The sequence below is a fragment of the Polaromonas sp. P3_A5 genome (genome assembly GCF_056403055.1).
This window is the reverse complement of sequence record NZ_JBFUGF010000003.1, coordinates 113495-170326: the sequence shown is the minus strand read 5'-3', so window position 1 is coordinate 170326 and position 56832 is coordinate 113495. Positions and strand designations below refer to the sequence as shown.

Annotated in this window: 50 protein-coding genes (2 of these 50 only partly in view); 18 read left to right on the top strand and 32 right to left on the bottom strand. The window is 63.7% G+C overall.

What is annotated here, in order from left to right:
- Positions 1-719: the 3' portion of an SDR family NAD(P)-dependent oxidoreductase gene (locus tag AC1DU8_RS20260; RefSeq protein WP_477689693.1), read on the top strand. Its footprint begins 25 nt before the window's first position; only the last 719 of its 744 coding nucleotides appear in the window; the start codon falls outside the window, past its left edge; the stop codon is at positions 717-719.
- Positions 720-769: 50 nt separating this feature from the next.
- A complete protein-coding gene (locus tag AC1DU8_RS20255) occupies positions 770-1582 on the top strand; it encodes an SDR family NAD(P)-dependent oxidoreductase (RefSeq protein ID WP_477689692.1) in 813 nt (270 codons plus the stop codon).
- 19 nt (positions 1583-1601) lie between these two features.
- Here AC1DU8_RS20255 and AC1DU8_RS20250 read toward each other — a convergent pair whose 3' ends face one another.
- From AC1DU8_RS20250 to AC1DU8_RS20240, 3 genes are all read right to left on the bottom strand, one after another.
- Complete coding sequence (locus AC1DU8_RS20250; RefSeq protein WP_477727185.1) at positions 1602-2306, bottom strand: tetratricopeptide repeat protein; 705 nt, start codon at positions 2304-2306, stop codon at positions 1602-1604.
- 190 nt (positions 2307-2496) lie between these two features.
- Complete coding sequence (locus AC1DU8_RS20245; RefSeq protein ID WP_477689690.1) at positions 2497-3687, bottom strand: pyridoxal-phosphate-dependent aminotransferase family protein; 1191 nt, start codon at positions 3685-3687, stop codon at positions 2497-2499.
- Positions 3688-3696: 9 nt separating this feature from the next.
- Positions 3697-4596: a DMT family transporter gene (locus AC1DU8_RS20240; RefSeq protein WP_477689689.1), complete on the bottom strand. Its 900-nt coding sequence runs from the start codon at positions 4594-4596 to the stop codon at positions 3697-3699.
- A gap of 75 nt (positions 4597-4671) precedes the next feature.
- On the opposite strand from AC1DU8_RS20240, the gene AC1DU8_RS20235 reads away from it, so the two are divergent.
- The 4 genes from AC1DU8_RS20235 (at position 4672) to AC1DU8_RS20220 (ending at position 8960) form a co-directional block, all read left to right on the top strand.
- Positions 4672-5574, top strand: coding sequence for a LysR substrate-binding domain-containing protein (locus tag AC1DU8_RS20235; RefSeq protein ID WP_477689688.1), 903 nt, complete (start codon positions 4672-4674; stop codon positions 5572-5574).
- An 85-nt stretch (positions 5575-5659) separates the two neighbouring features.
- Positions 5660-6667, top strand: coding sequence for a Bug family tripartite tricarboxylate transporter substrate binding protein (locus AC1DU8_RS20230; protein WP_457281801.1), 1008 nt, complete (start codon positions 5660-5662; stop codon positions 6665-6667).
- Positions 6668-6881: 214 nt separating this feature from the next.
- A complete protein-coding gene (locus AC1DU8_RS20225; protein WP_457281800.1) occupies positions 6882-7964 on the top strand; it encodes an asparaginase in 1083 nt (360 codons plus the stop codon).
- A gap of 3 nt (positions 7965-7967) precedes the next feature.
- Entirely contained in the window at positions 7968-8960 is a 993-nt protein-coding gene (locus AC1DU8_RS20220; protein WP_457281799.1) for a M14 family metallopeptidase, read from the top strand.
- Positions 8961-8982: 22 nt separating this feature from the next.
- Here AC1DU8_RS20220 and AC1DU8_RS20215 read toward each other — a convergent pair whose 3' ends face one another.
- A complete protein-coding gene (locus AC1DU8_RS20215) occupies positions 8983-9501 on the bottom strand; it encodes a flavin reductase family protein (protein WP_457281798.1) in 519 nt (172 codons plus the stop codon).
- 203 nt (positions 9502-9704) lie between these two features.
- Between AC1DU8_RS20215 and AC1DU8_RS20210 the strand changes: the two genes are divergently transcribed.
- On the top strand, positions 9705-10451 hold the full coding sequence (locus AC1DU8_RS20210) for a M14 family zinc carboxypeptidase (RefSeq protein WP_477670340.1): 747 nt from the start codon (positions 9705-9707) through the stop codon (positions 10449-10451).
- Positions 10452-10477: 26 nt separating this feature from the next.
- Here AC1DU8_RS20210 and AC1DU8_RS20205 read toward each other — a convergent pair whose 3' ends face one another.
- The 10 genes from AC1DU8_RS20205 to AC1DU8_RS20160 form a co-directional block, all read right to left on the bottom strand.
- A complete protein-coding gene (locus AC1DU8_RS20205; protein WP_457281796.1) occupies positions 10478-11296 on the bottom strand; it encodes a M55 family metallopeptidase in 819 nt (272 codons plus the stop codon).
- Positions 11293-12375: a DmpA family aminopeptidase gene (locus AC1DU8_RS20200; protein ID WP_477727184.1), complete on the bottom strand. Its 1083-nt coding sequence runs from the start codon at positions 12373-12375 to the stop codon at positions 11293-11295. Before AC1DU8_RS20200 ends, AC1DU8_RS20205 begins: the two co-directional genes overlap by 4 nt.
- A gap of 18 nt (positions 12376-12393) precedes the next feature.
- A complete protein-coding gene (gene gsiD, locus AC1DU8_RS20195; protein WP_477727183.1) occupies positions 12394-13290 on the bottom strand; it encodes a glutathione ABC transporter permease GsiD in 897 nt (298 codons plus the stop codon).
- A gap of 68 nt (positions 13291-13358) precedes the next feature.
- A complete protein-coding gene (gene gsiC / locus AC1DU8_RS20190; protein WP_457281794.1) occupies positions 13359-14279 on the bottom strand; it encodes a glutathione ABC transporter permease GsiC in 921 nt (306 codons plus the stop codon).
- 42 nt (positions 14280-14321) lie between these two features.
- A complete protein-coding gene (gene gsiB, locus AC1DU8_RS20185) occupies positions 14322-15872 on the bottom strand; it encodes a glutathione ABC transporter substrate-binding protein GsiB (protein WP_457281793.1) in 1551 nt (516 codons plus the stop codon).
- Between the two features lie 82 nt (positions 15873-15954).
- Positions 15955-17856 carry a dipeptide ABC transporter ATP-binding protein gene (locus AC1DU8_RS20180; protein ID WP_477727219.1) on the bottom strand — a complete coding sequence of 634 codons (1902 nt, stop codon included), beginning with the start codon at positions 17854-17856 and terminating at the stop codon, positions 15955-15957.
- Between the two features lie 26 nt (positions 17857-17882).
- Positions 17883-18893, bottom strand: a complete 1011-nt coding sequence (locus tag AC1DU8_RS20175) for an isoaspartyl peptidase/L-asparaginase family protein (protein ID WP_477727182.1) — start codon at positions 18891-18893, stop codon at positions 17883-17885.
- On the bottom strand, positions 18890-19849 hold the full coding sequence (locus AC1DU8_RS20170) for a MurR/RpiR family transcriptional regulator (RefSeq protein WP_457281791.1): 960 nt from the start codon (positions 19847-19849) through the stop codon (positions 18890-18892). The genes AC1DU8_RS20175 and AC1DU8_RS20170 overlap by 4 nt, the downstream gene beginning before the upstream one ends.
- 325 nt (positions 19850-20174) lie before the next feature.
- On the bottom strand, positions 20175-20477 hold the full coding sequence (locus AC1DU8_RS20165; RefSeq protein ID WP_457281790.1) for a hypothetical protein: 303 nt from the start codon (positions 20475-20477) through the stop codon (positions 20175-20177).
- 98 nt (positions 20478-20575) lie between these two features.
- Positions 20576-21142 (bottom strand): flavodoxin family protein, encoded by a 567-nt coding sequence (locus AC1DU8_RS20160; protein WP_457281789.1) that lies wholly within the window; start codon positions 21140-21142, stop codon positions 20576-20578.
- A 96-nt stretch (positions 21143-21238) separates the two neighbouring features.
- On the opposite strand from AC1DU8_RS20160, the gene AC1DU8_RS20155 reads away from it, so the two are divergent.
- Complete coding sequence (locus AC1DU8_RS20155; RefSeq protein WP_457281788.1) at positions 21239-21688, top strand: VOC family protein; 450 nt, start codon at positions 21239-21241, stop codon at positions 21686-21688.
- Here AC1DU8_RS20155 and AC1DU8_RS20150 read toward each other — a convergent pair.
- Together AC1DU8_RS20150 and AC1DU8_RS20145 are read right to left on the bottom strand one after the other, a co-directional pair.
- Positions 21657-22292 (bottom strand): LysE family translocator, encoded by a 636-nt coding sequence (locus AC1DU8_RS20150; RefSeq protein ID WP_457281787.1) that lies wholly within the window; start codon positions 22290-22292, stop codon positions 21657-21659. The genes AC1DU8_RS20155 and AC1DU8_RS20150 overlap by 32 nt on opposite strands.
- 18 nt (positions 22293-22310) lie before the next feature.
- Positions 22311-22832 (bottom strand): hypothetical protein, encoded by a 522-nt coding sequence (locus AC1DU8_RS20145; RefSeq protein ID WP_457281786.1) that lies wholly within the window; start codon positions 22830-22832, stop codon positions 22311-22313.
- Positions 22833-22930: 98 nt separating this feature from the next.
- Between AC1DU8_RS20145 and AC1DU8_RS20140 the strand changes: the two genes are divergently transcribed.
- Positions 22931-23881 (top strand): helix-turn-helix transcriptional regulator, encoded by a 951-nt coding sequence (locus tag AC1DU8_RS20140; protein WP_477670328.1) that lies wholly within the window; start codon positions 22931-22933, stop codon positions 23879-23881.
- A 15-nt stretch (positions 23882-23896) separates the two neighbouring features.
- On the opposite strand, the gene AC1DU8_RS20135 is transcribed toward AC1DU8_RS20140, so the two are convergent.
- Complete coding sequence (locus tag AC1DU8_RS20135) at positions 23897-25249, bottom strand: D-amino acid dehydrogenase (protein WP_457281784.1); 1353 nt, start codon at positions 25247-25249, stop codon at positions 23897-23899.
- Positions 25250-25356: 107 nt separating this feature from the next.
- Between AC1DU8_RS20135 and AC1DU8_RS20130 the strand changes: the two genes are divergently transcribed.
- Positions 25357-26289 (top strand): LysR family transcriptional regulator ArgP, encoded by a 933-nt coding sequence (locus AC1DU8_RS20130; RefSeq protein ID WP_457281783.1) that lies wholly within the window; start codon positions 25357-25359, stop codon positions 26287-26289.
- Between the two features lie 199 nt (positions 26290-26488).
- Positions 26489-30559, top strand: coding sequence for a PAS domain S-box protein (locus AC1DU8_RS20125; RefSeq protein WP_457281782.1), 4071 nt, complete (start codon positions 26489-26491; stop codon positions 30557-30559).
- A 231-nt stretch (positions 30560-30790) separates the two neighbouring features.
- On the opposite strand, the gene AC1DU8_RS20120 is transcribed toward AC1DU8_RS20125, so the two are convergent.
- Together AC1DU8_RS20120 and AC1DU8_RS20115 are read right to left on the bottom strand one after the other, a co-directional pair.
- Positions 30791-31342: a hypothetical protein gene (locus AC1DU8_RS20120; RefSeq protein WP_457281781.1), complete on the bottom strand. Its 552-nt coding sequence runs from the start codon at positions 31340-31342 to the stop codon at positions 30791-30793.
- A gap of 277 nt (positions 31343-31619) precedes the next feature.
- Positions 31620-32471, bottom strand: a complete 852-nt coding sequence (locus AC1DU8_RS20115; RefSeq protein WP_457281780.1) for a metallophosphoesterase — start codon at positions 32469-32471, stop codon at positions 31620-31622.
- A gap of 116 nt (positions 32472-32587) precedes the next feature.
- On the opposite strand from AC1DU8_RS20115, the gene AC1DU8_RS20110 reads away from it, so the two are divergent.
- Positions 32588-33001, top strand: coding sequence for a DUF1801 domain-containing protein (locus tag AC1DU8_RS20110; protein WP_457281779.1), 414 nt, complete (start codon positions 32588-32590; stop codon positions 32999-33001).
- Between the two features lie 33 nt (positions 33002-33034).
- Here the strand turns inward: AC1DU8_RS20110 and AC1DU8_RS20105 are convergent, their stop codons facing one another.
- Positions 33035-34579, bottom strand: a complete 1545-nt coding sequence (locus tag AC1DU8_RS20105; protein WP_477666998.1) for a sensor histidine kinase — start codon at positions 34577-34579, stop codon at positions 33035-33037.
- 190 nt (positions 34580-34769) lie between these two features.
- Here AC1DU8_RS20105 and AC1DU8_RS20100 point away from each other — a divergent pair, with 190 nt between their 5' ends.
- Positions 34770-34946, top strand: coding sequence for a hypothetical protein (locus AC1DU8_RS20100; protein ID WP_431099058.1), 177 nt, complete (start codon positions 34770-34772; stop codon positions 34944-34946).
- A gap of 136 nt (positions 34947-35082) precedes the next feature.
- On the opposite strand, the gene AC1DU8_RS20095 is transcribed toward AC1DU8_RS20100, so the two are convergent.
- The 4 genes from AC1DU8_RS20095 to AC1DU8_RS20080 all read right to left on the bottom strand — a co-directional run bounded on the left by AC1DU8_RS20095 (position 35083) and on the right by AC1DU8_RS20080 (position 41920).
- On the bottom strand, positions 35083-36084 hold the full coding sequence (locus tag AC1DU8_RS20095; RefSeq protein ID WP_457281777.1) for a Bug family tripartite tricarboxylate transporter substrate binding protein: 1002 nt from the start codon (positions 36082-36084) through the stop codon (positions 35083-35085).
- Between the two features lie 402 nt (positions 36085-36486).
- Complete coding sequence (locus tag AC1DU8_RS20090; protein WP_457281776.1) at positions 36487-37359, bottom strand: hypothetical protein; 873 nt, start codon at positions 37357-37359, stop codon at positions 36487-36489.
- 96 nt (positions 37360-37455) lie between these two features.
- A complete protein-coding gene (locus tag AC1DU8_RS20085; protein WP_457281775.1) occupies positions 37456-40236 on the bottom strand; it encodes an autotransporter family protein in 2781 nt (926 codons plus the stop codon).
- A 727-nt stretch (positions 40237-40963) separates the two neighbouring features.
- On the bottom strand, positions 40964-41920 hold the full coding sequence (locus AC1DU8_RS20080) for a LysR family transcriptional regulator (protein WP_457281774.1): 957 nt from the start codon (positions 41918-41920) through the stop codon (positions 40964-40966).
- Positions 41921-42102: 182 nt separating this feature from the next.
- Here AC1DU8_RS20080 and AC1DU8_RS20075 point away from each other — a divergent pair, with 182 nt between their 5' ends.
- Complete coding sequence (locus tag AC1DU8_RS20075) at positions 42103-42759, top strand: hypothetical protein (protein ID WP_457281773.1); 657 nt, start codon at positions 42103-42105, stop codon at positions 42757-42759.
- Between the two features lie 151 nt (positions 42760-42910).
- Here AC1DU8_RS20075 and AC1DU8_RS20070 read toward each other — a convergent pair whose 3' ends face one another.
- Together AC1DU8_RS20070 and AC1DU8_RS20065 are read right to left on the bottom strand one after the other, a co-directional pair.
- Complete coding sequence (locus AC1DU8_RS20070) at positions 42911-44803, bottom strand: phosphoenolpyruvate carboxykinase (GTP) (protein WP_477727181.1); 1893 nt, start codon at positions 44801-44803, stop codon at positions 42911-42913.
- A gap of 511 nt (positions 44804-45314) precedes the next feature.
- The gene (locus AC1DU8_RS20065; protein WP_164483721.1) at positions 45315-45482 is read right to left on the bottom strand and encodes a hypothetical protein; all 168 of its coding nucleotides are present in this window, start codon (positions 45480-45482) and stop codon (positions 45315-45317) included.
- Between the two features lie 138 nt (positions 45483-45620).
- Between AC1DU8_RS20065 and AC1DU8_RS20060 the strand changes: the two genes are divergently transcribed.
- A complete protein-coding gene (locus AC1DU8_RS20060; protein ID WP_457281771.1) occupies positions 45621-46109 on the top strand; it encodes a glycine zipper family protein in 489 nt (162 codons plus the stop codon).
- A 17-nt stretch (positions 46110-46126) separates the two neighbouring features.
- Here AC1DU8_RS20060 and AC1DU8_RS20055 read toward each other — a convergent pair whose 3' ends face one another.
- Positions 46127-47329, bottom strand: a complete 1203-nt coding sequence (locus tag AC1DU8_RS20055) for a threonine ammonia-lyase (RefSeq protein WP_457281770.1) — start codon at positions 47327-47329, stop codon at positions 46127-46129.
- Between the two features lie 253 nt (positions 47330-47582).
- Here AC1DU8_RS20055 and AC1DU8_RS20050 point away from each other — a divergent pair, with 253 nt between their 5' ends.
- Positions 47583-49946, top strand: coding sequence for an ATP-binding protein (locus AC1DU8_RS20050; RefSeq protein WP_477727180.1), 2364 nt, complete (start codon positions 47583-47585; stop codon positions 49944-49946).
- 93 nt (positions 49947-50039) lie between these two features.
- Here the strand turns inward: AC1DU8_RS20050 and AC1DU8_RS20045 are convergent, their stop codons facing one another.
- The 5 genes from AC1DU8_RS20045 to AC1DU8_RS20025 all read right to left on the bottom strand — a co-directional run bounded on the left by AC1DU8_RS20045 (position 50040) and on the right by AC1DU8_RS20025 (position 55007).
- Entirely contained in the window at positions 50040-50873 is an 834-nt protein-coding gene (locus AC1DU8_RS20045) for a class II glutamine amidotransferase (protein WP_477727179.1), read from the bottom strand.
- A gap of 4 nt (positions 50874-50877) precedes the next feature.
- A complete protein-coding gene (locus AC1DU8_RS20040; protein WP_457281767.1) occupies positions 50878-51621 on the bottom strand; it encodes an amino acid ABC transporter ATP-binding protein in 744 nt (247 codons plus the stop codon).
- 18 nt (positions 51622-51639) lie between these two features.
- Positions 51640-52743 carry an amino acid ABC transporter permease gene (locus tag AC1DU8_RS20035; RefSeq protein ID WP_457281766.1) on the bottom strand — a complete coding sequence of 368 codons (1104 nt, stop codon included), beginning with the start codon at positions 52741-52743 and terminating at the stop codon, positions 51640-51642.
- A gap of 1 nt (position 52744) precedes the next feature.
- A complete protein-coding gene (locus tag AC1DU8_RS20030; RefSeq protein ID WP_477646926.1) occupies positions 52745-53947 on the bottom strand; it encodes an amino acid ABC transporter permease in 1203 nt (400 codons plus the stop codon).
- A gap of 85 nt (positions 53948-54032) precedes the next feature.
- A complete protein-coding gene (locus tag AC1DU8_RS20025; protein ID WP_457282080.1) occupies positions 54033-55007 on the bottom strand; it encodes an amino acid ABC transporter substrate-binding protein in 975 nt (324 codons plus the stop codon).
- Positions 55008-55497: 490 nt separating this feature from the next.
- Between AC1DU8_RS20025 and AC1DU8_RS20020 the strand changes: the two genes are divergently transcribed.
- Both AC1DU8_RS20020 and AC1DU8_RS20015 read left to right on the top strand, forming a co-directional pair.
- Positions 55498-56010, top strand: a complete 513-nt coding sequence (locus AC1DU8_RS20020) for a serine O-acetyltransferase (RefSeq protein ID WP_457281764.1) — start codon at positions 55498-55500, stop codon at positions 56008-56010.
- A protein-coding gene (locus tag AC1DU8_RS20015) for a glycosyltransferase family 2 protein (RefSeq protein WP_457281763.1) crosses the window boundary here: on the top strand, positions 56000-56832 show its 5' portion. 202 nt of this gene lie beyond the right edge of the window; the window shows 833 of its 1035 coding nt (coding positions 1-833); the start codon lies at positions 56000-56002; its stop codon lies off the right edge, out of view. The genes AC1DU8_RS20020 and AC1DU8_RS20015 overlap by 11 nt, the downstream gene beginning before the upstream one ends.

Sequence of the window (56832 nt, the reverse complement as noted above, 5' to 3'; positions counted from 1 at the left end):
CGCTGGTCACCGGCGCGGCCGGCACCATGGGCCTGGCCGTTGTCAAGGCCTTGCTCGAAGACGGCTGCAAGGTCGCGATGGTCGATGTGAGCCAGGAGCGCAACCGCGCGCTGGCCGATGAGCTGGGTTCGCGTGCCTTGTCCTTCTCGTTTGACATCAGCGATGCGGCCGCCGTGAGCGACGGCCATGCACTCATCGTCAAGGCCTTCGGGCCCGTCGACATCCTGGTCAACAACGCGGGCATCCTGTCCAACAACAAGGTCGAAGCCACCGAAGCGGGTGAATGGCGGCGCGTGATGGGCGCCAACCTCGACGGCGCGTTCTACCTCGCGCAGCAGGTGGTGCCGGCGATGAAGGCGCGGCGTTTCGGCCGCATCATCAACACCAGTTCCCTGGCGGCCAAGACCGGCGGCCTGACGGCGGGCACGGCGTACTCGGTGTCCAAGGGCGCGATGAGTTCGCTGACCTTTTCACTGGCACGCGAACTCGCGCCCTTCGGCGTCACAGCCAACGCCGTCGCGCCGGCTTACGTCAAGACGCCCATGATCACCGAACAGCTCAATGAAGAGCAGCGCCAGAAGCTGCTCAAGGACATCCCGGTCGGCCGCTTTTGCGAGCCCGAGGAGTTCGCCCACGTGGTGCGCTTCCTGGCCTCGCCGCTGTCGGGCTTTATCACCGGCGAGATCATCGACCTCAATGGCGGCCTCTTGATGGACTGAGGAAAACCCTTTCGCCGCCCGCGCGCTTTGCGCCCACAATTTCGCCATCCATGAGCAGCATCACACCTTCCGTCGATTTCAGCGCCGCACTGACAGGCTTGTTCGACCTGCGCGGCAAAACCGCTTATGTGCCCGGCGGCTACGGCGGCATTGGCGAGGCGATTGCGTGGGGCCTGGCCATGGCCGGGGCGCGCGTCGCGGTGTCGGGCCGTGACGAGGCCAAGGCGCAGGCCGTGGCCTCGGCCCTACGGGGGGCAGGGCACGAGGCCATCGGCCTGGCCATGGATGCACATTCGGTGCCGCAGATGCAGGCTTCCGTCGACGTGGTGGCCGCGCGGTGGGGCGGCCTCGACATCCTGGTGAACTGCGTGGGCATGCAACGCGAGCAGCCCTTGCTCGAGGTCACCGAAGAAGCCTTTGACGAGGTGCTGCAGGTCAACCTCAAGGCCGCGATGTTCCTGGCGCAGGGCGCGGCCAAACACCAGATTGCAGGCGGCAAGGGCGGCGCGCAGGTGCACCTGCTCTCGGTGCGCGCGCAGCTTGGCTTGCGCGGCCGCGGTTATTCGGCCTACAGCAGCAGCAAGGGCGGCCTGGTCATGCTGATACGCCAGCACGCCAGCGAACTCGCGCCGCACGGCATCACCGTCAACGGCATTGCGCCCACGGTGGTGCAGACCGAAATGGCGCGCCACTGGCTGGAAAATCCCGAGACGCGGGAACAGGTGCTGGCGCGCATTCCGCTGGGCCGTGTTGCCGACCCGCAGGACGTGGCCGGTGCGGCGGTGTTTTTCGCGGCGCCTGCATCGCGCTTTGTCACTGGGCAAGTGCTTTATCTCGACGGCGGTATTACCGCTTCGCAATAAGCCCTGACAAGCTACAGCCTTACTTCGCCAATCCAAGTGCCTTGGCCGCATTCACCATGGATGGATCTTTTGCCCAATCTGGGTTGGCCCGGATATGGCGCTTGAGCAATTCCGCCGCTTCTTCGTTGCGTTTCAAAATGCCCAATGAGAAAACGGCTTCTTTAATACCGCCTATTTTTGCAATACGGGCGGGATCAATCCCAAGTGCTTTGTAAACCGTAGTCACGCATTCTTCATGACGATCAAGCTGATGAAGTGCCGAGGCCATAGCCAGCAAAGACAGAGCACTATGGTCAATAGAATTCCACTTCTGTGATCGCGCCAGAGCCATAGCCCAGTTGTGATTTTTGAAATCTATCTCACCCAAAAATCCCAGTATCGGTACATACGTCGGATTCTTCTTCGCTATGTCCTCCGCCATCTTGTAAGCCGTCTCTACATTGCCTCTGCGCAAAGTAGTCTCCGCCAATACCTGGTGCAAATTGGCTTGGTAAGGACTGCCCTTCTGTATGCCTTGTTTTGCTATGCGGTCTGCACTGGCGAGATCTCCGGCATCCATGTAAAGAATGGCAAGTCTTGGGTCGTAAAAACCTTGGCCAATACAGGACTTGCCTTGATCTTCCAATGCCTTGGCGCGCCCAAGACGGCTACCCAGCCCAGGGCTCTCATCCCAGCGAATAGAAAGTGCATCGCAAGTAGGCGCGTCCGTGGCGGTTTGGCCCATGGCAACGGAACACCACATAGATATGGCGGTACAGAAGAGGCCCGACCAAAGCCAAAATCTATCGGTATTACCAACGAGAGATCGTGTGTATTTTTCAGTTTCGCGTTTCAATTTCTCATCCCCCCTCTGCAAGCGCTTTCCCCGGCCGAAGCGCATAGCCATAGATTGGCACATGACCCTGCTTCAGAACTCAGCGCTGGCCCGCCAAAGCCGCGACGGCATGTTGCACGCCGCCGCTGCCGATGGAAATGCCCTGCACCCGCATGGCGGCTTCCACGCCGGCCAGGCAACCGAGGATCATCGCCGGGTTCATGTCGCCCAGGTGGCCTATGCGAAACGTGCGCCCCGCCAGCGGCCCCAGGCCGCCCGCGATGGCGACCTGGAACTGCTCGCGCGCGACTGAGCGCAAGGCCTCGGGGTCAATGCCGGCGGCCACGGACACGGTGGTGACGGAGACCGAGCGCGCGGCCGGTTCGCGCACAAACAGGCTGAGTGCGCCGCCTTCGCTCCAGGCCTCGACGGCGGCATGCACGGCGCCGGCGATCATCTGGTGGCGGGCGATGACGTGCTCAACACCCTCGTGAAAAATCAAGCCCAGCGCGGCCTCCAGGCCGAAGAGCAGGCTTTGCGGCGGCGTGCCGCAGAACTTGCGGTAGCTCAGCGGGCTTTGCCGCCGCGCCCAGTCCCAGTAGAAGCGTGGCGAGGGGTTGGCTGCGGCCACCTTCATCGCGGCGCTGTCCGCCGCCACAAAGGCCAGGCCGGGCGGCACCATCAGGCCTTTTTGCGAGGCGCCCAGCACGACGTTGGCGCGCAGCGCGTCCATGGCAAAAGGCGCGGCGCCCAGCGAGGCCACCACGTCCACCACCAGCAGCGCGGGATGGGCCGCGGCGTCCAGCGCCTGACGGATTCGGGTGAGGTCGCTGGTCATGCCGCTGGCGGTGTCGGTGTGGACTACAAACACGGCCACGATGGCGTGCGCGGTGTCGGCGCGCAGCACGGCTTCCATCGCCGGCACGTCAATCGGGTAGCCTTCGCGCCACGGCGTGCGCAGCACTTTTGCGCCCATGGCCTCGGCCTGCACGGCCCAGGACTCGGAGAAATGCCCGGTGCCGGCGATCAGCACCTGCTGCCCAGGCGCGAGCAGGTTGGCGATCACGGCTTCCCAGGCGCCGTGGCCGTTGCAGGCATACATGAAGACGTCGGCGGCGGTTTGCAGCAGTGCCTTGAGCCCGGTCTCGCAGGCCTTGATCACACGATCGAGCCGCGGGTCGGCCAGATCCATGGGCTGCCTTCGCATCGCATCCATCACCTCGTCGGGCACCCGTGTGGGCCCGGGTGAGTGGAGGAATCGATGGCCGGGGATGCGTGGGTGGGACGTCATGTCGAAAAATTATGCGCCTGACGGCTTGCGGTTGACGAGCACGATGCCGGCCGCCACGGTGGCCAGCGCCACCAGCAGGCCGGTGGTGACGCTTTCTTTCAGCCACAGCGCGCCGAACAGCAGCGCGAACAGCGGCGTGAAAAACACAAACACCGAAATTTTGGTGGCCGGGTAGCGCCCCAGCATCCACATCCAGGCCAGATAGCTGGCGAAGGCGCCTATCACGGTCTGCAGCAGCAGGGAGGTGATGGCGAAGGGGCTGAAATGCCACGACCATTGCTCGCCCAGGTAGAGCGACAGGAAGGGGAACGCGGCGGCGCTGACGGCCAGCTGGTAGAACAGCAGCTTTTCAGCGGAGATGCTGACGAGTTTGGTGGCGCGTATCACCACGGTGGTCAGGCCCCACAGCATGCCGGCGGCCAGCGCCAGGAGGTCGCCGCGCGCCGTCGAGGCATGGCCTCCGGTAAAGCCTTCGCGCAGCGCGAACACCACGGCGGCAAACGCGCACAGCAAGCCCAGCCACTGCAGGCCGCGCAGCCGTTCGGACTTGACCCACAGCGGTACCAGCGCCGCAACCCAGAAGGGCGAGGTGTACAAGAACACCGTGAGGCGCGAGGCGCTGGTGTATTGCAGGCCCACATAGATGCAGGTGAACTCCGCGCCGAACAGGGCGCCGGCCAGCAGGCCGGCTTTCAGCGAGCCGTCGCGGCTGAACAGCGGGATCTTGCGCCACAGGCACCAAAGCCACAGCAGCACGGTGGCGCCCACCAGGCGCAGCGAGGCCTGGAACATGGGCGGAATCTCGCTGATTGTGGCCTTGATCAAGACCTGTTGCAGGCCCCAGAACAGGCAGCAGCCCAGCAAGAGGGACATGGCGAGGGCGTCGAGATGGGTCTTGCGTACAGTCATTGGGAGTGATGGTAGCGGGACTGGGCGCAGGCTGCAGGCGATACCATCGCTTCATTTCCTGAACGAGGTGCTGCCGTGGACCATAAATGGCTGGAAGACTTCATCGCGCTGGCACGTGAGCGCAGCTTTTCGCGTGCGGCAGAGCTTCGCCATGTGACGCAGCCGCAGTTTTCGCGCCGCATACGCGCGCTGGAGCTGTGGGTGGGCGCGGACCTGATCAATCGCGCGGTGATGCCTCTTGCGCTGACGGCCGCTGGTGAAGAGCTGCTGCCGGTGGCGCGCCGCGCGGCGGCGAGCCTTAACGATGCGCGCTCCCGCATCCGCCATGCACGGGGCGGGCTGGACTGGGTCACGTTGGCAACAGGCCGCACGCTTTCACGCAGCGCCGTGCCTGACTGGCTCGCGCGCGCCAAGCGCGGGGCCGGGGAGTTTCGCTTGCGCATTCTCACAGGCTCCATCCATGAAGGGGCCACGGCCCTGGAACAGGGGGCTGCTGATTTCTTGCTGTCGTTCACGCATCCGCGGCTGCCGCTGTTGCTGGACGAACAGACGTTCGAAGGACTCGCGCTGGGCACGGACGAACTTGTGGCCGTCAGCGCACCGCGTGCCGATGGCCAGCCGCAGCACGCCCTGCCCGGTACGGCCCGCAAGCCGGTGCCGGTGCTGGGCTATGCGCCCACGCTCGCCCTCGGCCAGATCCTTCAGGACGGGCTCAACCGCAATGCGCGCGAGCTGCATCTGCATACCGTGACCGAGTCTGACTTTGCCGAGTCGCTGCATGAGCAGGCCTTGCAGGGCGTGGGCCTGGCCTGGCTGCCGCGCGGACTGGTCGAAGGCGACCTGCGCAGCGGAAGGCTGGTCGAGGCGGACGGCAAGGGCGTGACGGTCCGGTTTGAGATCCGCCTGTACCGGCCGCGCAGCCCGCGCAATGAATTGGTGCAGCGCATCTGGTCCGCCAGCACGCCGGCTGCTTCCTGAATCCAGGTCGCATGCGCCCATGCGTGATACGCATGGGCCGCGCAGGGGCGGCTCCTAGACTGGCGCCATCAACAAGGAGCGCGCCATGCCAGGAATGTTTACCCTCAATCGCCGCGGCGTGAGCCGCACACTTTGCCTTGCCGCCGCAGGGCTGTTGGGTTTGCCGGCTGCCTGGGGCCAGGCCTGGCCTGCCGGCAAGCCCATTTCGCTGGTGGTGGGCTACCCTGCCGGCGGAAGCGTGGACCTGGTGGCGCGCATCATCGCCGAACCGCTGGCCAAGCGCCTGGGCACACCCGTGGTGATCGAGAATATCGGCGGCGCCGGTGGAACCATAGGCGCCCAAAAAGTGGTCAGTGCCGCGCCCGACGGCTATACGCTACTGCTGGGTTCGGGCAGCGAAATCTCGATTGCCAAACTGTTCAACGCTGCGGTCAAGTACAACGGTGAAACCGACTTGAGCCCGGTCGGGCTGATAGGCGTCACGCCCATGGTCTTTGTGACCAACACCAAGACCGGCGTCAAAACCATGGAGGAAGCGATTGCCAAATCCAAACGCGAACGCAACCAGCTGAGCTTTGCCTCTTCGGGCATAGGCACGCCGCTGCATGTGTCGGGAGAGCTGATCAACCTGATGGCTGGCACCACCTTCCGCCATGTGCCGTATCGCGGCGCAGGACAGCAGCTGCAGGACTTGCTGGGCGGCAATATCGAGTTCAGTGTCTCTGTGCTTTCCTCCGCGCTGCCACACATCGAGTCCGGCAAGATGATCCCCTTGGGCGTCACCACGCCGACGCGTTCGCGGGCTGCACCACAAATCCCTGCACTCGGCGAGAACCCCAAGCTCAAGGGTTACGACATGAACGTCTGGTTCGGCCTCTTCGGGCCCGCCAAGCTGCCGGCGCCCATGGTGGCGCGCCTGAACAAGGAGCTCAACGAAATCCTGCGCGAAGAAGCCGTTTGGCAAAAGCTCCAGAAAGCCGGCATCTCCAATGACGGCGGCACGCCACAGGCGCTCACGGCCTTTATCCGGGCTGAAACCCAGCGCGTGCGCAACGTGGTCAACAAGGCAGTGGCGACCGGCGCTACCTCGTAAGTCGTAAGCGGGAATTCACCCAAACCCATGCGGTGCCGTTGAAGCTGAAGCCGCGGGGGCCGGGCCGGGACAACGGCGGCAGGCCCACAGAAGACCCTGGCTCGCCATGATCTGTATTTGTTAATCGCGAAGCGTGCTGGCCAGGCCCCTCCGGAGCACTGGCGGGGCTCTGCACGCCGAGCAATATTTTTAGCCCGACACGGAGGGAATTGTCATGCACTTATCTGTCATATCAATGTTGCGCGGGCTCGCCTGCGGTCTGCTATTGCCGCTTGCTGTTTCGGCTTCGGCGCTGGCCCAGGAAGTGAAGAAACCTAACGTGGTGCTCATCGCCACCGGCGGCACGATTGCCGGCGTCGGAGCATCGAGCACCAACATCGGCGCCTATCAGGCCGCTGTGGTTGCTGTCGACAAGATCATGGCCGCCGTGCCGGAAATCCAGACTATTGCCAACGTCAAGGGCGAGCAGATCTTTCAGGTCGGCTCACACAACCTCACCAACGACCGCCTGCTCCAACTGGCCCGGCGGGTGTCTGAACTCCTTCGGTCGGACGAGGTTGATGGCATCGTGATCACCCATGGCACCGATACCCTGGAAGAGACCTCGTACTTTCTCAACCTCACCGTCAAAAGCAGCAAGCCGGTCGTGATGCTCGGGTCCATGCGGCCCGGCACGGCGCTCAGCGCAGATGGGCCGCTTAACCTCTACAACGCGGTGGCGGTCGCCGGGAGTAAAGAAGCGGTGGGAAAAGGGACTTTGGTGGTCATGAATGACGAGATTCACAGCGCTCGCGATGTCACTAAAACCAATGCCACCCGGGTTGACACCTTTAAATCTCCCTACGGTCCGCTCGGTCTCGTGATCGAAGGTCAGGCCAGGTTCTACCGTGCGCTGATTCGCCCTCATACGGTGCAGAGTGAATTCGACATTGACAAGATACAGACTCTGCCGCAGGTCGACATTGCTTATGGCTATCAGAACATGAACCGTGCGGCATACGACGCGTTGGTCGCATCCGGGGCCAAGGGCATCATTCATGCGGGTGTCGGCGCGGGAAGCGTTCCTGAGTACATAGCTGGCCCGCTTAACGAGATTCGCGCCAAGGGGGTGTTTGTCGTTCGGGCAACCCGCACCGGCAGCGGTGTAGTGATTCGGAACAATTCGGTGAAGGATGACGTCAATGACTGGCTCGTTGTTGACGACCAGAATCCCCAGAAGGCCCGAATTCTTCTGGCCTTGGCCTTGACGAAGACAAGGGACACCAAAGAGTTGCAGAAAATCTTCTGGCGGTACTGACACATGAAACGATCAGGAAGCGATCAAGCGAAGTCTGGCGAAGTGATCAGGAAAGCCCATGCGGTGCAGCTTCAGCCGCCCGGGTTGTCATTCTGGGCGGCCTCTTCCACAGGGGTGGCGCATGTGCAGGAGCGCACTTCAACCGAAGCCGGCCCGGAAGTGCTGGTGACGGCGCTGGTGCATGGCAACGAATATTCGGGCGCCTGGGCGCTGGACGCGTTCCTTCTCAGCGGGCTGCAACCGCGGCGGGGGCGCATCACCGCCGTGTTCTGCAACACCGAGGCCTTCATGCGGTTTGACACCCGTAAGCCCGACGCCTCCCGTTTTGTTGACGAGGATTTCAACCGCGTGTGGTCCGCTGATCTTCTGGATGGCCCCCGGCGCAGTACCGAGCTGCTGCGCGCGCGCGAAATCCGGCCGTTTGTGGACCGGGCCACCCATCTGCTGGATCTGCATTCCATGCATGAGCCCGGTGGCGCTTTGCTGGTGACGGGCATGCTGCCGCGCAATATTGCTTTTGCGCAAAGCCTGGGTACCTCGGGCCAGGTGGTCGTTGATGCCGGTCACGCCGATGGTGTCCGTATGCGGGACTACGGCCCGCTTGGCGACGAAAACGGCGACCGCATTGCCCTGCTGCTGGAGGCCGGCCAGCACTGGGAACTGGCGTCGCTGCAGGCGGCGCGCAACGTGCTCATGCGGTTTCTGGTGTGTGCGGGTGTGATTGACCGCGGCGATGTGCCGCCTGGCTGGTTGCTGCCCGATGCGCCGCCGCCGCCGCCCGTGACGGTGACGCATCGCGTGGTTGCGCGATCAATGGACTTTGCCTTTGTGCAGGACTTTTGCGGCGGCGAAACCATACGCCATGCCGGCACGCCGATTGCGCATGATGCGGGCGAACCGGTGGTGACACCCTACGACGACTGTGTGCTGGTCATGCCGTCGGTGCGGCAGTTGCGGCCCGGTGTGACGACCGTGCGGCTGGGCCGGCTGGGCTGAACACGGCCTGCGCAGGTGCGGTTTACAGCGGATGCTCGGTATAAAACTTGCCGCCGTGAAACAGCAACGGCGCGGCTCCCGCGCGGTGGGTGCAGCGCTCCACTTCGCCCACGAAGATCACGTGGTCCCCTTCTTCGTACCGGCTGCGGTTGAAGCACTCGAAAGTGGCGGCTGCGCCTGTCAGCAACGGCGCGCCGCCGACACCCTCCGTAAACAGCACGCCTTTCCAGCGGTCTTCGCGCCGGCTGGCAAAGCGCTCGGCCAGCTCTTTCTGGTCAGCCGCGAGGATGCTGATGGCGTAGTGTGATCCGGTGCTGAGCGCGGCCATCGATCCGGCCGCCTGCGCCAGGCTCCAGAGCACCAGCGGCGGCTGCAGCGATACCGAGTTGAAGGAGTTGGCGGTCAGCCCGACCAAGGCGCCTTGCGGCGTCCGTGCGGTGACGATGGTGACCCCGGTGGCAAACATGGCCAGCGAAGCCCGGAACTCCCGCTGGGAGAAGCTGGGGCTGCTCGCTTTGCGGGGGATGGCAGGGGTCAGCATAGAAGGGTAATTTAACCGAAGCGGTACAGGCGTACCCGCGTCAGGGTTTAGGCCGCATCTTGCGAGGGACTGGCGGCCCGGCAGTTAAACTGGGTGCCATGCCATTTTTTCGTTCTGCAGCCTGTTTTTTTGCTATCTATTTAATAGCTGCTGGCGCTCGTGCAGATTCACCTTGCGCCGATTACTCTTCCAAACTCCCGAATGTGAAGCGTGAGCTGTGTGAGGCGGCACAACTGCAAGCTTCGGGGACGCGTTCGGTTGACGGCCGGGTGCTCTGGGTGCGTGACGTCAAGCCCGAGCAGCCCGGCTTGCGTGTGCTGGTCGTCGGTGCGATTCACGGCGACGAGTTGTCCTCAGGGGCCGTGGCGCTGCACTGGATCAGGCTGGCTTCCCAGCCGCCGCTGGACTCGCCCCAGGCGATCCACTGGCGGTTCGTTCCTGTCCTCAATCCGGACGGCGTGCTTTCCAGGCCGCCTCGCCGTACCAACGCACATGGTGTGGATTTGAACCGCAACTTTCCCACCCCCAATTGGGAGCGCGACGCGAAGGTTTACTGGGAAAAGCGCACCGGCAAGGACCCGCGCCGCTGGCCTGGGCCCAAGCCGCTGTCCGAGCCCGAGTCGCGGTTTTTGCATGAGCAGATGCAAAGCTTCAAACCCAACCTGATCGTCAGCATTCATGCGCCTTACGGCGTGCTCGACTTTGACGGCCCCTCCGTACCGCCCTCCAGGCTGGGGCGCCTGTACCTTGACCAGGTGGGCATCTTTCCCGGCTCACTGGGCAACTATGGCGGTGTGCACAAGGGCGTGCCGGTGGTCACCATCGAACTGCCCAATTCCACCCGCACGCCGCTGGATGCCGAGATGCGCCAGATGTGGCTGGACCTGCTGCGCTGGATGAGTGAGCGGGCCGTGGGGCAGGGCGCGGAACACGCGCCGCGCGTGCCTTAGAACCCGTTTGGGCCGCGAACAGCTTCCTAGCGCAGCATGCTCGACATGGCCGACAGGCTGTTGACCATGCGCACCGCGGTCTCCACCGTGGGCGCGTCAAAGCCGACTTCATCCCCGTCCAGCCGCTGCAGCGCCGGCCACTGGCAAAACAGGTCCGCCAGCGCCGGCGACTGGGTCTGGATGCGTACAGCGACAGGGCCTTTCAGCACATAAGGGCGGGCTGAGCCGTATTGCGCCAAGGCCGTGGCAACGCCAACGCGGATGGCGCTGCAGGCCTGGGCCGGGGAAAGGCTGATGCCGCTGGTCTGGCCGGTTGCCCGCTTGGTTTGCACGAAGGTGGCGTGCGGAAACAATGGGCGGTGTTCTTCGATGAACACATCGTCGCCGCTGGCCATCACCACCGGCACGCCGTACTCGCCGGCCAGCGCGCCGTAAATTCCGGCTTCGCCCAGTTCAAGGCCGTTGAAGTACACGCGTGCAAAGGCAAAGCTGTTGATGGTGTGCGCCAGAATGCCGCGGCCTTGCGCGCGCGAGTGGTAGCCGATCATGCAGACGGCGTTCACGCCGTCCTCGACGCCGGCCATCATGCTCAGGTAGCGCGGCTTGCCCATGACGGCCTGGGCGCGTGCGTCCAGCAGGTCGGGCGGCATGTTGCGAAAACTTCCGTGTGAATCGTTGACCAGCACCTCGGTGGCGCCTGCATCGAAGGCGCCGGCGATGGCGGCGTTGGCCTCGTGCGTCATCAGCAGGCGGGCGCGTTCGTACTCGGGGTTGCCGGCGCGCACCTGTTCGTGGTGAAAAACGCCGGCAACGCCTTCGATGTCGGTGGAGATCAGGACTTTCATGGGGGATCCGCTGAAGGTGGAAATGAAAATGAGGATGAAGCGGGCCAGCCGGGCAGCAGGTCGGCCAGCGCGCTCCGGTGGTGGCCGTTGCGGCCGGTCACGGCGCGGGCCTGCCACAGGGCATGGATGATGGCCTGCTCGGTGCTGTCGGCAACGGCCTGAAACAGCGGGTCAATCAGGCCGTCATGCAGCATCGCCACGCCCGGCATGGGCCTGGCGGTTTGCTGCGGCACGGTGTAGGCAGTGGAAAACGCCAGGGCGATGTCGCCGCTGCCGTGGCCGAACACCGAGCCGGTGCGGGCCAGCCCGGCGCCGGCGCGCAACGCCAGCCGGCGCAGCTGGCGCGCGTCAAGCGGTGCGTCGGTAGCAATCAGCAGGATGATGGAGCCTTTTTCGGGCTCTGCCGCTTGCGCCTGATGTGCCACCAGCCGGGCGCCAAGGGTCTGGCCCGCCAGAATCAGTTGCGGCAGCTGGCCGTAGTTGGCCAGCACCAGCGCGCCGACGGTGTGCTCGCCGCCCCCAAGGGCCGCTACGCGGCGCGAAGCCGTGCCTATGCCGCCCTTGAGACCGAAGCTCGACATGCCGCGACCGGCGCCGACCGAACCTTCCTCCACCTCCACACCTGCCTGTTCGCAGGCCTGCAGGTAGTGCTGCCCGGTGACAGCCATGCGCTGGATGTCGTTGAGAAAGCCGTCGTTGCATTCAAACACCAGCGGGTTGACCGTTGGCAGGCTGCGCCCCGTTTCGGGGTTGGCAGCAACGCACTGGTGGATTTGCGCCGTGGCCACGGCGGCGGCCGAAAAGGTATTGGTGAGCGCAATCGGCGTTTCCAGCACGCCGAGCTCCTCGACCTGCATCAGGCCCACGCTCTTGCCGAAACCGTTGAGCACGACAGCCGCTGCCGGGACCCGGTCACGGAACAGGTCGCCTGCATGGGGGCGCACAACCGTCACGCCCGTTTGCACCTCATTCGCATCCAGCGTGCAATGGCCCACGGTGACACCGGCGACGTCGGTGATGGCGTTGCGCTGCCCGTGCGGCAGGCTGCCGATGTGGGGCAGCAGATGGCGGGGTGTCACGACGCGGCCTTGCCCCGGTTACTGGCGGTCAAGTTTGGGGTCCAGCGCATCGCGCAGGCCGTCGCCCAGCAGGTTGAAGGCCAGCACGGTCAGGAAAATGGCCAGGCTGGGAAACAGCGCGATATGCGGCGCATTGAGCATGTCGGCGCGCGCCTCATTGAGCATGGCGCCCCATTCCGGCGTGGGCGGCTGCGCGCCCAGGCCCAGGAAAGACAGGCTGGCCGCCGTGATGATGGAGGTGCCGATGCGCATGGTGAGATACACCACTACCGAAGACACCGTGCCCGGCAGCAGATGGCGCAGCATGATGACCGAGTCGGGCGCGCCTATGGAGCGCACCGCCTCGATGTAGGTCTGGTGCTTGAGCGAGAGCACATTGCCGCGCACCAGGCGCGCAAACGCCGGCACGCTGAACACAGCCACAGCCATGATCACGTTGATCATGCCGTTGCCCAGGATCGCGACGATCCCGATGGCCAGCAAGATGCCGGGAAAGGCAAACAGCACGTCGGACATGCGCATGACGATGCGGTCCCACCAGCCTTCGTAGTAACCGGCCAGCAAGCCCAGCAGCGTGCCGATCACGGCGCCTACGGCCACCGAGACCAGGCCCGCGGCCAGGGAGATGCGCGCGCCCATCAGGATGCGGCTGAAGATGTCGCGCCCCAGCGCATCCACGCCGAACCAGTGCTTGGCTGATGGCGGCGTGTTCAGCGCGTCGTAGTCGAAGAAGTTCTCCGCATCAAAAGGCGTCAGCCAGGGTGCGAACACGGCTACCAGCACCAGCAGCAGCACGAAACCGCCGGCCACCAGGGCAACGCGCTGGTTCTTGAATTTCCGCCAGAACTCGGAGGCAGGCGTGCGCACGGCAAGGGCGGCCATGGGTACGCCGGTTTCTGCGCCGGGTCGCTCCATGGCGAGAGGTGCGCTTTCCGGAGGCAGAGGTTCACTTGCGATGGCAGCGTGTGGGTGTTCGGTGGTAGTCACTTGAAGCGGATGGTCGGGTTGATGATGGCGTAGAGCAGGTCCACCACCAGGTTGATCAGGATGAATTCGAGCGAGAACAACAGCACCAGCGCCTGGATCACGGGGTAGTCCCGCATCTCTACCGCGTCCACCAACAGCCGGCCCATGCCGGGCCAGTTGAACACGACCTCGACGACGATGGAACCGCCCAGCAGGAAACCGAACTGCAGGCCCATCATGGTGACCACCGGGATCAGCGCATTGCGCAGCGCGTGCTTGACCACCACCACGGTTTCGGACAGGCCCTTGGCGCGTGCCGTGCGCACATAGTCTTCCTTGAGGATGTCGATGAAGGAACTGCGCGTGAAGCGCGCCATCACGGCCGCCACACCCGCGCCCAGCGTGAGGGACGGCAGGATGTAGTGCCGCCACGAGTCGGCCCCGACGGTGGGCAGCCAGCCCAGCTGCACCGAAAAGAGTTGCATGAGCAACATGCCCAGCGCGAACGACGGAAACGAGATGCCCGAGACCGCCAGCGACATGCCCAGCCGGTCGGGCCAGCGGTTGCGCCACACGGCCGATACCATGCCCAGCACCAACCCCAGCAGCACCGACCAGCTCATGGCCGCAATGGTGAGCCAGAAGGTGGGTGCGAAACGCTCGGAGATCTCGGTGGCCACGGGCCGCTTGGTGCGGATGGACAGACCGAAGTCACCCTGCAGCGCGTGGCTGAAAAAGCGCACAAACTGCTGCGGCATCGGCAGGTCCAGCCCCAGGTCGCGCCTTACCAGCTCCACGGTTTCGGGGCCGGCATCGGGTCCGGCGGCCAGGCGTGCCGGGTCGCCGGGCAGCAGGTGCACGAACAGGAACACCAGCACGGCCACGATCAGCAGCGTCGGCAGCAGGCCCAGCAGGCGCTTGAGGAGATAGAGGGTCATGCAGGAGCGGGTTTCTTCAGATTGCTGTTGCTGCGGCCGGGGTTACTTCAGTTCCACGTCGTCGAAGTTGAAGCTGCCGTCCGGAATCACATAAAAGCCGGCCAGGTTGCGCGCACGCACTGACAGCAGTTTCTCCGTCACCAGGAAGGCCCAGGGTGCGTCTTTCCAGATGCGCTGCTGGGCGTCGGTGTACAGCTTCGCCTTTTCAGCGCCGCTGGTGGTGACCAGCGCCCTGGCGATGTCGGCGTCTACTTCAGGGTTCTTGTAGTAGGCGGTGTTGAACATCTTGGGCGGCAGGGACTCGGAGGCCAGCAGTGGGCGCAGTGCCCAATCGGCTTCGCCGGTGGATGACGACCAGCCCACGTAGTACATGCGCACCGGAGCCGTTGCGGGGTCCTGCGCGCTCTCCACGCGCTCCACGCGCTGACCGGCTTCCAGCGCCTGCACCTGTACCTTGACGCCGACCTGGGCCAGCTGCTGCTGCACGAACTGGATCACCTTCTGCGCGGTGGTGTAGTTGTAGGCTGACCACAGGGTGCTTTCGAAACCGTTGGGGTAGCCGGCTTCCTTCAGCAGCTCGCGCGCCTTGGCCGGGTTGTAAGGCCAGGGGCCCAGCTTGGCGGCGTATTCCACACCGTGGGGTACCACGCCTTCGGCGGGAATCGCATAGCCCGAGAACACCACCTTGACCAGCGCCTCCTTGTTGATGGCGTAGTTGATGGCTTCACGCACCTTCGGGTTGTCGAAAGGCTTTTGCTGCGTGTTCATCGAGAGGTAGCGATGGATGATGGACGGCGCGCTCGTCACCTCCAGGCTCGGCTTCTTCGACAGGCTTTCCACCGTTTCGGGCGGCATCGGGAAGGCGAAGTGCGCTTCGTTGGTCTGCATCATGGCCGCACGCGTGTTGTTGTCGACCACAGGGCGCCAGGTGATGCTGTCCACCTTGGGGTAGCCCTTTTTCCAGTAGCCTTCCCACTTGGCAACTTTCAGGTAGTCGGTGGCCTTCCATTCGACGAACTTGAAGGGGCCTGTGCCCACGGGGTTCTGCGCAATGCCCTTGCTGCCGTACTTGGCCAATGCCGCGGGCGAAATGATCACGCCTGAGGGGTGGGCCAGCGTATTGATGAAGGGCGAGAACGGCTCCCTGAGGGTAAAGCGCGCGGTGGTGGAGTCCACGGCCTCGACCTTGGCAATGTTCTTGTAGAGGTTGTAGCGTTTGAGCTTGTTGTCGGGATTGGTCACGCGTTCGAAAGTGACTTTCACGGCCTCTGCATTGAAAGGCGTGCCGTCATGAAACTTGATGCCGGACTTGAGCTTGAAGGTGTAGACCAGCCCGTCCTTGCTCACCGTGTGGCTGTCGGCCAGCACCGGCACCATCTTCATGTCCTTGTCGAAGCCGTAGAGGCCCTGATAGAAAGATTTGGCCACGGCCTGCGACAGCGTGTCGTTGGAGTCATACGGATCGGTGCTCGTGAAATTGGACTGGACGGCCACGACCACGTCTTTGGCGGCATGGGCCGGCGCGGCGGCAAGACCTGCCAGGCCGATCAGACCGGCCAGCGCGGCAGTGAGGGTGGAAAGACGCTTGTTCATGAAAAACTCCTTGAAAGGAAACGAGGGGTAAGCAAGAGGGACGAGAAGACAAAACGGAGAGGCGGCGGTGCAACGGGTGGGGTCAATAGGGGCCTCCCACCGAATGCCGAGCCACGAAATGCCCCGGCGCCACCTGGTGCAGCGGCGCCACTTGCGGCGCGTCGCCCACGGCGCGTATGGGGCTGGGAATCTCGTCGGCCATGAGTTCGCGCACGGCGCTGCGGCGGGCCGGGTCGGCAACCGGCACGGCGGCCAGCAGGCGCCGGGTGTAGGCGTGTTGCGGGTTCTCGAAAACGGCGCGGCGCGGGCCGATTTCCACGATCTGGCCCAGGTACATCACGGCCACGCGGTGGCTGATACGCTCGACCACCGCCATGTCGTGCGAGATGAACAGGAAGGCGACGCCGAATTCCTGCTGCAGGTCCAGCATCAGGTTGATGATCTGCGCGCGGATCGACACGTCCAGCGCCGACACCGCTTCGTCGGCGATCACCACCTTGGGGTTGAGCGCCAGTGCCCGCGCAATCGCCACGCGCTGGCGTTGCCCGCCGGAGAATTCGTGCGGATAGCGATGGGCCGCTTCGGCCGGCAAGCCCACCTTGCCCAGCAGCCAGCGCACGCGTTCCTGCGCCTCCTGGGGTGATGCGAGCTTGTGTATCAGCATGGGTTCCATGACCGAATAGCCGACCGTCAGCCGGGGGTCAAGCGATGCAAAGGGGTCCTGGAACACGAACTGGATATCACGGCGCAGCGCCTGCAGGGCCCGGCCCTTGAGCGCCGAGATGTCGCGCCCCGCGACCTCAACCTGCCCGCTGTTGAATTCCAGCAACCGCGCCAGCGAGCGGCCCGTGGTGGACTTTCCGCAACCTGATTCGCCCACCAGCGACAGCGTTTCACCGGCCTTGAGTTCGAAGCTGAGCTGCTCCACTGCATATACCTGCCGGCGCACGCGCCCGAGCAGGCCGCCCGCCAGCGGAAAACGCGTGACCAGGTCCTGCACCTTGAGGACAGGCGGCAAGTCATGGCGCACGGTGCTTGCGGCGCTGAAGGGTTGGCCGCCTTCGTCATCTTTGCGCTGCGGCGCACCCGGCACCGCAAAGCGCGCCGGCAGGTCCTGCCCGTGCATAGCGCCCAGCCGGGGCACCGCTGCCAGCAGGGCCTGGGTGTAGGGTTGTTGCGGCCTGGCAAAGAGGCCGGCGCAGTCGCCTTCTTCGACCTTGTCGCCGCGGTACATCACGAGCACGCGGTCGGCAATTTCGGCCACCACGCCCATGTCGTGGGTGATGAAGATCACCGCCATCGCCAGCTCACGCTGCAGCTGCTGGATCAGCGCGAGGATCTGCGCCTGGATGGTCACGTCCAGCGCCGTGGTGGGTTCGTCGGCGATCAGCAGCGTGGGCTTGCAGGCCAGCGCCATCGCAATCACCACGCGCTGGCGCATGCCGCCCGACAGCTGGTGCGGATGGCGTCCCAGCACGTTTTTGGCTTCCGGAATGCGAACCAGGTCAAGCATGCGCAGCGCTTCGGCCAGCGCTGCCTTGCGTGAAAGCCCCTGGTGCAGGCGTATCGATTCGGCGATCTGCTCGCCCACCGTGAACACCGGGTTGAGCGAGGTCATGGGCTCCTGGAACACCATGGCGAGGTCGGCGCCGCGCAGGCTGCGCATCTGCGATTGCGAGGCCTGCGCCAGGTCAAGGCGCTCGCCGTTGCGGCGCGTCAGCCACATGCTGCCGTTGCCCAGGCGGCCACCGCCTTGCTCCACCAGGCGCATGAGGGCTAGCGATGACACCGATTTGCCGGAGCCTGATTCACCCACGATGGCGAGCGTTTCCCCGGCGTCGACGTGAAAGCTGAGGCGCCGCACCGCATGCACGGTGCGCTGTTCGCTGGCAAAGCTCACGCTGAGGTCATTGACCTCGATCACGCGCTGGCGGCCGGCAGTGGGCGTGCCCTGTGCGCAGGGCACCGTACCGGCGCGCGTCATGTCATCCAGGAGTCCGGGCAAAGCGGTCATGCGGCGCTTTCGTCGGCTTCGCCTGCGTAAATGGCGCTCACCGGCGCTTCGCCCACGCGGGCCCAGCCGCGGTACATGCCTTCGGTGTTGAAGGGAAGGCTCAGGTTGCCCTGTGCATCGACGGCAATCAGGCCACCCCGCCCGCCTAGGGCCGGCAGCACGTTCATGACCACCTCCCGGGCGGCCGCATCCAGCGGCATGCCGGCATAAGCCATGCGCGCGCAGATGTCATAGGCCGCTGCAGTGCGTATGAACATTTCGCCCGCGCCGGTGCAGGAAATGGCGGCCGTGCGGTTGTCGGCATAGGTGCCGGCACCTATCAGGGGCGTGTCGCCCACCCGGCCGGCGCGTTTGTTGGTCATGCCGCCGGTGGAGGTGGCGGCGGCCAGGTTGCCAAGCGCATCCAGGGCCACGGCGCCCACAGTGCCGAATTTTCGGCCTTCGTCCAGGGGCGCAGCGCCGGCTGCGGGCGAGCGGAACACGAGCGCCGCACCATCGTGATCCAGCACCGCTTTATCGGTGGCGAGCGCGCGCCGCAGCTGCTCGCGGCGTGCATCGGTAGAAAAATAATCGGGTGAAACCATCTCCAGCCCCTGCTCTTCGGCAAAGGCTTCGGCGCCGGCCGCAACCAGCAGCACATGCTCGCTGCGCTCCATCACGGCACGCGCTGCGCGCACCGGCCTGCGTACACGGCTCACGCAGGCCACCGCACCGGCGCGCAAAGTGGCGCCGTCCATCACTGCCGCGTCCAGCTCATGGGTCTCGTCGTGGGTGAAGACAGCGCCATGCCCGGCATTGAAGAGCGGGCAGTCTTCGAGGAGCTCCACCGCGAGGCTGACCGCATCCAGTGCGCTGCCGCCGCCGGCCAGCAATTGCTGCGCGGGCCGCAGGATGCCCTGCAGGGCAGCGTGATAAGCCGCGTTTTGCTCTGCACTGATGTGGCTGCGGCTCATCGTGCCGGCGCCGCCGTGGATGGCAATAAGGGGAAGAGGCCTGGACAGTGTCACTTGGAAGCCTTTGGCAATTTCGGTGGGGTGCGGGCCTTGCGGAGGGCGGGCGCTGCAGCATCGGCATCAGGGCGCAGCCGTTCGGCATGGTTGCCGTGCAGCCAGGGCAGTACCGACTCGGCCAGTTGCGTTGCCGCCTTGAGCGAGCCTTTGGCGCTGTGGGCGACCGCGCTGCACAAAGCTTCGATCAAGGCCAGGACGGTGGCTTCGGAGTTCGCAAAATACTGGCTCTCGGTATGGGCGTACAGCGCGACGGTGGCCAGCGGCGCCAGCGGCGACGTTACGCGGTCCGTCAGCGCCAGCACCGGCACACCGGCATCGCGTGCGCGGCGCGCCAGCAAGATGGTGTCGCCGAAATAGCGCGGGTAGGCAATGGCGATCAGCAGGTCCTCGGGCTTGAGGCGCGCCAGCACGCGCGCGCCGTAGGACGAGCTCTCGATGCTGGCCAGGAGCTGGACGTTGTCGCAGTAAGGGTCCAGCGAGCGCTGCAGCAGCCCGCCCAGCCAGCTGCTGCTGCCAAAGCCGGCAATGTAAATGCGCCGTGCCTTCAGGATCGCCGCCACCGCCTGCTCGCAGCTCTGGGCATCCAGCGACTGCCGTGTCAGGTCGATGTTGTGCAGGCTTTGCGCCAGGGCGGATGAAAACACGTCGGCCACCGTGGCGGAATGCTCCAGCTTGTTGCGCAGCTTCTCCACCGGGGCCAGCGTGGCTTCGAAGCCCAGCACCAGCGCGGCGCGGAACTGCGGATAGCCGTCAAATTCCAGCGCCCGGGCGAACCGGTTGGCGGTGGCCACCGAAACCCCCAGCGTGGCGGCCAGCTCGTCGATGGGCATGGTGGCCGCTTGCAAAGGGTGGGCCAGCACATAGTCGGCCATTTGCCGGTGCGAGCGGGTCAGCGTTGGCAACAAACGCCCAATACGCTGTGCCATTGAAGGGTTGCCAGGGAATGTCGCCATCAGGATTGGAAGTAAAACTGGATGTATATAAATTTACAAAACAATTCATGATAACGAAATTTTTGATCATTTCAAATCAAATTCAGGCACTGTGATGCGTTGTAGGGGGGCGATGAGGGCCGTGTCGTGGCGCGGGGTTTCAGGCTTCGGCGCCGGAAGGCTGATGCGGTTCAGTACGTCATTGTTTAAGTCAATAGGGCTTGCGGCGCCCATGGGTCATGCGCAAGCAGCTATTAAAACAATAGCACTAAAGGGTGACTGTGAGTTGGCAAGCAGCGATGCGCCCGGGTGAGGGCCGCCACCGGGAGGGCCATCTGGGCTTGCGCTAGGACTTGAGCTTCTTGTAGGCGCGGCCCATTTCAGGGCCCTTGCTGGTGTCTTTCAACCCCCGCCGCAGATCGCGCCCTGCTTGTTCGACTTCGGCACTGGATTGCCCGCCCGTCATGTCAACGGACTGGTCGCGCTCGTGAGGCAGTCCCAGGCTGGCCTCGACGGAGGTGTCTTTGGGCGAACCCGCCTGCTCAGGACGTGAGCTCTGGACGCGCGGAGTTTTCGCCGGCATGCCCTTGCCCGAGACGGGTTGCTCCAGGGTGTTTTGCCGTGCGGCAGCGGATTTGGAAGATGTCATGGCACCTACTGTCGGCCCCGCCCCCCGGCAGGGCTGTCAGCCCGAAAAGGCAGCGTTTGTAGGAAACGGCCACCTTGCCTGCGCGAAGCCCGCGCGGCTCAAGCGGCCAGGAACGTCGCGGCTTGTGCCGTGGCGGCGGCATCGGCTTTGACGGCGTCGGGTGGCCCGCCTTTGCCCCACAGTTCGCCGCCGTAGTTCATGGCCATGAACTGCGCGCAGAGCCTGATTGAGTCCACCATGGGCTGCGCTTTGGCGCGGTCGCCGCTGGTGGTAATCAGCCACAAGGTTTTTTTCGCCATCTCGTCCTTGAAGGGCAGGCCGGGCACGCGCATCCAGGCGCTCCAGTGGTCGAGGTAAATCTTCAGCGGCGCCGGAATGCTGTACCAGTACACCGGGGCCACAAACACAATGTCGGTGGCGTCCATCGTGGCGTCCAGCAGCATCTTCATGTCGCCTTCCGGCATGGCGTACTGACCCGTGGTGTGGCGCTGATCGACAAACAGCGGCATCCGCATGCGGGACAGGTGATGCCAGGCCTGGGGCGTGCCGGCCGGCAGTGCGGCGGCGGCTTGCTGCGCCAGCCACTCGGTGTTGCCCAACGCACCGGGCTCGCGTGTGGAGGTGGCAAGAAAAAGAAATCGGGGGTTCGGATTCATGGCGGCCATGGTACTGGCTGATGCAGGCCTTTGCTTGTACAGGGTCTGGGTACCGCGTGCCAGAATAAAGCGATAAAACGCAGCCTCACTGGAGCCTTCCTCGCCATGATCCATATTCGCGACATCGACCACATCGTCCTTCGGGTCACAGATCTGCAGGGCATGCTGCGCTTTTACCAGCAGGTGCTGGGCTGCAGCCTGGAACGCCGGCAGGACGAAATCGGCCTGGTGCAACTGCGTGCCGGGCGTTCGCTGGTGGATCTGGTGCCGGTGGATGGCACGCTGGGCCGGGCCGGCGGCGCGGCTCCAGGCAAGGAGGGCCGCAACGTCGACCATGTGTGCTTTCGTGTCGAGCCCTTCGACGCGGAGGCCATTCGCCGCCACCTGGCGGCCCACGGCGTTGAGGCAGGCAAGGTGGAGTCGCGCTATGGCGCCGAGGGCGAAGGGCCTTCGATTTATCTCAACGACCCCGAAGGCAACACTGTGGAACTCAAGGGGCCGGCATGGCCCGAGGGCGCCAACCCTAAAACTGCCGCCAGCCCTGCCACGCCGTGAAGCATGCGCCGGCGATCAGCACGGCACCCACGGCGCGCGCCATGGCAACACTGGCGCCCGGCCGCTGCGCCAGCCATCGCCGGGTACCCGCGGCAGCCAGCGCCAGCGAACCGTATACGCCGCTTTGGGTAATGGCGATGATCAATCCAAGCGCCACAGCCTGAACCCAGAGCGAGCCGTATTCCAGCCGCAAAAACTGCGGAAAGATGGCCAGCATGAAAAGGTAGGCTTTCGGGTTGAGCAGGCAGGTGAGTGCGGCTTGCCGGAAGGTGCGCCACGGGGACGGCGGCTCGATGTCGGGCAAAGCGCCGAAAACAGACGTGCTGCGCATCAGTGACCACCCGATCCAGGCGATATACAGGCTGCCCGCCACCAGCATGACATTGACCATGCCCGGAACCAGTTGCAGCAGAATGCCCAGCCCCAGCGCGCCTGCCACGACGTGGCAAATACCGCCCGCCACAATGCCCGCGACGGCGAAGAGGCCGGCCCTGCGCCCGCCGGTCAATGAGCTGGCCATGACGAACGCCATGTCCATGCCGGGCAGGATGATGATGCCCAGCACCATGAGGAAAAACAGCCAGAGGTGTGCGAAGTGGTCCATCAATGAGCCTGTTTGTTTCTAGCGGTGTACCGCGTGGTAAGCGGGGCGTGACAGGCTCATCACCCAATTGGTTTCCCAGTGGCGGCCGCCGTCTTCCGAAAAGGCCTGTTCCCAGCGGGCGTGGGTAGGTGTGATGCCGGACCAGGTGAAGCGAACCCGCACGGGCCGGCCTTCATGGCTGTCGTTTCCCTCAAACCGGCCTACGCCGTCGGCAAACGAACCGGTCACCGGCGGCTGCAGCAGGCCGTTGTTGTGGCTGACCCAGTAAATGCTCCACAACCGCGTTTGCGGATTGAAAAACCGCAAGGCCATGCCGATGGTTTCCTTGTTTTCGGTGACAAGGTCGTTCATGTTGCCGAGCCCGCCCAGCAGCAGCGCGCCGTCCTGCACGGCTTCGAAACTTTCCCAGTCGGTACAGCCCTCCAGTCGCCGGCGCAGACGCTTGTTGCTGACCAGCCAGCGCCCGGTGATGAAATTGAAATCGTGGCGCCCGTCGGCGAGCTCGGCAAGGTCCGGTGTATGAGTCAGGGTGGTGGTCATGGCTTGAAGTGCTTGTGGCACCGCAGTGGATATGTGAAAACCAGTCTAAAAAGGTAATAGGGCTGTTTCGGCCCTAATTAAGCGGTAGACTTTTCACCATGTATTCCCCCACCACGCGCGTGCTCACCGTCCTGGAACTGCTGCAGTCCCACGGCCGGCTGAGCGGTGCCGAGCTGGCGCGGCGGCTGCAGGTGGATGGCCGTACCCTGCGCCGCTACATCGCCAAGCTGGAAGACCTGGGCATCCCGGTGGTGGCTGAGCGTGGCCGCTACGGGTGCTACAGCCTGATCGCCGGCTTCAAGCTGCCGCCGATGATGTTCACCGACGACGAAGCGCTGGCCCTGTCGCTGGGCCTGCTCGCCGCGCGCGGCCTGGGGCTGGCTGAGGCAGCGCCTGCCGCGGAAAGCGCGCAGGCCAAGCTGGAACGCGTGATGCCGTACCAGCTGAAAAACCGCGTCCGTGCGCTTGGTGAAACCGTGACGCTGGACATGCGCCATGCGGTGGCCCCCGGCGACAACACGGCGTTGCTGGCCTTGAGCACCGCAGCGCATGGCTGGCAGCGTGTGCACATGGCGTACCGTTCAGCCGACGACGATGTCACCGAGCGAGACTTTGACGCCTACGGCCTGGCATTTCGCCGCGGCCGCTGGTACGTGGTGGGCTGGTGCCATCTGCGCGGGGCGCTGCGCTCATTCCGCCTGGACCGTGTGCAGGAAGTCCGGCCGCTCAATGTGGTGTTTACGCCGCCGGCAGATTTCAACGCCGCGCAGCATCTCGTCCTGGGGCTGGCCACCATGCCGCGCACAAACACCGTGCGCCTGTTGCTGCACACCGATTTGCAGACGGCGCAAATGGAACTCCCCGACAGCATTGGCGTGTTCCAGCCCAGTGACGAAGGCGTGCTGCTGCACAGCCAGACCGACCACATCCCGTGGTTCGCCAGACAGCTTTCGCGGTTGCCATTTGCTTTCGAAATCCAGGAGCCACCTGCGCTGCGCACCGCGCTGCGCGACCACGCACAACGCACGCTGGACCAGCATGCGGCCTGAACAGGCAGGTGCGGATCAGGCGGTTTCAGGTTCCAGGCTGCCGCGCGCTCGGGCCAGCCCATAAAAACCGAAATCCATGGCCGGAACCTCCCCGCAGATCAGCTCGGCCATGGCCTTGCCCGACCCGGCGCCGTGCGTCCAGCCCAGTGTGCCATGTCCGGCATTCACCCACAGGCGGCCGACTTTGGTCTTGCCGATGTAGGGAATGTTGGTGGGCGTGGCGGGACGCAGGCCGGTCCAGAAATTCGGCGTACCGCCCTGTTCTTCAAGGCGGGTGTCGCACACGCCCGGCAGCACTTCTTCGATGCGGTCGGCCAGCATTTTGCAGCGCGCCCTGGCCAGCGGTGTGTCCAGCGAAAGGTCGTAGCCGCCGACTTCGATGGTGCCGGCCACGCGCAAGTGATCGCCGAGGCGGCTCATGGCGCATTTGACCTCGTCGTCAATGGTGCTGACGAAGGGCGCAAGTTCCGGCTTGAGCAGCTTGAAGGTGGCGCTGTAGCCTTTGCCCGGATAGATCGGCAGGTCAACGCCCACCGAGCGCAACAGCGGCGCCGTGTACGAACCGCAAGCCACCACGATCTCGTCGGCCTTGAGTTTCATGACGGGACTCTCACTGCTGCCCGGCACGGTGCGTGCCCGGACGGCGACCGACTGGACCGCTCCACCGGACTTTTCCAGTCCTTCGATGTTGTGTTCGTAGAGAAAGCGTACGCCCTTGTCGGCGCAGCGCTGTGCCAGCGCCTGGGTGAAGACGCGCGCGTCGCCGCTTTCGTCGCTGGCGGTATAAGTGCCTCCCACGATGCGGTGCGCAAATGCCTTGAAGGCCGGCTCTATGCCCAGCAACTCGGCCGTGCTCACCACGCGGCGCGCCACGCCGTACTTCTGCATCAGCGCCGCCGCTTCACCGGCGGTATCGAACGACTTCTGGTCGGTGTAGTAGTGCGCGATGCCGCGCTCCAGCCGGTTGTATTCAATGCCGGTGGCCCTGACCACCTCCTTGAGCGCGATATGGCTGTAAGCGCCGAGGGCCACCAGCTGCTGCACGTTGCGCTCAAACGCGGCGTCGTTGCATTGCGACAGAAACTGCAGGCCCCAGCGCCATTGCTGCCAGCCATCGCCGAAGGGCAATTGCGGCCGGAACAGCAGGGGCGCATCGTTGCGAAACATCCATTTCAGGGCCTTCAGGGGGGCGTCCTTGTTGGCCCAGGGTTCGCAATAGCTGACCGAAATCTGTGCGGCATTGCCAAAACTGGTTTCCAGGGCGGCTCCGGGCTGCCGGTCCACCACAGTTACCTCATGGCCGCGCTCCAGCAGGTGCCAGGCAGTGCTGACGCCGATGATTCCCGCTCCCAAAACCACTACTTTCATACAAGCCCCTTTACAGCTTTCAAGTGTGAAGGATGTTGCTTTCAATTAATAGAAAAATTAAACTATCAGTGAAAACATCAGAACAACTAATACAAAGGAGGCTCTGCATGAGCACTTTTGATCCGGATGCGCTCGAATGCCTGGCAGCCATCGTGGAAGAGGGCGGCTTTGAGCGGGCGGCCCAGCGCCTGTCGATCACGCAGTCGGCGGTGTCGCAGCGCCTGCGTGCACTGGAGGCCCAGGTCGGCACCGTGCTGATCGTGCGCAGCAGGCCGCTCAAACCTACTTCAGCCGGTCAGCTGCTGCTGAAACACACCAAGATGCTGCGCCTGTTGCGTGCCGACCTTGAGCGCGACCTGAAAGAGCTGGCGCCCAGCTCGCTTGGTGGTGCGCGTGAGGAAGAGCGCATTTCCATCGCCATCAATGCCGACAGCATTGCCACTTGGGCCCTGCCGGCGCTGACCGACCTGGCGCAGCAGGGCCTGCCCATGGAGATCATCCATGACGACCAGAACTTCACCCACGAGTGGCTGCGTGAAGGCCAGGTGCTGGGCTGCGTCACCACGCTCAAGCAGGCGCTGCGCGGCTGCAAGGTGGAACCGCTGGGCGCGATGCAGTACATCGCGGTGGCCACGCCGGAGTTTGCGCAAAGGCGGCTTGGCCTGGGCGGGAAGCAGGATGCAGCCGCCCTGACGCAGTACAACTTTCGCGATGTGCCTTTTATCGCGTTCAACCGCAAAGACGAACTGCCGGTCGATTTCGTCGGCAAAGCTTTCGGGCTCAAGCGCGTCACCCTCAACCAGCTCTTTGTGCCGTCATCGGAAGGCATGGTCAGGGCGGTGCTGGCGGGCTGGGGCGTCAGCGTGGTGCCGCGCCTGCTGGCGCAAGGACTGATTGATACAGGCCAGCTCGTCAACGTGGCGTCCAGCTACACCTTGCCCATCCAGCTCTACTGGCATTGCTGGAACCTCGAGTCTGAAGTGCTGGACGCGCTCACCGCCGCACTCAAGCAGTCTGCAGCGCAGTCGTTGGTGACCTGATCACACGAGGCGAGCATTGCGTGATGGCCGCGCATGACTGGCCGACGGGGACATCAGGGCGGCCGTACGGTGTCGCTGTTTCACTCGCTGACAAAGACAGGCAGGGGAGTAATCCCATTTACAAAAGGCAGCGGCTTCCGCACACTGTGACCTGATGCGCGCTTGGCGCTGCATTGCAGTGAAAGGCACGAGGTAACGAATGCTGGGATGGCTGGGGCTGCGTACCCGTCTGGTTTTGCTGGTGCTGCTCGCGCTGCTCCCGCTGTTCGGCTTGCTCGCGTATTACGCCGAACAAGGTCACCGGACTGCGCTGGAACATGCGCAGGTTGACCTGCAGGCCCAGGTCGCGCTGCTCGCCACACACCAGCAGCGCACGGTGGACAAGGTCCATGAGCTTCTCAACGGCCTGGCCAGTGCGCCTCATATCAAAAGCCGCGAGCCCGGACTGTGCGGGCAACAGCTTAAAAATATCCATCGGGAGCACCCCGAGTTCACCCATGTGGGCGTTGCTGCGCCGGACGGCCGGCTGGTCTGCAGCTCACTGGGCCTTCTTCCCGGCAGTATCCAGGAAGACGACCGGCCATTTTTCCTGCAAATCATGGCCGGGCAGCGTTTTGCCATCGGGACTTACGGCATTGGCCGCAGCAGTGGCCTGCCGGGCCTGATCTTCGCCATACCGGTCCACACCGATTCCGGCGCCATGGGCGGCGTGGCCTTTGCCTCCCTGGGCCTGAAGGCGCTCGCAGAACCCTTGACCACCGCGTCCATGATGCCGGGTGCAAGGCTGACGGTGCTTGACCGGGATGGCGTGGTTCTGGCTGTTTCCCCGCAGGCGCCTTCCTGGCTGGGCCGGCAGCACCCGGATTCCGCCGTACGCCAGGGAGTGCAAACTCGCCACTTGGGCGTACTGCATGCGCCTGATGCGCAGGGAAGCCAGCGGGTCTACGCTTTTGCGCCGGTTCCCGTCGAAGGCCGCGATGGGCTATTTGTGGCGGTCAGTGTCCCGCAGGAAATCATCGGCGCGGAAAGCCGCGACAACCTGCTTTCGGAGCTGGCGGCCTTGCTCGCCGTGGCCGTGGCAAGCGCAGCCTGTGCGTGGTGGATGGGCAACCGCCTGATCGTCAACCCGGCCAAGGCGATTCTGAAAGAAGCTAATGAGGTTGCAGAGGGCAATCTCGGGGCGCGTGTCAGGCTGGGTCCGTTGTACCAAGGGGAGCTTGGCGATATCGGGCAGACTTTCAATCGCATGGCCGGCTCGCTTCAGGCGCGGCAGGAAGAGCTTGATGCCGCGCTCAGCCGTGTGGACAAGGAGCGCTCCCTGCTCGACCTCATTCTCAACAGCATGAGTGAGGGTGTAATCGCAGCGGACACCGAAGGCCGCTTCCTGGTGTTCAACGCGACGGCCCGCAAGCTCTTCAATGCGGCTACACCGGGCCCTGGCATGCGGGTCGAGGAATGGCGGCGCAGCCATGAGCTACTGATGCTTGACGGCAAAACCCACTTGCCGGAAGCTGAACGGCCGCTGACACGCGCTGCCCGCGGCGTCAGTACCGACAACTGGGACCTGCTATTTCGCAGGCCCGGCGCCGAAGACCGGGTGCTCCGCATGAGCACCCGGCCCTTACGCGGTGACGACGGCACGCTGGTGGGTGGCGTCGCGGTGTTCAACGACATCACCAAAGCCAAGGCCGCCGAAGAATTCGCGAAGGCACAGGAACAGGTGCTGGCACTGATTGCCGGGAGCGCGCCCCTGCAGCGCTCGCTCGAAGCCGTGGTGCAATTAATTGAGACGAGTTCCCCGGACAGCCTGTGCTCGATCCTGCTGCTGGATGGCCAGCACCTGCGCCTGGGTGCAGCGCCCAGCCTGCCGGACAGCTACAACCAGGCCATTGAAGGCTTGCCGGTTGGTGAAGGGGTGGGCGCCTGCGGTACCGCGGCGTTTCGCAACGAGATGGTCGTGGTGGAAGACACCCAGCTGGATCCGTTGATGAAAGACTATCGCGAACTCCTGGCCACGCACAACCTGCGCGCCTGTTGGTCGCATCCCGTGGTGTCTACCACTGGCGAGCCGCTGGCGACGTTTGCCATCTACCACCGCTATCCGTGTGCCCCCCAGGCGCACGACCTGGAGCTGATCGCCACCGCGGCGCGGCTGGCCGGCATTGCGCTGGTACGTGCCCGCGCCGAGGCGGCGCTGGTCAGCAGCGAAGCGCGCTTTCGTGAGCTTGCAGAAAACATCAACGACGTTTTTTACAACGTGGATCCCCGCTCGGGCCAGCTTCTCTATATCAGCCCCGGCTATGAGAAGGTGTGGGGGCGCAGCCGCGAGAGCCTGTATGCCAACCCCCTGTCATATGCCGACGCGGCGCTGCCGGAGGATCAGCCTTTGCTGAAGCTCGCCAGGAAGCGCAACCGAACCGGCGAATCCTCCGACATCGAATACCGCATCCTGTCCACGGACGGCAAGCTCCGGTGGATACACGACCACTCCTATCCGGTGCTCGATGCGTCGGGCGTGCTCGAACGTGTGGTGGGCACCGCGCGCGACATTACCGACCGCAAGCTTGCCGACCTGGCGCTCGCAAACACCAACCGGGCCCTGCAGATGCTGAGCCAGTCCAGCATCGCCATCAACCGGATCGAAGACGAGGAGGCCCTGTTGGCCGAAGTCTGCCGTGTCGCCGTCGACGTGGGCAGCTACCGCATGGCATGGGTCGGGTATGCGCAGAACGACGAAGCGCGCACCATACAGCCCATGGTGCACGCCGGTAACGAGGGTGGCTACCTGACGGTGATCCGCTTGACCTGGCGCGATGACCAGGTCACGGGCCAGGGCCCCGCGGGCCAGGCCATTCGCACGGGGCTGCCCCAGCAAAGTGGCGACATCGGTCAGGCTGAAAATCACTTCTACTGGCATGCCGACGCGATGAAGCGAGGCTACCGGAGCGCGGTCTGCCTGCCCTTGCGCGAAGGGGGCCGCAGTTTTGGTGTGCTGTGCCTTTATTCGGCCGAAGCGCAGCACTTCACCCCTGAAGAAATCAAGCTTCTGCAGGAGCTTGCCGACAACCTGGCATTCGGCATCGTCAGCTTGAGAGAACGGCTGGAGCGCCAGCGCAGCCAGGAGGCGGCGCGCCAGGCCGCAGTCAAACTGCGCGAACAGGCCTCGCTGCTGGACAGGGCCCAGGATGCCATCATGGTCCGCAACCTGGACCGGACCATACGTTTCTGGAACAAGAGTGCCGAACGCCTTTACGGCTGGACGGCCGAAGAAGTGCTGGGAAAATCGATGGAAGAGTTCATGTACGAGGATCCCCAGGTGCTTGTGGACGCCATGGCCCGCACGCTGGCCAATGAAGGGGACTGGACCGGTGAACTGGAGCAGCACGCCAGAGATGGTTCAACGGTGGCCATCGAAGCACGCTGGACGGTGGTGCGCGACGAAGAAGGCAAGGTCAACGGGGTGCTCGGCATCAACACCGATATCCGAGAACGCCGGCGTGCGCGTGAAGAAATTTTGCGGCTCAACGCCAGCCTGGAAGAGCGCGTGCAGCAGCGCACCGCGCAGCTCGAATTTGCCAACAAACAACTGGAAGCGTTTTCCTATTCCGTGTCCCATGACCTGCGCAGCCCGCTGAGTGCCATCGACGGATTCAGCGACCTGTTGCAGCGTGCCATGAACAAGTCCGACAGCACACCGCTGTCGGAGCGCAGCCGGCATTACCTGGCGCGCATACGGGCCGGGGTGGGGCAAATGGGGGAGTTGATCGATGCGATGTTGACGCTGGCACAGGTGTCGCGCTCAAGCCTGCGCTGGGAGCCGGTCGACCTCAGCGCGCTGGTCCAGGGCATCCTTGATGGCTACCGTGAACGCGAGCCCGAAAGGCCGGTGGATCTCCATGTTGAAGCGGGTTTGACGGGGCAGGGTGACCCGCGCCTGCTCATGCAGTTGCTGGACAACCTGCTGGGCAACGCCTGGAAATTCAGCGCCAACCAGGAGCGCACCGAAATCACCTTCGGCCATGAGATCGGGGAAGACGGAGAGACGGTTTATTTTGTCCAGGACAAGGGCGCCGGCTTTGACATGGCCTATGCGGAGAAGCTGTTTGGCGCGTTCCAGCGCCTGCATTCGCTGTCGGAGTTCGCCGGCACCGGCATTGGGCTGGCCACGGTGCACCGCATCGTGGCACGGCATGGCGGGAAGGTCTGGGCCCAGTCAGCACTGGGGCAGGGCGCCACGTTCTATTTCACGTTGGGTGAGAGGACTTTGTAGTACCCCCGTCCAGGCTCACTGCGTGTAGCCTGTTCCCCCCTCAAGGGGGCGGCGCCTGGGGCCGGCGAAGCCGGGCCCTCGGCCCCCATTGGTGAAATACCTCCATCACTGGCCGTATTCACCGAATCTTCAAGCCAGCATGAGCCGCGGAACCGGCTTTGCCGGGCCGCAGGCGGGCGGCCCCCTCGGGGGGCAGGGAGCTACACGAAGTGAGCGACCGTGGGGGCTAGTCTAGAAACTCTGCGAGCGCAGAGTTTCGCGCAGCGTCTGCGCTTTATCTGCGTCGAACTGACCTTCAACCCGCGCCAGCACTTCACCCTGGCGGTTGACCACCACGGCGTAGACCTGGTCCGTGCCGTTGAGGCCGGCCGCGCGCACAAAACTGGCCCGGTCGGTGAACACCGGCACCAGCCTGGCGCGCTCGGTGTCGGCCGTGTAGTGCTTGAGCAACCTGTTTTCGACGGCGCTGCGCCCCGTCGGTGTGCCGGGGTCATTGACGATCGGCATGCGCATCCACGCGATGGACGAGTCGTTACGCAGGTTCAGCCCCTGGATCCAGCTCTCGGCCTGGACGTGCTGGCCGCGCTGGAAGGTGATCAGTGCAAGGGTGCGGTCAGAGGGCAAGCCATCCGGTACGTTGACCGGCTGGCGCAGCAGTGTTTGCGCCATGAAGGCCGGCATGTGCCCCATCACGCTGGCCTCATTGGGCGACGCGAACGCAAACGCAAACGCAAGGCCGACGGCAACCAGCCAGGCGCCAAGATAGGACACGTTGCTTTTCATGGTGCTCTCCCCAATGCGGGTGCGGTACAGGAAGTCCTGCATGAACCCTTCATGCAAGATACATGCAAGCCGAACAGTGCGCAAACCAACAATTGGAACAAAGTGTTATCACCTTCGTGCTGACCCTTGGGTTCCGCGTTGCCGGTCGTGGTTGGGTTACGCGATGCGCAGGAAGTTCAAAAAAATGCCGCCGCCGTGTGCGCTGCGGCGCTACGACTTTAGTCACCAGCGGCACGCCGGCACCACGCACATAAGAGGACGACTGAGTGCTTGAGTGCTATTGGCCGACGCGGATCAGCAAGTCGGGTAAAAACCCGTCCTGTTCATGCTTGCGTGCATAACCCAGCGGGTTCGCCACTACGCGGCAGCCGCGGCTGATGTAATTAATTACGCAATGCAGATGCCCATGCAGCCACAGGTCGGCCAGCGGCAGCAGGTCATCCAGCGCATTACAAAAGCCCGCTGTACCCGGCACCAGGCCATAGCGCGGGTCGGCGCTCAGCAAGCTGGGGGCGAAATGCGTCACGGCCACGGTAGGCCCTTCAAAGGGTACGGCCAGTGCCTGCCGCAACCAGGCCTGGCTTTTGAGGCCCTCTTCGCGCACATCGGCCGCCAGCAGTGGCTGGCCATCGCGAAAGGAATGGTTTTTTTGGAGGTAAAAGTTGGCGGCGCGGAATGCTTTTTCGCGAGCTTTCAATTGCTCGCCCGGCGTAATGTCCGATGCCTGGGCCTGGCCTGCGCTCAGGGCGTCAAAGTCGGTCCACAGCGTGCTGCCCACAAAACGCACACCCTGCAGCACCACGGTTTCACGCTCAAGCCAGACCATGCCCAGGCGCTCGCAGGTTTCGCGCAGCCGCACATGGGTTTCATCAAAGTCCAGGCCGTCGTATTCGTGGTTGCCCGGGACAAACAGCACCGGCGTCGGCCAGCCGGCGCCGCCGCGCTCTGCCGGCAACGGTGAAAACCGCGCCAGGCCAAAGTCGCCGATATTCAATTCGTCCAGCAACGAGCCCTTCTGGTAGGAGCCGATGTCGCCCGCCAGCACCAGCAGGTCGGCACCGGGCACGGGCTGCGCTGTGAAGTGGGGATTGGATTCAAGGTGCAGATCGGAAAGGAGCTGGATGTTCACCCGCCCATTGTGCGGGAAGATGTTTCGATCTCTTCCTTGCTGGAGTTTTAGCTTGCGCGACCTTGCGCCCATGCGCTAGATTGCGCATGGCATCAGCAGATGAACCGGAGCCGCTTGTGAAGCAGATCGAAAACGCAGCCGTCGCGCAGACCTTCGCGGCCTACCCACCGGCGCTGCGGCGCAAGCTGCTGGCCCTGCGCACGCTGATCCTGGACACGGCATCGGCCACACCCGGCGTGGGCGAGCTGGAGGAAACCCTCAAGTGGGGCGAGCCGGCCTACCTCACGTCAGTCAGCAAAAGCGGCAGCACCGTCCGCCTGGGGCCGGTCAAGTCCAGCCCGTCGCAGTACGCCCTGTACTTCAATTGCAACACCACGCTGGTGGACACCTTCCGCACCTTGTTTCCGGGCGAGCTGCGTTATGAGGGCAACCGGGCCATCGTGCTCGATGCGGCCGATCCACTGCCGCGGGATGCCTTGTCGTTCTGCATTCAGGCGGCGCTGACCTACCACCGGAAAAAAGGCCCCTGAAACGGCAAAACCGCCGGCGCCGGGCGGGGTGCGTCAGGCCAGCGGCGCCAGCAGGCGCACGGTGAATGTCGTGCCCTGTCCGGGCCGGCTGGTGACTTCAATCTGCCCCTGGTGCAGGTCAACGCATTCCTTCACGATGTGCAGGCCGATGCCGGTGCCGGAAATATTGCCGACATTGGTGCCGCGGTGAAAGCTGCCGAAAAGCCGCGGCAGGTCGGCTTCCGGGATGCCGATGCCGTGGTCGGTGATGCGCAGGTGGATCTGGTCGCCCACGCCGCGAACGGCAAACTGCACCGGCGTGTCCGGGTCCGAATATTTCAGTGCATTGCCCAGCAGGTTGACCACGATGTGCCGCAGCAACTGCTGGTCCGCCGTGCGCGGCGCGTCCAGGCCGTCGCAGGTCAGCGACACGCGCGCGGCCTGCGGGTTGCCGCGCTCCAGCTCACCCATCACCTGCACCAGCCAGTCGGGCACTGCCAGCGGTGCGGCTTCGAACTGGAACTTGCCCAGCTCCAGGCGGCTGGTCAACAGCACCTGCTCGACCATGCTGTTCATGCGGGCCACCGCCGTCTTGATTTGCCCCAGAAGCTCCCGGCGTTCGCTGGCCGGAAAGCTGGCCCCGTAGGCGTCCAGCAGCTCCACGGACGACAGGATGGCGGCCAGCGGTGTGCGGAACTCGTGCGATGTCACGGCGACAAACCGTGACTTCAGCTCCGACAGCTCGCGCTCGTGCGCCAGCGCCTTGCGCATGTCTTCCTCTGCCTGGCGCTTGCGCGTGACATCGGTCAGGAAGTTGAGCGTGGCGGGCGCGCCCTGCCATTCAAACATCACCGCGCTGATCTCCAGCCAGCGTATGGCGCTGCGGCTGTGTTGCACGCGAAACTGGTAGTAGTTCTCCACCGGCTCGCCGCGCAGGCGCTTCATGTGGTTGCTCAGCACCTTCTCGCGGTCGTCGGGGTGGATGAATTCGATGAAGGGCCGGGACTTGGCGGTTTCCTCGTCCAGCGAGGTCAGCTCCAGCGCCTTGGGGTTGGCATACAGGATGCGCCCGGCCGCCGTGACAAGAATGCCCTCGCTGACGTTTTCCACCACCGCGCGGTACTTGGCCTCGGAGTCGTTGCGCCGGCCGATCTCCACACGCAGCTGCTTGGAGGTGTCGAGCTGCCAGGTGATGTTGTTGGCCAGGTGGATGACGCGCAGCAACTGCCCCGAAGGGCTGTGCATGGGCAGTGCGCGCTGGCTCAGCCGGGCGTTGCCGCCCTGCGGCCGTATGACCCTGTACTCTTCGCTGCGCTTGAGGGGGCTGGTCTGCAGGCTCAGCACCCGCTCGCGGTCTATCGGGTCCACATGCTCCAGCCATTGCCAGGGCCGGTCTGCCAGGGTGTCGGCCGACAGGCCCCAGAACGCCTCGAACGCCGGGTTGGTATAGGTGATGCGGCCAGTTTGCGGGTCCCAGGACCAGAGCATGGCGTCAATATTTGAGGCGATCTGCCGCAGCAGCGCCAGCGCCCCGTCCGGCGATGAAGCAGGGGTCTCAGCCGTGGGCAGGGAAGAGGAGGGATTTGGGGGATGGGCCACAGCCCAAGCATAGCCGCCGGCTCCGTGAAATTTTTCCCGGAAATCACGTAGAAATCACCCGCATGTGTCGCCGCGGGGCATCACATGCATTTTTTGCATGGGTTTGGGCCTCGGTTAGGCTTGAAACCCTAGGGAAAACCCTTATTCTTCATTCACCGCAACTTTTTCACCCCATGAAGGTGACCCTGACATGTACAGCCTGATTTCCCAGATCGCCCGTTTCCTGCCCGCCGCAACCCGCGTGGCCCCTGTAAACGGTGTGGCCCACAACCTGATGGAACGCGCCGAAGCACGCGCCGGCCGCAATCCGCTGCAGGCCCAGGAACTGCGCAGCGCCGCCTACGCTTACCTCAGCGTGGTTCGCTGAGCCCCCACGCTTCCCCACTTCGAGCCTGCGGCGCGCTGCCCCTTTTCTCACGTACGGGGCTGCCCGCCTTGCGGCTGGCAAAGCCAGACCGCGGCTTCAGCTGGTAAAGACGGGGTCTTGCTCGGGGCGGATGCGGTCAGAGCTTGACCCCTGCTCCTTTGACGGCGGGCGACAGTACGGCTACCTGCTCCTTGACGAAGCCGGTGAACGCCGCCGGGCTCATGGGCTGGGTGGTGATGCCCAGCTCCAGCATCTTCTTTTTGATCTCTGCCGTTGCCAGTATTTCGTTGCAGGCGCTGCTCAGCCGTGCCACGACGTCGGCCGGCATGTGCGCCGGGCCGCTCAAACCAAAGAAGTTGTCCAGCACCAGCTTGCGGTAGCCAAACTCCACCACGCTGGGCACATCCGGCACCAGCGGTGAGCGGCTGGCCGACGTTACGGCCAGCGGCACCAGCTGCCCGCTTTTGAAGTAAGGCACAAACGCCGTCAGCACGTCGATGCCCACGGGGATCACGCCCCCGATCAGGTCTGTCGTCATGGGCGCACCGCCGCGGTACGGGATGTGCACCAGGTTCACGCCCATGGACTTTTTCATCAGCTCGCCGTAGATGTGGCCGATCGAAGCCGGGCCGCCCGAGCCGAAGTCGAGCCGGCCCGCCTTGCGGGCCTGCGCTTCCACATCGGTAATCGTCTTGATGGGCGCGTGCGGGTTGGCCATCACCACGCAGGGCGCATTGCCGATCAGCGCGATGTGGGTGAAGCCTTCCACCGGGTCATAGGGCTGCTTTTCCAGCGCGAACGGGCCGATGGAAACCGGTGTCGAGTTGCTCAGCATCAGCGTGTAGCCGTCCGCCGGCGCCTGCGCCACCACCAGGCCTCCCACGCTGCCGCCCGCGCCCGGCCGGTTGTCGACCACCACCGCCTGCCCCAGCTTTTTGCCCAGCTGCTCGGCCATCACCCGCGCGACGATGTCGCTGGCGCCGCCGGCCGGAAAGGTCACCACGATCTTGATCGGCTTGTCCGGCCAGGCAGCCAGGGCCGGCAGCGCCATGGACGCGGCGCCGCTGGCGAGGATCTTCAGCGCGGTGCGGCGCGCAAGTGGGTGGGAGGGCGTTGGGGTGTGTGGGTGGTCTGGCATGCGCGGCTCCTGCGTACAGTTTGTGTGCAAAAGTGTGTGCAAAAACCATGCCCCTCGCCGCGAGCCGCTTGAATGGGGTTGCCCGTGGGCGTTCGGCGTCGGCGAGATGCTACTGAATTAATAGCGGCTAGCGCCTGTTCTCATTGGGTTGCAGCCCGATTGAGTGGGTAAAAAGCGATTCAGGGGGCTTTTTATCCTCCAGCCTGCCCCTGGGGTGCCGCAAAAGCCTTGGCGACGCCGGAAACCCCGAGAAAACCACTGATTTCAAGTGCCAAAGATGGCTAAAGCCCAATACAAACGGGCGCAAGCAGCTATCTATTTGATAGCGAATGGCATGGCAATCTGCCGCCGGCTTCAGTCGCCTCGATAGGGTGCGTGCGTGATCCTGCTGCCGGCCCGCGGCTACCGCCACAGCTCCCCGTTAAAGGAGACGCTTTTGACCATGTGTTCCTCCAGGTAGGCTTCCTTGTAGGCGGAACGCACGGTTTTCCAGGTTTCGCTGGTTGCCGGGAGTTCCGTGCGTGCCGAGATGACGGCGCGAAACGGAATGTGGCCGACGCCGGTGAAGGTGGCTTCTGAACGCAGCACCACATTGCAGTTAATGGTCTCTCCCGGCCCGATCAAGCCGCCAGGGCAGATGTCAGCCTGCACATCGCTGGCTTTCAGTGCCAGCTTTGTGTTGGGAAGAGGGTTGAGGGTCAGGGCGATGCGCGGCGGGGTCACGCGGACGGCGCGGCGGCTTGCGTTGGTCAGGCTAAAACCGAAGGAGACGCTGCGGTCCAGCCAGGTGACCTTTTGCTGGAACTTGACCTGCAGGTTAGGCGTCAGGGAGTCCACCAGTTCATCGACCACCTTGATGCGCTCCAGCCGCTTGCGTTCCGCGGCCTGGGCGTCGGGCACCGGTTTCTGCACCGGCTCCGCAACCGGTTCCGCTGCGGCCTTGGGCTGCTGGATCTCGGCCTTCATCTGCTCCATGTTGGCGCGCAATGCCTCGGTCTGGGCCTTGGCTTCGGCGAGCTTTTGTTCAAGCTGCTGCTGGTTCTTCTGGTTCGCGGCCATCAGCTGCTGCATCAGCAGCTGGGCTTCCTTCTGTGCCTTGGCCGCAGGCCGGTCTACCAGGGTGTAACGCGCTGCGCTGCCGGCCACCACAATCGCCAGGCCGATGATCAGCAAAAAAACGATGGTGTCGTATCGGTGGGCGCCGGCGTCCTTGCCGGGTTTCGGTTTGGGTTGGCGCGGCGGGAGAGGCGGCAGGGATGGCGGGATGGGGGGCATGCTTTTGTAAGCCATGAGATATGACGCGGGTGTGGCTGGATTAAATGTGTTGTGAATCAGGTCGGTCAGGGGGCAACATGCCTTGAGATGCCCGGCTCACCATTTGCCGCGCACCCCCATCAGCAGGGCCAGGTTGCGCTGGCGTGCGTTCTGTTCGGTCTGGAGGTCGGCGAAGAGGTTGAAGTTGTCGTGGATGCGGCCCGAAACGCCCACGCCCAGGACCACCGTGTTGGCATTGAGGGCCACGCCCGCGATCTGGAACTGGTAGGGCGTGCCGGCGCCCTGCAGCTGCGCCGTCATCGGGGTGTTGTATTTGCCAAACTCATGTGCCCACACCACCCGCGGTTCGATCCGCAGCCGGCCCACGTCAAAGCCGGCTTTCAGCCCCAACATCGATTTGGTCGAGTACACGGTTTGCGCGGCAACCTGCAGGTTGAGCGCACCGGCGCCCTGCTCGGCGAAACCGTTGGTCTGGTTGCGGCTGAAGGCCAGCGCGGCCATCGGTTGCAGCGTCCAGCCGGTCATGTCCAGGTCGTAGGTCAACTCGCCGTAGGCCGTGGCGGTGCTGCTGTCGAAATTCGACGAGGCCAGGCGGGCGATCGGCCCGACCACGATGCCGCGGTCCATGTGGTTGCCGTGAAACGCCACGCTGGTCACGCCATTCAGGCGCCAGGCCCCGTCGGTGTAGCCGGCGTACATCGCCAGCGCCGCGCTGCGAGCCCTGCCCTGGTCACCTGAATCAAAACTGACCCTTGATGTGCCCATCGTCACGGCGCCGCCCAGCATCAAGCCTGGCGACACTTCGGCGTCGTAACCCGCGCTCAGGCCGGTGCTGTTCAGGCGGCTGGCCATGGCATTGCCGTCGCTGTCGGTGATTTGGTGGCTGCCGTAACCGCGCAGCCAGAAACCGCAGCCGTCTTCGATGGCCGGGAAAAGCGCCCTCAGGGCTTCGCGGCCCGCAACGTCGTCGCTGCCGCAGACTGAGCCCAGGCTGCTTCGGCCCACGCGTGCCTGCAGCTGTTCGCCGAATGCGGCGGCAAAGCTGGGGCCGGCACGGCGCAAGGCGACCAGGTTGGCACCGCCTATGGCATCGAAGGCGGCGAGGGCCTGCGGCACTGAAAGGCTGTTGAGGGCGCTGAGCACCGTGCTCATGTCGCCGCTCGCGCTGCCGGAGGCATTTTGCAGCGCATTCGAGGCTGACTGCTGGTTGGGCGTCATGCCGGGCAGGGTGTTGTAGCCGGTGCTGTTGCGCGCCAGGGTCAGGTACACATTGTTGGGGTCGTAGGTGAGCGACGGCGTCAGAAACGCCAGGTTGGTCGTGAGCCCGCTAAAGACGCCGGTGCGCCCGCCTGTGGCATTGAGGATGGTGTACTGCGTGGTCGGCGAGTAGGTGCCGGCGCTGGCCAGCACGTTGACCGTGCCGCCGTTGATGGTCAGCGTGCCGGTGGCGTTGGTGCGGTCGTTGCTGCCGGCTGCATCGACCTCCACGCTGTAATTGGAGCCCGCATTGAAAGTCAGATTGCCGACGACGGTGAGCGTGCCGATGGAATTGCCGGGCGCCAGCGTGCCGCCCGACTGGATGGTGGTGTTGCGCACGGAACCGGTGCCGCCCAGCGTGCCGCCGTTCTGCACCTGCACGGCAGAGTTGGTCAGGCTGCCGTTGACCGACAGCGTGCCGCCGCTGACGACGGTAGTCCCGCTGTAAGTGTGGGTGCCGGAAAAGGTGACATTGCCGGTGCCGCTTTTGACCACGTTGCCGGTGCCGCTGATGACGCCGCCAAACGTTCCGTTGCCTGCTTGCAAGAACTCCAGGTTGGCGTTGGTGGTAATCAAGCCCTGCAGGTTGGCGGTAGTACCGCGCAAGGTGCCGCCATTGATGGTGGTGCCGCCGGTGTAGGTGTTGGTGCCAGAAAGAATCACCGTGCCGCTGCCTTCCTTGACCAGTGCGCCGCCGCCGCTGACGGACCCTGCATAGGTGCCATTGGTGGTCTGGTCGAAGGTCAGCACGCCGTCGTTGCTGATGGCTCCCTGCAGGCTGGTGGTGCTGCCGGTCAGGCGGGCATTGGTTCTGATGAAAGTGCCGCCGGTGTAGCTGTTGGCGCCCGTCAGTATGGTGGAGGAGCCCCCGGGGTGGCGGAACACTTCTACCCATCCGGCGCCGCTGATCGCCGCGGAGAAGGTGTAGGGCGTGGCGTCGTTTTGGTTGAACTTGATGCTGGAGCTGGCATTGCCGAAAACCACGGCGTCAGCATTCAGGGTGCCGCTGGGCCCGATGTTGCCGATGACCAGCGTCCCGGTGCCCACATTGCCCAGGTGCAGGGTGCGGGTGCCGCCCACCGTCACGGTGGCGCCGGTGCGGATGCCCAGGAGCCCGTCTCCATTGTTGCCAACAATGAACTGGTCGCCCGGAGCCAGGCTGAGGGGGGACACGTTCAGGCTGGCGCCGGCGCCGTCCATGAGGATCTGCCCTCCGGTCACCGTGTCGCCCACGCTCAGCCGCGTGGCCGTGACGCTCCCATTAATCAGCATTGATCCCGCGTTACCCGGCGTCGGCGTGGTGCCCAGCAGGAGCGTGCCAGCGGCCAGGGTGCGGCCCGCATGGACGACCACCTGGCCGTTTTCCTCCACTTGCAGCGTGCCCACCTGGGCGGCTGGTCCACTAATAATGTCCACCTGCTGGTTCGTCGGGACCCTTGCCAAGCTGGCGGCTGTAGGCGTGCCGCCACTCCAGTTGGCCGCGTCGTTCCAGTCCTGAGTGCCTGCGGCCGAGAAATCGTTGGTGACCTGGGCATGGCCGGCATGCGGTGCCATGGCCAGGCCGGCGAATGCCAGCGCCAGGCCAAGCGGCTTGAGGGGAAAGTGCGGGCGGGAATTCATGCGGGCCGGTTTTGGGGTGAGGCTTCAAGCCGTGCCGGTCAGCAGAACCCAAAGACGATTGCCTTGCCAGAGGACATCGCGATTTCGGCTGCAGGCGCAGTTAATAATTTAGCTAACATTTCTTAACGTATGCCTCGCAGTAACTATGGCCTCCGGAAAGAGCTCCGTACGGGTGTGATGTCCATGTTTTGACTTTGCTTCACGTTACATTTTTTTGCAAGTAGGTCGTTTGACAACTTATAACGCCCAGAGCGTCAAATGGGAGAACTAAAGAATTAATTTGATCTTGTGGCGTTGACTAAGAGTGGCCGGAGGCTGGCCTGTAGCCAGAAAAAGCGGCGCCACACGCTGAAAATCGCACCGCAGGGCACCGGATCCGGGTCATTCAGTGCGCTGTTTTGGTGTCTGCGTTGCGTGCTGGCCACACCGCAGCCGGGAACTGCAGTGGTTTGATCCGCTTGCCACGGCTGCTATCAAATAGCTAGCGACTTGCGCTCGTCTTTGTTGGCTAAAACACCAATATGATGGGAAAAAAGTGTGCTGGAGAAGCGCGCCGCAGTAGCGATGGCTCCCGGCGACGATTTCCGCGCCCAAAACTGCCTGGTTTGGCATCAAAAATGACCCTCGCCCAATACTGACTTGCGCGAGCAGCTATGATTTTTATAGCGCTGTGTAGACGTCTCTCCGGATAGCCAGGCTGGCCAGTCCTTTGGGTGGGTCAGGGGCTTCAGGCCAAAAATGCCCTGTCGGCCGCACGCACCAGCACCTGCCGCAACCACGCATGCGCGCTGCGTTGTTGCGAACGCCGGTGCCACAGGGTATCCACGTGCACCGGTGACACGTCAAACGGCAGGGGGCGCAGCACCAGCTGGTCGGCAATGCCCGTCACCCCGACGAAATGCCGCGGCAGCACGGTGAGCAGGTTCGAGTTCGCCACGACGCGCCCGGCAGTGAAGAACTGGTTGACCGTCAGCACCACATGCCGCTCCCGGCCCAGCGAGGCGAGGGCTTCGTCGACGAAACCATAGGGACGGCCCGAAAAACTCACCAGCATGTGGCGCGCCGCACAGAACTTGCTCAGTGTGAAGGGGCCGGTAGCCAGCGGGTGGTCTTTGCGCATGACGCAGACGTATTCGCCGTCATACAGCCGCTGGTGCAAAAAGGGCAGGGGCTCGCCACTTTGCGCGCCGGCCGTCAGATCGGCCAGCACCGAGGGAAAGTAGCCGACCGCCAGGTCGCACAGCTCCTCGTCCAGCAGGCGCCGCGGGTCGCGTGTGGTCAGTGGAATCACGCGGATCGACACGCCTGGGGCTTCCTGGTCCAGTGTCTCCACCAGGCCGGGAATCAATTCGGCTGCGGTGGCGTCGGCCATGGCCAGCACGAAGATGGTGGTGGCTTCGCCGGGCACGAATTCGTTGGGCACCAGCGACTCCTGCAATTGCTGCAGGGCCTCGCGCACGGCCGGCCAGATCGCCACGGCGCGCGGGGTGGGCGCCATGCCCTGGCCGCTGCGCTGTACGAGCTCGTCGCCCAGGGTCTCACGCAGCCGGCGCAGGGCATTGCTGACAGCCGGCTGCGTCAGCGACAGGTTGCGCGCCGCCCGGGTCAGGCTGCGCTCGGCCATCACTTCGTCAAACACGCGAAGCAGGTTGAGGTCCAGGGTCCGGAAATTGAGCGGGGTCACGGCTTGGGGCGGGTGTTGAAGGGCGAAAAAGAGGGTGAAAAGAGGGTGGAAAAGCTCAAATTATCACCAATGTGAATGAATTACATCATAAAGATAAAGTTGAATAACATCAGTGATAACCCTAATATCCTCCTACCCGCTGCAATTTTGGTTCAGCGGAGTTAACCCAAAGGGAGTTCACCATGACCAGCTTCGTCAATATCAAATATTCCACACAGCACCCCGGCGTTGTCCGCGCTGAGTCGGCCTTTGGTGCCGTACGCCAGCTGGGCGGTGCTTTCTCCGGCACCCGCGGCCTGGCCACTCTGCTCTTGTCCGCTGTTGCGGCCGCCGTGATGGTGGTGGCTTACCAGGTGATGGACAGCGTCGCCGAAGGCCACCTGCTGGTCATGTGGATCGGCATCTGGGCTGTCGCCTTTGCTGTCCTGGCGATTTTCGCCGGCGCTGCGCGCAATGCAGCCGTCAGCCTCAAGGTCGGCCTGGACGCCTGGTCGCGTAGCCTGGCCGAAGCCCGCGCCGACCAGCGCCTGTGGCAAGCCGCCAAGAACGATCCCCGCGTGATGGCCGACCTGCAAGTTGCAATGGCCCGTCAGCAAGCCGCCGTTGAAGAGGCTGTTGCTGCCCCCGCAGCCGTGGTGTCCGCTCCGGCCGGCCTGACACAGCGCGCCCTGCGCCTGGGTGGTGCAGAACTGAAGGCTTTCCTGCGCAGCCAGGCCGACACGAAAGTTGCCGCTGCCGAAGCTGTGGTTGATGAGGCATCTGCTCCAGCCGGACTGTCACAGCGCGCCCGCCGCCTCGGTGGTGCGGAACTGCGGGCTTACCACCGCAGCTACATCTAAGCGCCAGGCGCCTCTACGCCGCGCCGCTCTTTGCAGCGGCCCACAAAAAAAGCCACCGGAACGGTGGCTTTTTTTTGCCTTGGCGCAGTCATTGCACCAGGAATGAGGCGTACCGCAGGTTGTGCGAAACGCCCCGCGCGTGGTGTGCCGGTCAGACGGCCAGGCGGCGCTCGATCGCGGCTTTGGTCTCCTCCAGCTCTTGCGGCAGGTGATGTTCGAGTTGCTTGAACAGTTCGGCGTGCAGTTCCAGCTCCTTGAGCCAGGCGGCCTTGTCGATGCTGGTCACGGTCTTGAACTGCTCGGCGCTGAAGTCCAGGCCGGTCCAGTTCATGTCTTCATAGCGGGGGCTGACGCCGGTGATGTGCTCGACGCCCTGGCCCTTGCCTTCGATGCGGTCGATCATCCACTTCAGCACGCGCATGTTTTCGCCGTAGCCGGGCCAGACAAACTTGCCGTCTTCGCCTTTGCGGAACCAGTTGGCGGTGAAGATTTTCGGCAGCTTCGCGCCCGAGGCTTCGAGTTTCTGGCCCACGTTGAGCCAATGCTGGAAGTAGTCGGCCATGTTGTAGCCGGCAAAAGCGATCATCGCGAACGGGTCGCGGCGCACCACGCCAACCTGGCCGGTGATGGCGGCCGTGGTTTCGGAGCCCATGGTGGCGGCCATGTACACGCCTTCCACCCAGTTGCGGCCTTCGGTGATCAGCGGCACGGTGTTCGAACGGCGGCCGCCAAAGATGAAGGCGTCAATCGGCACGCCGGCAGGGTCGTTCCAGGCCGGGTCCAGCGCCGGGTTGTTGGTGGCGGCCACGGTAAAGCGTGAATTGGGGTGGGCGGCCTTGGCGCCGGTTTCCTTGGCGATTTGTGGCGTCCAGTCCTTGCCTTGCCAGTCGATCAGGTGCGCCGGCAATGCCTTGCCGGGGGCGTCCTGCTCCATGCCTTCCCACCAGACGTCGCCGTCGTCGGTCAGGCCGACGTTGGTGAAGATCACGTTTTTGTCCAGGCTGCGCAGGCAGTTGGGGTTGGTCAGCATGTTGGTGCCCGGTGCCACGCCGAAGTAGCCGGCTTCCGGGTTGATGGCGTAAAGGCGACCGTCCGCACCCGGCTTGATCCAGGCGATGTCGTCGCCGATGGTGGTGACCTTCCAGCCTTCAAAGCCTGCCGGCGGCACCAGCATCGAGAAATTGGTCTTGCCGCAGGCCGAAGGGAAGGCCGCCGCGACGTGATACTTCTTGCCTTCGGGCGAGGTCACGCCCAGGATCAGCATATGTTCGGCCAGCCAGCCAGGGTTGCCGGAGCCGTCTTGCGAAGCCGCGCGGCCCATGTTGGAGGCGATGCGCAGCGCAAAACACTTCTTGCCCAGCAAGGCGTTGCCGCCATAGCCGGAGCCGTAAGACCAGATCTCGCGCGTTTCGGGGTAATGCACGATGTACTTGGTTTTGTTGCAAGGCCATTTCACATCTTGCTGGCCTTCGGCCAGCGGCGCACCCACGGTGTGCACGCAGGGGACGAATTCGCCGTCGAGGCCGAGCACGTCAAACACGGCTTTGCCCATGCGCGTCATGATCTTCATGTTGACGGCCACGTAAGGGCTGTCGGACAGTTCAATGCCGATGTGCGCGATGGGCGAGCCAAGCGGGCCCATGCTGAAAGGCACCACGTACATGGTGCGGCCCTTCATGCAGCCATCAAACAGGGGCTGCAGTGTGGTGCGCATTTCAGCGGGGGCCATCCAGTTGTTGGTCGGGCCGGCGTCTTCCTTTTTGGCCGAGCAAATGAAGGTACGGTCTTCCACGCGCGCCACGTCGGTCGGGTCGGAGCAGGCCAGGAAGCTGTTCGGGCGCTTGGCTTCGTTAAGCTTTTTGAAGGTGCCGGCGCCGACCAGTTGCTGGCACAGGCGCTGGTATTCGGCGTCGCTGCCGTCGCACCAATAAATGTTGTCGGGCTTGCACAAGGCCACCATGTCGGCAACCCAGGCAATCAGTTTGGCATTCTTGACGTAGGGGGGCGTGTTGAGGTTAAGCCCTTGCATCGCGGGGTGGTTCATCGAAAAAACTCCAAAGTTAAAAAGCGTTATTTCGGGAAACGTCGCGCGGCAACCTGGATGGTTGCGACACGGAGACGTTTATCGAAATAAGGCTTGGAAGCTTCCCTTTGCACAACAAACAGGTCCCGGTCGGCGGGCGTTGCGCAAGCTTCAAAAGTGCTGCGGCGCAATGACAAAAAGCGGCAGCGTGAGGCTGCTTTTCATCTTCCACGGATCGGCCAGTCCAATTCATTTTAAGAAGATCAGCGCGAGTTACCTGTAAGTTACAGGCAAAAGTTATGCATAACCGGCATGAGGTTATGCATAGACTGCGCCGGGGTTCCGGCAGTCATGACATCGGGGTGAAGAATGCCTGGACGGCCGTTTCGGCCCGCAGTTTCAGGCCGGTTCCTCGGTGAACAGGCTGAAGGGGTCGGGAAGTGGGCGGGGAAGAGAGTGGAGAAGAGGGCGCGGAGCCCCGGAAACAAAAAAGTCCGCAAGATGCGGACTTTCGGGGTGAGAGCGGGGGCTTTCAGGCCATGTAGATGGCGATAAACGCCAGCAGGAACATCAGCACGCCGCCCACCACGGGCAGAACAATGGGGATCAACGGAACGATCGCGTCGACGGCATCCTGCTCCTGGGCGGGAGTGGCGCTGTCGTGGGCTGCATTGGTGGTGTGGCTGGCTGGACTGGACATGGGGTTGATTCCTGAAATGCTTGAGAGTCTTGGCAGATTTTACCTGCATGAAGATGGTTACATGAAGATGCGGGCGACAAAGATGCCCGGCGCCTGGCTTGCGGTACCCTTTGCCATGCTTATTTGTGGAAGGAATACATGAAATCCCCAGCCCATTTCGCGCCTCAGCGGCGGTTCCGTTTTTTTTCAGCCGGTGCTGTTTTGTCCGCCGTGGCCCTGTTGTCGGCATGTGCTTCCGGCGGTCCCAACAGCGCCTCGGCAAAGCCCGTGCTCTATCCCAACGCCACCCTTAACCGGGTAGGTGACGCGCAAGGCCAGGCGGAGGCCAGCGCCTGCATGTCACGGGCCTCGGCCGCCGGGCTCAGCCCGTCGCAAAGCACCAACGAAGTCGGCCGGCGTGCCGGTGAAGGCGCAGCCGTCGGGGGTGTGGCTTCGGCGGTGGGTGCGCTGATCACCGGGCGCGGCGGCGAAGGCGTACTGCGTTCCGGCGCCGCGGGCGCCGCCGTGGGCGGCTCTGCGGGTGCGGTGTCAGGCGCGTTTCACAACGACAAACCCAACAGCACCTACCGCAGCTTTGTGCAGCGTTGCTTGAGTGAAAAGGGTTTTGAGGTGATTGGCTGGAATTGACGGGTCCCTCGCAGCGCTCAGTGCTGCTCTGACGCCTCGAAGCCGGCCGCATTCAGCGCCGCCAGCACTTGCTGGATATGGTCGCGCCCGCGTGTCTGGATCACCAGCTCGATCTCCACGTTCTGGACCGAGAGCATGGTGAAGGCGCGCTGGTGATGCACCTCGTCGATATTGGCCCCGGCGTCGGCCACAGTGGCGGTGATCTTTGCCAATGAGCCGGGAATGTCACGCACACTGACCTTGATGCGGGCCAGGCGCCCGGCGCGCACCATGCCGCGCTCAATGATGGCTGCCAGCAGCAGCGGATCGATGTTGCCGCCGCACAGCACCAGGCCGATCTTTTTACCTGCAAAACGCTCCGGGTACTTCAGCAGCGCTGCCAGCCCGGCCGCGCCGGCGCCTTCAACCAGGGTTTTCTCGATCTCGAGCAGCATGACCATGGCTTGCTCGATATCGCCCTCGTCTACCAGCACCAGGTCGTCAACCAGCTTCGCGATGATGGCCTGCGGGATGACGCCCGGCGTCCCCACCGCAATGCCCTCGGCGATGGTGCTGGTGCCCTGGGGGTGCCGGGTGCCCTTGATCGCATTGACCATGCCCGGGAAACGCGAGGTCTGCACACCGATGATTTCAATGCCGGGCTTGATCGCCTTGGCCGCCGTGGCCATGCCGGCAATCAGGCCGCCACCGCCGACGGCGATAACCAGCGTTTCGAGGTCGGGTTGCGCGTGCAGCATCTCCAGCACCACCGTACCCTGGCCCGCGACGATGGCTTCGTCGTCGTAAGGGTGCACGAAGACCAGGCCCTCCCGCTCAGCCAGCGTCAGCGCGTGGGTGCGTGATTCGTCCAGCGTATCGCCGTGCAGCACCACTTCGGCGCCAAAACCCCGGGTGCGTTCGATTTTGACGCCCGGCGTGAAGCGCGGCATCACGATCACGGCCCGTATGCCCAGGCGCTGTGCGTGGTACGCGACGCCCTGGGCGTGGTTACCCGCACTCATCGCGATCACGCCGCGGCGCCGTTCATCGGCTGAGAGCTGGGCCAACTTGTTACAGGCGCCGCGCTCCTTGAAGGACGCCGTGTACTGCAGGTTCTCGAACTTCAGGTAAATCTGCGCGCCCGTCAACTGGGAAAGCGTCCTGGACTCCACGCAGGGCGTATCGAGCAGGTGGCCCTGCAGGCGCTGGGCGGCTGTTTCTATATCTTTGAGACTAAGCATGGGAATTCCTCTGCGGGGCTATGGTGGGATTGTGCGGGATCATCTTTGCGCATCTTCGCAGGAGTTTCTGTGGTGCATTTCACACGTGGGGGTACAAGTAGCGTCTTCCATGATGCTTCAAGCTGCGTTATGGTGGAGTCTCATTGAACCAGGTCGCATCTGCGGTGCTCATAGCCAGTGAGGCGACGGTCTCGAAGCAGGGTATCTCACAGGCATGTCTACCAACCGTGTAGTTGCAAAGGGAGGTTTGTCCATGAGCAAGCGTTCCGTTAGCGAGCAGCAGTGGCTGCTGTCCCCCGGGCTGAAAGAAGCGCCGGTGCTGGACCTGATGTGCTCGCATTTCGTGCTGACGCTGGCGGCAAGGCAAGGCGCGAAGTTCAATGTGCGCCGCGACCTCAACAGCCTGCTCTCGCTTTCGGGCCGGCATCTCGTGTGGCCCCTGCCAGCGGTGCAGCGGTTGCGCGAGTTTCTTGGCCGCCGCTGCAAGGACAACGAGTTCTGGCGCGGCCATGAAAGCCTGACCGACACCGAGTTCATGGCGCGCCACGGCGCCTGGCGCGGCCCTTATGAAGAAGGCACGCTGTTCTTCTACCTAGACGAGCATGCGAAGGACCAGCCCAAGGACCTGCTCTCCGTGCTGGCCGCCACCGGCGAATGGCTGACCCAGGCGCTCAAGAAACAATCCACGCTGGTCGAGAAAAACATCGACGCGCTGGCCAACCTGTTGCAGCTCAACCGGGCCGAGCGTGCGCTGTTGCTCTACGGCACCCTGGCGCGCTACCAGCGCGACCTGCGCTCCCTGCTGGTGGAGTTCAAGGTCAACAATGCCCCCGAAGCGTATGCCGCCATCGCCGACGTGGCCGGCGTGAAGGCGCCCGAGGTTGCCGAAGCGCTGCGCGCCGGCTCGCGCCTGGAGCGCATCGGCATGGTTGAAAACCTGATTTCCGAGCACAACATCACCGACCTTGCCGACCTGATGAAGGTGAGTGAAAAACTGCCGCCCGTGCTGATGCGCGAATACCGCGACCAGAATGAGCTGATGGCGGTCTTCACACGGCCGGCCGCGCACAGCAGCCTGGGCCTGGCGGACTTCGCTTTTGTGCACGACGATGCCCAGGTGCTGGTGTCGCTGTTGCGCAATGCGGTGGCCGGCAAGGAGCAAGGCGTGAATGTGCTGCTTTACGGCCCGCCCGGCACCGGCAAGACAGAACTGGCCAAGGTGGTGGCGCAGGCCGCCGGCCTGGACCTGTTCGAAGTCGAATATGCCGACCGTGACGGCAACTCGCTCAGTGGCCGCGACCGCTACCGTTCGCTGCAAATCGCCCAGGTCTTCCTGAAGGGCAGCACGCACTCCGCCTTGCTGTTTGACGAAGTCGAAGATGTGTTTCCCCCGATTTCCAGCGAAGCCGCGCAGCTGATGGCACGCTCCGAACAATTGCCCGTACCTGCCAGCGGGTCGGTCAGCGGCAAGGCCTGGGTCAATCAGATCCTTGAATCCAACACCGTGCCCACCCTGTGGGTCACCAACCGCATCGAGCAGATCGACCCTGCTTTTCGCCGGCGCTTTGCCTACCACCTGGAACTCAGGTCGCCGCCGCCGGGTGCTCGTGAAGGCCTGGTGCGCAAAACACTGGAAGGTGTTCATGTCAGCGATGCCTTTGTGGCCAAGCTGACGGCCCGCAAGGGCCTGACGCCCGCGCAAATACGCACGGCTGTCCGGTTTGCCCGGCTGGCCAGCGCGCCTGAAGACGCGGTAGACGCACAGGTGGACGCAGAAGGCATGCAGGCCATCCTGTCGGGCGGCAGGCCGCTGTTGATGGAGTCGCTGATCGAGCGCCAGCTCAAGAATGCCGATGTGGCGCTGGGCAACAGGGCGGAAACTTCCGGCCGGCGCAACGCAACCACCTACGACCTTTCCATGCTCAATGTCGAATCCCGGTTCGAGGTACCGCGTATCGTCGAGGCACTGAAAAGCCGAAGCCACGGCAGCCTGTGCTTTTACGGCCCGCCGGGCACGGGAAAGACGGCATTGGCCGAACACATCGCCAAAGCACTGGATTTGCCGCTCATCATCAAGCAGGCCAGCGACCTGATGAGCAAGTATGTCGGTGAAACCGAGCAGAATATGGCAGCGATGTTCCGCGAAGCCGAAGCGGAAAAAGCCGTATTGCTGCTGGATGAAGCGGACAGCTTCCTGCAGGACAGGCGCGGCGCCCAGCGGACCTACGAGGTGACCGAGGTCAACGAAATGCTGCAGGGCATGGAGCGCCATGCGGGCATCTTCATCTGCACCACCAACCTGCTTGAAAGCCTGGACCAGGCGGCGCTACGGCGTTTTACCTTCAAAATCAAATTCATGCCGCTGACTCATGCCCAGCGTGAGCAGATGTTTGTCACCGAAGCACTCGCAGGCGACGCCGACCGGCTTGCGGCCCCGCTGCGGGAGAGGCTCGGCAAACTGGTGCAGCTGTGCCCGGGTGATTTCGCGGCCGTGAAGCGGCAGGTGGATATTCTCGCGGCAGAGTTTTCCAGCGAGGAATTTTTGGCCCAGCTGGAGGCAGAGCACCGCATCAAGCCCGAGGTACGCGAAGGGCGGGCCATGGGGTTCATGCAATAGGAACAGGCGCTATTACAGACGCTCCGTCAGGGCCGGATTGCTATCAAAAGAATAGCTGCTTGCGCCCGTCACTATTGGTCTGAGGCCTGATTTTTATACGCAAGCCAGGTTGGCTTCGTTTTTACGCCGCACATTCTCGCTGACCTTCAGCTGCGCCTGCCGCACGATACGGCCGCCTTCAATCCACAGCAATTGCCCGGGCTGCAGCTGCTGCCAGTTTTCATTGAGCGTCAGCGGCTGGGTGGCGACGACACACAACCGGTCTTCCTGGACGTTGGTTTGGGCAAAGTCGATGCTCAGGTCGGCGTCAACGAGCTTGGCGTGTGAAAACGGCCATTCCCGCACCAGGTAATACAGCCGTGTGGAGCAGTGCGCGAACAGGGCTTGCCCGTTGGAGAGCAGGTAGTTGAATACGCCATACTCGCCCGTGCCTTCGCTCATGCTGCAGAGGGTTTCAAACACCGTGTCCAGCGAGCAGGGTTCGCGCGGGCTGATGGCCTTGAGTTTTTCCATCAGGGCGCAAAAGGCGCGTTCGCTGTCGGTGGTGCCGACGGACTGGTAGTTGCCGCCCAGGGCCGGAAAGTAATCGATCAGGTCGCCGTTGTGGGCAAACAACCAGTGGCGGCCCCAGAGCTCACGGGTGAACGGATGGCAGTTCTCCAGGCGTTGCGGGTCGCCCTGCGTGGCCTTGCGGATATGGGACACGACATTGCAGGACTTGATGGCGTAGCTTTTGAGCAGCTCGGCCACGGGTGAGGTGGCGGCCGGCTGGCTGTCCATAAAAATGCGGCAGGCCTTGTCTTCAAAAAAACCGATGCCGAAGCCGTCGCCATGATGGTCCGTCAGACCGCCGCGTGCGGCAAAACCCGTGAATGAAAAGCGAAGGTCTGCGGGTTTGGCGGCATTCATTCCGAGGAGTTGGCACATTCCGCTAGTGTCCCAGAATCTTGGAGAGGAAATCCTTCGCCCGGTCGGTCTGCGGGTGGTTGAAGAAGTCCGTGGGCGTGTTCTGTTCAACAATCTGGCCCTGGTCCATGAAGATCACGCGGTCGGCTGCTGCCTTGGCAAAGCCCATTTCATGCGTCACGCAAAGCATGGTCATCCCCTGCTCGGCCAGCGAGATCATCACGTCCAGCACTTCCTTGATCATTTCAGGATCCAGCGCGGATGTCGGCTCGTCAAACAGCATGATTTTCGGCGTGAGGCACAACGCGCGCGCTATCGCAACGCGCTGCTGCTGGCCGCCCGACAGCTGCAGGGGGTACTTTTGCGCCTGCTCCGCGATGCGCACGCGTTCGAGCTGATGCATGGCCCGCTCGGTCGCTTCCTTTTTGGACAGGCCCGCGACCCAGGTGGGCGACAGGGTCAGGTTTTCAAGCACGGTCAGGTGCGGAAACAGGTTGAACTGCTGGAACACCATGCCGACCTGCCGGCGCACGGCATCAATGGCCTTGATGTCGTCGCCGAGGACGGAGCCGGCCACGGTGAGCTTGCCTTCCTGGTAGTCCTCCAGGGCATTGATGCAGCGGATCATCGTGGATTTGCCCGAACCGGACGGCCCGCAGATCACCAGGCGCTCGCCCTGCTGCACGTCCAGCTGCAGGTCGCGCAGCACATGGAAATTGTTGCCATACCATTTGTTGACTTTGTCAAAGCGGATGATGGGGTCGCTCATGGGGATCCTTGGTTTTTGTCAGCGGGCCTTGCCCACAGCCAGCCGCCGCTCTATCCAGAGGCTGTAGCGGGACATGGCGAAGCAGCAGGTAAAGTAAATCGCGGCGATAAAGAGGTAAGCCTCAATCTTGAACGGCCGCCAGTTCGGATCGGACCCGACAGCCAGCGACAGGGCCCCGGTGAGTTCATACAGCGACACGATGGTCACGAGGGAGGTGTCCTTGAACAGCGAAATGAAGTTGTTCATGATGCTGGGCACCACAGCGCCGAGGGCTTGCGGCAAAACGATCTTGATCTGCGTCTGCCAGTAGCCCAGGCCCAGGCTGGCGGCTGCTTCGGTCTGGCCTTTCGAGAGGGACTGCAAACCACCCCGGACAATCTCCGCCATATAGGCCGCGGCAAACAGCGTGATGCCGACGATCACCCGGATCAGCACGTCGGGCGATTTGCCGATGGGCATGAACAGCGGAAACATGAAGCTGGCCATGAACAGCACGGAGATCAGCGGTACACCACGAATCAGCTCGACGTAAATGACGCACAGCGTCTTGATGGCGGGCATGTTGGAGCGCCGCCCCAGCGCCACTGCCACCGCAATCGGGAAGGCAATCGTCATGGAGATCACGGTCAGCATGACGGTCAGCGGCAGGCCGCCCCACTGGTCGGTCGACACTTTGGATAGCCCGAACATGCCGCCGCTCATGAGCGTGAAGAACGCCGTCAGGACCACGACCCAGATCAATCCCAGCCAGGGTTTCCAGAACCAGCGGCTGCAGCTTGCAACCACCAGGCCCAGCAGCAAAAAGGTTGCCAGCTCCGGCCGCCAGTGCTCTGTCAGGGGGTAGCGGCCCAGCAGGATGATGCGGGCTTTTTCGTTGATCACGCCCCAGCATGCGCCTATGCCGCGTGCGGCCTGGCAGGCATCCGCGTCGGCCGCGGTCACGGCATTGAACACCGCCCAGCGAAGGGCCGACGAGGCGGCCCACAGCAACAGGGCGATGACCCCGACTGACACCAGCGCATTGCCGACGCTGGAAAACAGGTTGTTGCGCAGCCAGGGGCCCGGGCCCTCCATCTTGATGGGGGCCGGGCGCGGCGCGACGGGAACAAAGGTCTGGTTCATGTCAGCGTTCCTTGATGGCGGCGCGGCTGTTGAACCAGTTCATCAGCGCAGAGGTGGCCAGCGATGTGGTGAGGTAGATCAGCATGATGATGGCAATGCATTCGACGGCGCGGCCGGTCTGGTTGAGCGAGGTGTTGGCAATCGACACCAGGTCGGGGTAGCCCACGGCAACGGCCAGTGACGAATTTTTGGTGAGGTTCAGGTACTGGTTGGTCAGCGGCGGGATGATGACCCTCAGCGCCTGGGGCAGCACCACCAGGCGCATGGAGTGGCCGCGCGAGAGTCCCAGCGATGCGCTGGCCTCGTGCTGGCCCAGCGAGACCGAGGCAATTCCGGCGCGGACCACCTCCGCCACAAAGGCCGAGGTGTAGAGCACCAGCCCGAGCAGCACCGCCAGGTATTCAGGCGACAGCGCGCCACCGCCCTCCACCTGGGTTTCCGTCAGTTTCGGCAGGTTCCATTCGGAAGGTGCACCACCGGCCAGCCAGCCCAGCAGCGCACCGGCCGCGACCAGTCCCAGCACCACCCACAACACGGGGCGCGCATGGCCGGTCTGGTCAAAGTGGTGGCGTGCCCGGCGCGCATAAACAAACCCCGCCACACCACCGGCCGCCATGCCGACGAGGGCCAGCGTCTGCCCGAGATGCCACACCGGAAAGGGGTAAGACAGGCCGTTCTTGCTGATATACACCAGGCTGCCGATATGCAGGGCCTGGTCAATGGCCGGCAGGTATTCCGTGAACAGCAGGTACCACATCAACAGCTGCAGCAGCACCGGAATGTTGCGGAACATCTCGATATAGCCATAGCACAGGCCGCGGATCAGGGCGTTTCGCGAAAAGCGTCCCACGCCCAGCAGGGTTCCCAGCACGGACGTGAGCACAATGCCCACCACGGCCACGCGCAGCGTGTTCACCAGCCCCACGAGGAAGGCTTTCCAGTAGGGATCAATCGAGTCGTAATTCAGCCAGCCTTCCCCAATGTCAAAACCGGCGGGCTGAAACAGAAAATCAAAGCCGCTCTGGATGCCGCGCGTCTTCATGTTGCTCATGGTGTTGCTCACGAGCAGCCACACGAGGAAGACGATCAGGCTGACGGCCAGGATCTGGTAGACAACGGCGCGCGCCTGCTTGCTGCGCCAGGAAAAAACTCTGCGCCGCAGCGCCGGCGCCGGCCGCGCGGGAATCAGGGAGTGCTCGGACATAAGGCGGTTACCCAAGTAAAACGGGCCGCTCGTCAACGGATGGTTGCGAGCGGCCCGTTGCGTTCAGCGCATCGGAAGGAGTCGTTCAGCGCACCGGCATGGCGTACATCTGGCCGCCTTTATTCCATTGATTGTTTTGGCCGCGCGGCAGTGCCAGGGGCGTTTTGGGGCCGACGTTACGGTCGAAGATTTCACCGTAGTTGCCGACGGCCTTGACGGCGCGAACCAGCCATTCCTTGTCCAGGCCCAGCAGCTTGCCGGTGTCTTCGCCACTACCGGTCAGGCGCATGACCACCGGGTCTTTGCTTTCCTTGGTCATGGCATCGACATTGGCCTGGGTCACGCCATATTCTTCCGCTTCGATCATGCCGTAGATCACCCATTTGACAATGGCGAACCATTCATCGTCACCGCGGCGCACCATGGGGCCCAGCGGCTCCTTGGAGATCAGCTCCGGCAGGATCAGGTGGTCGGCCGGGACTTTGGCCTCCTTGTTGCGCACCGAGGCCAGGCCGGATGCATCCGTGGTGTAGGCCTGGCAACGGCCGGAGAAGTAGGCGGCGTTGACGGCTTCCTGCTTTTCAAACACGACGGGTTTCATATTGAGGTTGTTGGCCTTGGAGAAGTCCGTCAGGTTTTTTTCCGTGGTGGTTCCGGACTGTACGCAGACGGTGGCGTTTTTCAGCTGCTTGGCGCTTTTGATCTTGCTTTTTACCGGGACCATGAAGCCCTGGCCGTCGTAGTAGGTGACGGCGGTCATGTGCAGGCCGAGCGAAGCATCTCGCGTCAGCGAGAACGTGGTGTTGCGCGACAGGACATCAACCTCGCCGGACTGCAGGGCGGTAAAGCGCTGCTGGGCGTTCAGGGGAACCCACTTGATCTTGCTGGCGTCGCCCAGCACGCTGGCGGCGACTGCTTTGCAGACATCCACGTCGAGCCCGGTCCAGGCGCCGTTGCTGTCGGCAGAGGAAAACCCCGCCAGCCCGACGTTCACGCCGCAGATGACCTGGCCCCGTGCCTTGATGGCGTCCAGTGTCTTGCCGGCATGGGCAGGTGCCATGGCCGCAACAGTGAGGCCGGCCGCTGCAAGGGCAACAAGTCCATGTTTCTTTACGAGTTTGATCACGAGGATTCTCCAGTCAATAAGTAGGTCGACATCAGCACGAACCATGCCAATGGCGGATGCTAGCCCAACTATGGCGGGTACCTCTCAGGGCAAGCCCTTACTAGGCAAAGGCTAACCACGGCGAAAGATGCATAACCTTATGCGGGAATCCGGCTGACAGGGAACCCCAATCATCCCCGGCACAATGGCCTTCCGACAGCTTGCTTGCGCCGGTGGTACCGCAGCCAGGCAAGTTCCGGGTGAGTCCATTGGTACGAATCTTGCGCCGCATTTCCGCAAGGGCTGAATTTTCTGCTCCGGCTTTTGTCGGGTTCTGATGGACTTGCCGCGGACTTCATCCCCCAAACCCGAGCGGTCCCCGTTGGAGCCTGCGGCCGGGGGAGGGGTTTCACGTCTTGATGCATGTTACGAAAGCTCAATAACAATGGCTTTTCTTGAAGACTTGCGGGTGGCGCAGGAAGGCGTCTTGTCCCTGGGCTTCTGGGCATTGCAGGTGTACCGGTTGGGGCACCTGCGCTACCGGTTTCAGTCCAGGTTGGTGCGTTATCCGCTGGGTGCCGTGCACTTGGTGCTGGCCAAACTGGCTGAAATGTTTTGCGGCGTCACGATTGGCGTCTCGGCCCAAATTGGGCGGCGCCTGGTGATTGAGCATTCCGGTGCGATTGTGGTGCATGGCCGGGCCGTGATCGGGGACGACTGCATCATCCGCCAGGGCGTCACCATCGGCAACCAGCGTATCGACAGGCCGCTCGAGGCGCCGCACATCGGCAACCGCGTCAATATCGGCGCCGGCGCGAAGATCCTGGGGGCTGTACGGATCGGGGACGACGTCGACATTGGCGCCAATGCCGTGGTGATCACCGACGTCCCCGCCGGAGCCCTTGCCGTGGGTGTGCCGGCCCGCATTATTTTGAGGAGCCGTGACGATGCTTCCTGAAGCCAGCGAAACGCCTTGCACGGTCAGCATCGTCATCAAGGCCCTGAATGAAGAAAAGCGCATCGTGGCCGCGGTGGAAAGTGCACTGGCGGCCGTCCGGATGGTCGGTGGCGAGGTCGTGCTGGCCGATTCCTGTTCCAGCGACCGCACCGTGGCGCTGGCGTCTGCCTATCCCATCCGTATCGTGCAGCTGGCACGTGCCAATGAGCGCTGCTGCGGCATCGGCCCGCAGCTGGGTTACCAGCATTCGGCAGGCGAATTTGTGTACATCCTGGATGGCGACATGGAAATGCTGCCCGGGTTTTTGCCGCAGGCGCTGGCCTTCATGCAGGCCCACCCCGACGTGGCCGGCGTGGGAGGGCAGGTCGTTGAAATGAACACCAGCAGCCTGGAATACGTGGCGCGCGTGGAGCGCGGTTTGGGTCATATGCAGGCGGGCATGGTGGACCGGCTGGACATGGGCGGCCTGTATCGCAGAGCTGCGGTGGAGCAGGCCGGGTATTTTTCAGACCGCAACCTGCACAGCTATGAAGAGTTTGATCTGGCCATGCGCCTGCATGCCCGGGGCTGGAAGCTGTGGCGCCTGGGCACCGATTCCGTGCGGCACCATGGCCACGATGCGCCTCCCTATCAATTGCTGGTGCGCCGCTGGCGCAGCCGCTACATCTGCGGCCTGGGCGAAGTGCTGCGCGCGGCCTGGGGTGAGTCGCACCTGGGGCTGGTGCTAACGCGGGTGCGCGAGTTGCGGCTGTATGTCGCCGTGCTTGCGTGGTGGGCAGTGTTGCTTGCCGTTCTGGTGGTTCCCATGCCGTGGACAGCGCG

Coding starts and splice junctions, on each gene's coding strand:
- AC1DU8_RS20255 (WP_477689692.1), top strand. CDS start 770: ATGAGCAGCATCACACCTTCCGTCGATTTCAGCGCCGCACTGACAGGC.
- AC1DU8_RS20250 (WP_477727185.1), bottom strand. CDS start 2,306: ATGGGCCAAACCGCCACGGACGCGCCTACTTGCGATGCACTTTCTATT.
- AC1DU8_RS20245 (WP_477689690.1), bottom strand. CDS start 3,687: ATGACGTCCCACCCACGCATCCCCGGCCATCGATTCCTCCACTCACCC.
- AC1DU8_RS20240 (WP_477689689.1), bottom strand. CDS start 4,596: ATGACTGTACGCAAGACCCATCTCGACGCCCTCGCCATGTCCCTCTTG.
- AC1DU8_RS20230 (WP_457281801.1), top strand. CDS start 5,660: ATGCCAGGAATGTTTACCCTCAATCGCCGCGGCGTGAGCCGCACACTT.
- AC1DU8_RS20225 (WP_457281800.1), top strand. CDS start 6,882: ATGCACTTATCTGTCATATCAATGTTGCGCGGGCTCGCCTGCGGTCTG.
- AC1DU8_RS20220 (WP_457281799.1), top strand. CDS start 7,968: ATGAAACGATCAGGAAGCGATCAAGCGAAGTCTGGCGAAGTGATCAGG.
- AC1DU8_RS20215 (WP_457281798.1), bottom strand. CDS start 9,501: ATGCTGACCCCTGCCATCCCCCGCAAAGCGAGCAGCCCCAGCTTCTCC.
- AC1DU8_RS20205 (WP_457281796.1), bottom strand. CDS start 11,296: ATGAAAGTCCTGATCTCCACCGACATCGAAGGCGTTGCCGGCGTTTTT.
- gsiD (WP_477727183.1), bottom strand. CDS start 13,290: ATGGAGCGACCCGGCGCAGAAACCGGCGTACCCATGGCCGCCCTTGCC.
- gsiC (WP_457281794.1), bottom strand. CDS start 14,279: ATGACCCTCTATCTCCTCAAGCGCCTGCTGGGCCTGCTGCCGACGCTG.
- gsiB (WP_457281793.1), bottom strand. CDS start 15,872: ATGAACAAGCGTCTTTCCACCCTCACTGCCGCGCTGGCCGGTCTGATC.
- AC1DU8_RS20180 (WP_477727219.1), bottom strand. CDS start 17,856: ATGACGCGCGCCGGTACGGTGCCCTGCGCACAGGGCACGCCCACTGCC.
- AC1DU8_RS20170 (WP_457281791.1), bottom strand. CDS start 19,849: ATGGCGACATTCCCTGGCAACCCTTCAATGGCACAGCGTATTGGGCGT.
- AC1DU8_RS20165 (WP_457281790.1), bottom strand. CDS start 20,477: ATGACATCTTCCAAATCCGCTGCCGCACGGCAAAACACCCTGGAGCAA.
- AC1DU8_RS20160 (WP_457281789.1), bottom strand. CDS start 21,142: ATGGCCGCCATGAATCCGAACCCCCGATTTCTTTTTCTTGCCACCTCC.
- AC1DU8_RS20155 (WP_457281788.1), top strand. CDS start 21,239: ATGATCCATATTCGCGACATCGACCACATCGTCCTTCGGGTCACAGAT.
- AC1DU8_RS20150 (WP_457281787.1), bottom strand. CDS start 22,292: ATGGACCACTTCGCACACCTCTGGCTGTTTTTCCTCATGGTGCTGGGC.
- AC1DU8_RS20145 (WP_457281786.1), bottom strand. CDS start 22,832: ATGACCACCACCCTGACTCATACACCGGACCTTGCCGAGCTCGCCGAC.
- AC1DU8_RS20140 (WP_477670328.1), top strand. CDS start 22,931: ATGTATTCCCCCACCACGCGCGTGCTCACCGTCCTGGAACTGCTGCAG.
- AC1DU8_RS20135 (WP_457281784.1), bottom strand. CDS start 25,249: ATGAAAGTAGTGGTTTTGGGAGCGGGAATCATCGGCGTCAGCACTGCC.
- AC1DU8_RS20130 (WP_457281783.1), top strand. CDS start 25,357: ATGAGCACTTTTGATCCGGATGCGCTCGAATGCCTGGCAGCCATCGTG.
- AC1DU8_RS20125 (WP_457281782.1), top strand. CDS start 26,489: ATGCTGGGATGGCTGGGGCTGCGTACCCGTCTGGTTTTGCTGGTGCTG.
- AC1DU8_RS20120 (WP_457281781.1), bottom strand. CDS start 31,342: ATGAAAAGCAACGTGTCCTATCTTGGCGCCTGGCTGGTTGCCGTCGGC.
- AC1DU8_RS20100 (WP_431099058.1), top strand. CDS start 34,770: ATGTACAGCCTGATTTCCCAGATCGCCCGTTTCCTGCCCGCCGCAACC.
- AC1DU8_RS20095 (WP_457281777.1), bottom strand. CDS start 36,084: ATGCCAGACCACCCACACACCCCAACGCCCTCCCACCCACTTGCGCGC.
- AC1DU8_RS20090 (WP_457281776.1), bottom strand. CDS start 37,359: ATGCCCCCCATCCCGCCATCCCTGCCGCCTCTCCCGCCGCGCCAACCC.
- AC1DU8_RS20085 (WP_457281775.1), bottom strand. CDS start 40,236: ATGAATTCCCGCCCGCACTTTCCCCTCAAGCCGCTTGGCCTGGCGCTG.
- AC1DU8_RS20075 (WP_457281773.1), top strand. CDS start 42,103: ATGACCAGCTTCGTCAATATCAAATATTCCACACAGCACCCCGGCGTT.
- AC1DU8_RS20070 (WP_477727181.1), bottom strand. CDS start 44,803: ATGAACCACCCCGCGATGCAAGGGCTTAACCTCAACACGCCCCCCTAC.
- AC1DU8_RS20065 (WP_164483721.1), bottom strand. CDS start 45,482: ATGTCCAGTCCAGCCAGCCACACCACCAATGCAGCCCACGACAGCGCC.
- AC1DU8_RS20060 (WP_457281771.1), top strand. CDS start 45,621: ATGAAATCCCCAGCCCATTTCGCGCCTCAGCGGCGGTTCCGTTTTTTT.
- AC1DU8_RS20055 (WP_457281770.1), bottom strand. CDS start 47,329: ATGCTTAGTCTCAAAGATATAGAAACAGCCGCCCAGCGCCTGCAGGGC.
- AC1DU8_RS20050 (WP_477727180.1), top strand. CDS start 47,583: ATGAGCAAGCGTTCCGTTAGCGAGCAGCAGTGGCTGCTGTCCCCCGGG.
- AC1DU8_RS20045 (WP_477727179.1), bottom strand. CDS start 50,873: ATGTGCCAACTCCTCGGAATGAATGCCGCCAAACCCGCAGACCTTCGC.
- AC1DU8_RS20040 (WP_457281767.1), bottom strand. CDS start 51,621: ATGAGCGACCCCATCATCCGCTTTGACAAAGTCAACAAATGGTATGGC.
- AC1DU8_RS20035 (WP_457281766.1), bottom strand. CDS start 52,743: ATGAACCAGACCTTTGTTCCCGTCGCGCCGCGCCCGGCCCCCATCAAG.
- AC1DU8_RS20030 (WP_477646926.1), bottom strand. CDS start 53,947: ATGTCCGAGCACTCCCTGATTCCCGCGCGGCCGGCGCCGGCGCTGCGG.
- AC1DU8_RS20025 (WP_457282080.1), bottom strand. CDS start 55,007: ATGGCACCTGCCCATGCCGGCAAGACACTGGACGCCATCAAGGCACGG.
- AC1DU8_RS20020 (WP_457281764.1), top strand. CDS start 55,498: ATGGCTTTTCTTGAAGACTTGCGGGTGGCGCAGGAAGGCGTCTTGTCC.